We start from the raw sequence: 51944 nt of genomic DNA on the forward strand, positions 1-51944 counted from the left end.
CTCAATGAAAATCAAAGAGCAAACTAGGAAGCTATCCACAACCTCAAAACAGTGTTTTGAGGTTGTGGATAGAACTGACGAAGTCAGTAACCATACCTACGGTAAGGCGACGCTGACGTGGTTTGAAGAGATTTTCGAAGAGTATTAGGAAAAAATAAGTAAATCTTCCCACAATAAAACGCATAATGTCAACTTTTTGCACACCGATATTATGCGTTTTTCTGATTTTAAAAACTTTTTACCCAGTCTCTTCTTGCTAATCTATAGTGGATTGAAAATAAGATATGAACAAAGAGATTAGGAAAGTCAAATTAATTTCTAGAAATGTTTTAGAATCCATAGCATACTATTCTAGGGTCAATGCACTATATTTCTTAAACTCAATAAAGTTCTAATTTTCCTTACTCACTATCACATGATTGAAGAGTAATAACTTCTGTTGGAAAATCAACTAAATCATCATCATGACTAATCAAAATCACTAACTTTTCTTTTGATAACAAGTCGGACAGGATTTGCACTACTTTTTTCTTGTTTTGTGAATCTAAAAAATTACTTGGCTCATCAAAAATATAAACATCTTTCTCCACCGCTACTGCTTCTTGCAACTGCAACAATTTTAGTTGTCCCATAGATGCACCTTGACTCAATTCATTTTTATAAAATCGACTCGCAACAGGTTCTGCAGGGCAGTACGAAAAATTCGAATTCTTTCTATAATTAGGTAAGTAAATCTCACCATGATAATTCATGCTGTAGCCTACTATCGCTAAAATCAATCGCGTCTTACCCACACCATTTTCTCCAACAATACGATAAATATGCCCTTTTTCTAAACGAGTTGTTAATGGCTTATGCAGTTCTTCACCATCTCTCCCCAGGCTAACATACTTTTCTAAGACTATCTCTAAAATTGGAGTAGACTCATACGAAATCTGAACAGGTTCTAAAAAATTGATAAAATTTTCGATAATTTGCTTACTTCCTGAATACTCCTTATAAACATCAAGGAAGTATTCAATAGGTGTCCAAAATTGTGAAATATATAGTTGGATAGCCATTAGATCACCAATCGTAATCCAACCTTTATAAGTTTGATAACCTGATATAATCGTCGTCATCATAATCATAAAATTCAAAAATGCATAGGAAAGAAAATTTTCAAATAAAGAAGTCATTCTCACTTCCTTATTTTTACATGAAATATATTTTTTCACCAAGGGAGAGAAATCAATCAAGCTAGAATGAGCTGAAAATCGCATACTAGGCATGAGTTTATAGCTATCCACTAGATAATCGCGTATATCCTTCATACAATTCACTGTATCAGATCCAAGCCTAGATAGTCGTACACTATATTTCTGTGAAATAAATATAAATACAGGTATCAAAATACCTATCATCACAGCAATAGTAGGAGAAATACTCCATAAAATCCCTATAATAACAAGCGCTCGTATCAAGTACAGGAGAAGAGCAACAGGATATTCGTTAAAAAATCGTTTTAACAGCTCATAAGTCTGCCCTAATTCTTGTGTAATGGTAGCTTCAGACAATTCTGTCTCTACCATATCATAGAGCTGGATATTTTCAGCAGTTTTTTGGCAAATATTCTGCCAAACATGCGATTCTGATTCTCCTTGAATCACATCACAAAAATAATATAAAACTTGAATAAACAGAGAAATTCCTACATAAAGCACCCCATAAACAATCATAGCATGAACTTTATGAGATAGAATATGGTCAACAAATAACTTACTAATATAAGGAATAGCTACAGTTAGTATAGTAACAAGGGCATTCAAAATAAAGCTTTTTAGAAATAGCACTTTATTGTTATAGGATAACAATCTTTTCATCTGCATGCCTCCATAGTAACATTTTTATCCACATATATTTTATGAACAGATATATGTTGAATAGCCCCTTCAACATCCTCCTTTGTCAATAATCCTAATTCATCTAAAAATACAATCTTGTGAAACCACTCTAAATAGTCAAACTGACAATCACGTTCCATCTTCCCATTATTTACAAATGTATTAAATGGGCAACCTCCATAACAAAATTCATAATAAGCACAATCTTTATATGGGCACATGCTTCCCAGACCTGTTAATTCGTTAGTAGCCTGACCAATACTTCCCAACTGATAGTTTTCATTCCCTACTAATGAATAGCATTTATATAAGGTACCGTTGGCATGAATTGTAAGAGAATCTTGATTTTTGAACATACAGTACCCTCCTATTTTTAAATCATGATAATACGGTATATTTTCCTTTGATAAAAACAGCAATAAATCTAGACAAATCTTCTTTTTAGTTTCACTATCAATATATAGAATTGAATCGTTAGGTACAGCTACAAAATCAAAATAAAGATTAAAATTTTCAAATTCTGTATACTTTTTTAAATCTAAAAGTAATTTCGGGATAGATATATAATTTCTTTTAGATATGTTAACTCTAGCCTGAATGGATAAATTTTTATACTTTTCCAACATAACTGACAAGTTATTTATGATTCTATGATAAGTTCCTTTCCCTAATCGATTGCATCTTTCTAGGTTATGATAGTGCTCATCACCATCAAAAGAAACTTGAATAGCGAAATTATGACAGTCAAGAAAAGACATTATTTTATTTGTGAATATCGTTCCATTTGTAATCAAAGTATACGAAATAGGAATAGGGAGTTTCTCATCTAAAGTTTCACATAAATTTCTTATAAACTGAAAGTTATATAATGGTTCACCACCAGTAAAACAGATATCCAGAGATTTATACTTCTTAAAATTGAGTTCATCTAATATAAAATTCACAATCTTTTTACCGTCATACTCACTACTTAAGGACGGTTTCCTATCCTTATCATTCTCAAAACAATAAGAGCAAGTCAAGTTACACGACATAGTTGTAACTATATATAGTGATAATTCATCTCCCTCTACTATTCGTTTAGAGTGAATAAAGGGCACTTGTTTATCAATCTCACTTATCAAATAAGGAAATTCTTTTAAAGATAACTTCTTGAATAGTTCCTCATCAATTTCACAAATAGATCCTGTATATAAATTTTTTAAATAAACTACATCATTTGTAGAAAAAGAATAAATTGTTTCCATAACTTATCTCCCACTTTAAAAAGGCTGAGGGTTACCCCTCAGCCTCATCATTATAATAGTAAAGTGATAAAATATCGCTTTTACATAAGCAACTCAAGGCAATCTAACGATAACGCCCTGGGCATTTATCTGGATGCTGCCGCACTGAGGCTAGGTGACCTTTTTTTACAACTTTGATAACATCAGTCAAATTAAGCATCGCTTTCCCCTCCTTTTTTAATTTTAAAAAATTTATTATACGTATAATTCTTTTATAGAAAAGAAGAATCTCATATACTGTTAAGCAAAAATTATTTTGTATCCGTTTTCTTTGGTTTCATTGTATATCTTCTCATGTAGATTGTCAAGTATTTTTTTGAAAAATTTTTAAAATTTCGAAATTTTGCCGTTAATTTTTTTAACTCAAGATCAAATTAGCTACAATAGGACTGACAAATACATAGAGAACACCTGTAACACCGATAGCTAATCCTCCCATAGCACCTGCAACTGGTCCATAGCGAAAGGCCGTTCCAGTTCCAACAGCGTGACCTGTTCCACCCAGGGACAAACCAACCGCTACTGGATCGTCTATTTTTAGCCATTTTAGAAGTGTTGGTCCGATTACACTGGTCAAAATCCCCGTCGCTACTACAACTACTAGAGTCACAGTAGTCAAGCCCTGCAACTTTTCTGTAATCCCTACTGCCATAGCTGTTGTCACTGACTTAGGAAAGAGGGAAATAGCTAGAAAAAAGTCCATACCAAAGATTTTGGCCACAAGGGCTGTGAAAGAGGTATTGACCACTACCGCCAGCAGACTACCAAAGAAAATACTGCGAGCATGATGCTTCATCAAGTGGAAACTCTTATAGAGGGGAATTCCTAGAGCCACTGTTGAAGGAACAATCAAATTGTTAAGATAAACCCCACCTTGGTAGTAATCTTGGTAGGAAATGCCAGTCACCTTTAGAAAGATAATTATAAAAATAGCTGACAGCAACAAGGGAGTCGTTAAGGGATGAGGATAGCGTCTGAAAATCATCATTCCCCCAAGATAGGCTAAGATGGACAAGGCAATCCCAAATAGGGGATTGGATACAAATTCGCTCATTTAGCACCTCTTTCTTCGTAGTCACCTTCATAGCGTTTTTTGATAAATTGAACCACAAGCGCAATCAAGATGATATTGATTACTGCTGCAAAAAAGACAATCAAAACAATGGGCAGAAGATAGGGAGCAATCACATCAAACATTTCCATAATTCCAACCGCAGGAGGTAGAAAGAGGATGGTCATGTTGGCCAGCAAAAAGTTCCCCACCATGTTGACATGGCGGATTCGCAGCCACTTGAACTGCAAGGCTAGAAACAGAATAATCAAGCCGATGATACTTCCAGGAATGGGCAAATGAAAAAAACTGGAGATTCCTTCACCGATTAAAGAAATCACAAAGAGAATCATTAACTGAACATATAACTTCATTGTAAACTCCACAAATAGACTTTCTGCATACCAGTTTACTCTTTTTTCAGAAAATTTCAAGGAAATATATAAGAAACATCCTTCTTGCTATCCAAGCCAAAAAGGTGTATACTAATTGCGTGCGCAAGCATCATAGATGCACTAGTATGATTACACTATTATAGAGGGAAAGGAGATGGACATGACTTACTTAGAAAAATGGTTTGACTTCAACCGTAGGCAAGTAGAGCTAGAAGCTATTTTAGAAGAGACCATCGCTGAGCAGAGTGAACAAACCTTGACACTCAAGGAATTTTACCTCTTGCACTTTCTAAATCAGGCTGAAGGCAAATCCCTACGACAAATCGACTTGCCAGACAAACTCCACCTGAGCCCTAGTGCTGTTTCACGGATGGTGGCTCGCTTAGAAGCAAAAAACTGCGGTTTACTTAGTCGGAGATGCTGCGACCAGGATAAGCGAGCTAGTTTTATCTGCCTGACAAGCGAAGGACAGACTACCTTGGCTTATTTACAAACAGCTGTTGAAGAAAGTTTAGCAACAAAATCAAACTGGTTAGCCTAACATTTTTTTAAAAAACTTGCGTGCGCAATCATTTTTCTTGACATTCCTTTTTTCAAGGAGTAAAATGAAAACATGATTTAGCAAAGGAGAATCCTATGATTGAAATCACTTATCTTGACGCCAGCAAGCAAGAGAGAACCATGACCTTCGAGTCATACGAAGAATTTGAACGTTCTCAACAGGCCTGCCTAATTGGTGTCGCAGACTACTACCCCGTCCAAAAAGTAACCTACAAGGGGCATGATTTGGACTACCATGGGACTTATGGAGATGTTTTCTTCTATCTCATGAAACAAGATTTAAGCCAATATAACTAAAAAGGAGAAATACTATGGCAAAAGCAATTACAGACGCAACATTTGAACAAGAAACTAAAGACGGATTGGTCTTGGTAGACTTCTGGGCAACTTGGTGTGGTCCATGTCGTATGCAAGGTCCAATCTTGGACAAATTATCTGAAGAACTTTCAGAAGATGTCTTGAAAATCGTTAAAATGGACGTTGATGAAAATCCAAACACAGCTCGTTCATTTGGTATCATGTCTATCCCTACTCTTCTTTTCAAAAAAGATGGACAAGTGGTGAAACAAGTTGCTGGTGTTCACACTGCAGAACAAATCAAAGCAATCGTTGCTGAATTAAGCTAATAAAAGGAGAGACCAAGTGCATTCATTTGGTCTCTTTTTTCTTGCCCTTTGCCATTTTTCAAAAAATATGCTAAACTGTAACTAGAATATCACGATGTTTGGGACATGCCATCGCTAAAAAAAAACTATACTTGGTATTTTTTAGCTCCCCCATGGGAGCTTTTTGCGTGCTCTGAACATTTCCCATTTTGGAAGGAGTACTATGAAACGTCAATCAGCCTTGGTCGTCTTTAGTGGTGGTCAAGATTCAACAACCTGCCTTTTCTGGGCCAAGCAACACTATGAAAAGGTCGAAGCCGTTACCTTTGCCTATGGCCAACGCCACCATCTCGAAATTCAAGTTGCCAGAGAAATCGCTGAGGAACAAGGAATTCGTCATCATATCCTAGATATGTCTCTGCTAGGACAAATCACTGAAAATGCCTTGACTTCAGATCTAGAAATTGAGCAAAAAGAAGGAGAGGTGCCTAATACCTTCGTTGACGGTCGCAATCACCTCTTTCTGTCCTTTGCTGCAGTCCTTGCCAAGCAGCGTGGAATTACGGATATTGTGACAGGAGTATGTGAAACAGACTTCTCAGGTTATCCTGACTGTCGTGATGTCTTTGTCAAATCGCTCAATGTGACCCTCAACCTTGCTATGGATTACGACTTTGTGATCCAAACGCCTCTCATGTGGCTAGACAAGGCTGAAACTTGGGAATTAGCCGACCAACTCGGTGCCTTTGACTATGTTCGTGAAAAGACCTTGACCTGCTACAATGGGATTACTGGTACTGGTTGTGGAGATTGTCCTGCCTGCCATCTACGCCAACATGGTTTAGAGGTTTATCTCTCTCAGAAAGGAGAGGCCTGATGTTTTTTGCCCCCAAAGAAATCAAACGAGAAACTGGGGAGTCCCTTGTCTACAATCCTCACAGAACCTTAGTCTCAAAAGAATTTACCTTTGATGCTGCCCACCACCTCTTTCACTATGAGGGGAAATGCAAATCCCTGCACGGCCATACCTATCATCTGCAGATCGCTGTCAGTGGATTTTTAGATAAACGTGGCATGACCTACGATTTTGGGGATATCAAACAAATCTACAAGGACTACTTAGAACCCCGCTTGGATCATCGCTATCTCAATGAAACCCTGCCCTACATGAATACGACTGCTGAAAATATGGTTTACTGGATTTTCCAAACCATGAGCCAAGAGTTGCCAGACGAGCGCGGTCTCCGTTTGGAATATGTTCGTCTCTATGAGACTCCGACTGCCTTTGCGGAGTTTAGACGGGAGTGGTTAGATGACTAGGGAACGTGTCTTCAAACTACCAGTTCTGGAAATTTTTGGCCCAACCTTTCAAGGTGAAGGTCGTGCTATTGGCCAGAAAACCATGTTTGTCCGCACTGCTGGTTGCGACTACCACTGCGATTGGTGCGATTCTGCCTTTACTTGGGATGGTTCTGAGAAGCCTACTCGCATGACAGCTGATGAAGTGATCGCTGAGTTAGACAAACTAGGAAGCTACGACTATGTAACCTTGTCTGGGGGAAATCCTGCTATCCTAGCAGCCAACATGGCCGAACTCGTCACCAAGCTCAAGGAACGTGGTGTTACTCTGGCTGTTGAAACCCAAGGCTCCCGCTGGCAACATTGGTTAAAAGACATCGACCAGGTGACTCTGAGTCCCAAGCCTCCTTCATCCAAGATGGAAGTCAACTTTGAGACCTTGGACTTTATCGTTTCTCAACTAGATCCAGACAAGGTCACCTTTAAAATCCCTGTCTTTGATGATGCAGACCTAGCCTTTGCCAAAGGCATTCAAGAACGCTACCAACCAGATGTTCTCTTCTTATCAGCTGGAAATCCTGAGCCCAAGGCTACAGGCAATATTGTCCAAGACCAACTAGACCGCCTCAAAGAACTCTGGGAGCGTGTCGCTGCTGATGATAGCTGGGGCAATGTTCGCGTCCTTCCACAACTCCATACCCTCCTCTACGACAACCAACGTGGTGTTTAAATTAGAAAGAAAAAATTATGTCACAACAAGAAGAAATGAAAAATCTAAGCCTACTAGGCAACAAAGAAACCAACTACATTTTCGAATATCAACCAGAAGTCCTGGAATCCTTTGACAATCGTCATGTGGAAAATGACTATTTCATCAAATTTAACTGTCCTGAATTTACCTCACTTTGCCCAATCACTGCTCAGCCAGACTTTGCAACTATCTATATTTCCTACATTCCTGACAAGCTCTGTGTCGAGTCAAAATCCCTCAAACTCTACCTCTTTAGCTACCGAAACCATGGGGATTTTCATGAAAACTGTATCAACACTATCGGGAAAGACTTGGTCAACTTGCTAGACCCTCGCTATTTAGAAGTCTGGGGAAAATTTACACCTCGCGGTGGCATTTCAATCGACCCTTACTACAACTACGGTAGACCTGGAACCAAGTATGAAGGCTTGGCAGAACAACGCCTCTTCCAACACGACCTTTATCCAGAGAAAATTGACAACCGATAATACTCTTCGAAAATCTCTTCAAACTTCGTCAACGTCGCCTTGCCGTAGGTATGGTTACTGACTTCGTCAGTTCTATCCACAACCTCAAAGTAATATATTGAGCAACCTGCGGATAGTTTATTAGTTTGCTCTTTGATTTTCATTGAGTATAAACAGATAAGAAAAAGCCCTGTTCCTCAAAACGAGGAGCAAGGCTTTTTGAGTTTCAATTATTCTTCTGTTTCAAGGAAATTTTTTGCAACCAGTGCTGCAAGAATACCACCAACGATTGGTGCAAAGATAAAAATCCATACTTGTTGAAGAGCTGCGCCACCTACAAAGACAGCTGGTGCCAAGCTACGAGCTGGGTTTACTGAAAGGCCAGTAATGTTCAAGCCAACAAGGATCATGACCATCAAGGACAAACCAATTACCAAACCAGCAATCGCTCCATTTCCCTTACTTTCTGAAGTCACGGTCATGATAACCAAGACAAACAAGAAAGTTGCGATAACTTCAAACAAGAAACCACCAAAGACAGTGACACCGTTTGCCAAGGCGTTTTCACCAAGGCTAGCAGTTGACATTCCTGAGTTAGACAAAAGGAAGAATACAGCAGCTGACGCAAGGAAAGCTCCAACTACTTGTCCAAGGATGTAGTTTACAAGTTCTGAAGATGACAAACGTTTGTTTACAAACATAGCAATCGAAACCGCTGGGTTCAAGTGAGCACCTGAAACAGTTCCGATTGAGTAAGCAGCCACCACGATGGCCAAACCGAAGGCAAAGGCGATTCCAAGGTGACCAAGGCCATCAAGACCATTTCCAAAAACAACAGCTCCTGTTCCGATGAACACAAGCATAAAAGTACCGATTAATTCAGCAACAAATTTTTTCATGTTAAATCTCCTTTTTTCAAACTATGTATTAGTCTATCAGAAGAAGGAAAGGGTTTTAAGAAATGTGCTTGGAAATATTGTGTAAGTTTTCACATTTAATAATCAAAATCTAATATTGGAAAGATTGAATAGCTTCTTTCAAGTCATCTTGTAAACTATTTCTCTGGTCAAGTTGAACATAGACTTCTAAGAGACAGGATCTGAAATTGGAAAATTTATAAAAATCTTCCCTCTCTTCTATCGGGAAATCAAGTGACTTTATCCAAGAAGCCAGTGTCGCTTGCTCCACCTTTCCTTGCAAAATAGGTTCGTAAAGCACTCTGGCTAAGTGCCATTCCTCATCATCTATAAATCGAATCGAAATTCTTTTAAATAGTTGGCCAAGTATGTCAAATACTTCATGAACTCTGTTTTTAGGAAAGTCTGGATGACAAACAACTTCAGTCAAAAGATCAGCTCCATGAGCAAAAGCATGCACCCAACCATATTGACTTGAAAAACCTGTCGTATCCTCTTCTTTTTCAAGGTAGTGCAAACCTTGATCGAGCATCGTATTTCTGATATCAGTTTTAAGCACTTGATAAAAAAGAGACTGTTCATTGCCATCGGCAGATAAGAGATTGGCATAAATAAGGGCCCTAAAAGAACGTTCAAGCGTTGAAGCTCCTGCCTTATCAATCTCTTTATCTAGGCCACCATCAGAAACAATCATAGCAGCAATCAACTGAAATTGCTCCTTGGTAAATAACTCTTCTTGAATCCCCCTAGCCAGACTAGTAAAAACCAATTCATCGCGAATCTCTGGACTAGTATCCCCTAAGTGCTCAAGCAACCACAGGATTTCTTCTTGACGATAGCTCGGTTTTTCTTCTGCTATTTTTCTAAGTAACTTTTGATACATGGTCAATACCTCTACATTTCTAGCAACTTGATATAATCTAGACCCCATTTCTCGACAGCATCTAAAACAACTTTGAATTCCTGCCCCATTTCGGTTAAGCTGTACTCAACTCGTGGGGGAACTTCCGCATAGACCTTTCGTTGAACAATCTTATCCTTTTCTAATTGACGGAGATGACGTGTCAAAATAGTTTGAGTAATCCCAGGCAATAATCTCTGCAATTCTTTAAATCGTTTAGTACCCGTACTCAACTGATAAATGATTACCAGTGCCCATTTCCCTGTTAAAACCCTCTGCGTTGTCGCAAATGGACAAATACCATACTCACTCACTTTATTTGTCATAAAATATCTTCTTTCTATTTTTTTAAAAAATTTATCTTTTAGTATCAATAAAAGTACTACTTTTCATACTAGCTATCAAAAAAGTGTCTACTTGTTTTTTTGTTTGTAACTGTTACAATTATATCATAAAAAAGAAATGGAGAATATATATGTCAACAAACTTAGAAATTTTCAATACTTATAACCAAGCTTTAATTGCTGGGGACTTTCCTGGTGTCTTTGAAACGATGGCAGACGATATTGTCTGGAATCAACCTGGTACTCATAGTATATCTGGTACAGTTGTTGGTAAGGACCAACTAGGACCTCACCTAGCTACATTTGCTGAGAAAACTAATGGAACCTTTAAGGTGATAACAAATTGGGTTTCTGATAATAAGGATTTTGTCGCAGCTAATGTTACTTTTCTTGGAACACGGGCTGATGGTACTGAACTCAATATGAACGGAATTGACCTCTTCCGTATTGAAGACGGAAAAATCAAAGAAGTTTGGCTCTTCTCTTCAGATCAAGCTAAAGAAGATAGCTTTTGGGGATAATTAAAGAGGTCGGGACAAAAAATTTTGATTTTAGGAATTCTTTATTATAGTTGGTTGAATCTAGAATAGTACACTACGGATTCTAAAAGAACTTCTAGAAATTAAGTTGACTTTCCTAATCTCTTTGTTCACATCTTAATTCAATCTACTATAAAATCATGATAAATAGCGTATAATGGCAAAAGAAAGAAAAGAAATGGATTTCAAAATGAATAAACGTGTCCTATCGACAGCCCTATTAGCTCCAGCCTTTTTAGCTGGACAAGTCTATGCTGAAGAAAATACTAGTTCTTCAGAAGTTACAGAAGTTGTGAGCGCTGCAGAAGCACCAGTAGTAGCGACTCCTGAGGTTATTACAAGTCCAGCAACGCCAGCTGAAGAAGCTACACCTCAAAAAGAAGAACAAGATACTGTTATCTTGCACACCAATGACGTGCATGGTCGTATCGTAGAAGAAAAAGTAGTAATCGGAGATGCCAAACTTGCGACAGTTATTGAGAAGGAGCGAGAAAAGGGCAACCAAACGACTCTAGTAGTGGATGCAGGTGATGCCTTCCAAGGTCTGCCTATTTCAAACTCTACAAAGGGTGAAGCTCGTGCCAAAATCCTAAATGAGATGGGCTACGATGCTATGGCTGTAGGAAATCATGAGTTTGACTTTGGACTTGACGAAGCTAAAAAATACAAAGAAATCTTGAACTTCCCACTGCTTAGCTCAAATACTTATGTAAATAGAGCTCGTCTATTTGAAGCAGCAACAATTGTTGATAAGAACAAGAATGTTGAAGGTGATGAGTTTGTCGTCATCGGTGTGACAACACCTGAAACAGCTACTAAGACCCACCCTAAAAATGTTAAAGGCGTAACCTTTACAGAACCTATTGCAGAGGTTAACAAGGTTATCGAAGAAATTCAAGCTAAAGCCTTGGCAGAAGGCAAAGACTACAAACACTATGTTGTTCTCGCTCACTTGGGAGTCGATACAACAACACCTGTAGAATGGCGTGGTTCAACACTTGCAGAAGCACTTTCAAAAAATCCTCTTTTGAAAGGTAAGCGTGTTACAGTGATTGACGGTCACTCTCATACAGTAGAATCGACTACCTATGGGAACAATGTGACCTACAACCAGACAGGAAGCTATCTCCATAATGTCGGAAAAATCACTTACAAATCTCGACAATTATTGGGAAATCCAAGCCAGGTACCTGCTGCAGATGCTAAGAAATTAGAAGCCAATCCAAAGATTGCAGCCATGGTCAAAGAAATCAAAGAAAAATATGATGCTGAAAATGCTGTAGAAGTTGTTTCAAATAGCCCAGTTGAATTGAACGGTGTCCGTGAAAATGTTCGTGTCCGTGAAACTAACCTTGGAAATGTCGTCGCAGATTCTCTCTACCAGTATGGTCAAACAGGATTTAGTCATCCAACAGATATTGCTGTGACAAATGGTGGAGGCTTGCGTGAAACAATTGCCAAGGATAAACCAATTACAAAAGGAAATGTCATTGCAGTCTTGCCATTTGGAAACACAATCTCACAAATTCAAGTAACTGGTCAGCAAGTTCTGGATATGTTTGAAAAATCACTCGGCTCTATCTTGCAGGTTGATAAGGCAGGAAAAACTGTCTTGGATGAAAATGGTCAACCATTGCTAGAACCAAGTGGTGGATTCTTACAGATTTCAGGAGCCAAGGTCTACTACGATACAAACCTAGTCGCAGGTAAACGCGTCTTGGCTATTCAAGTGAAGAATCGTGCAACTGGTCTTTATGAAAAACTAGATTTGGCGAAAATCTACTACCTAGCAACCAATGACTTCCTTGCAGCAGGTGGTGACGGTTACACCATGCTTGGTGGTGCCAGAGAAGAAGGCCCTTCAATGGATGCTGCCTTTGAAGATTACCTTAAAACAGCTGATTTGACTCAGTATGAAAAGGTAAATCCAAATTCACGCACGATTTCTGTGGATTCAAAAACATTTAAACTGCCTGAAGATCAAGGTAAAGAGCAAGATCCAGCTAAACCAGAAAAAGATCAAGCAATAATTCCTACTCAACCAGGAAAAAATCAGAGAACAACTCCGGCTAATTCAGGAAATGATGCAACTAAGCCAGGAAAAACTCAAGAGACAACTCCAGCTAAAACTGAGAAGGACTCAGCAACAAAAACAACTCCATCAGGAAAAAATCAGGGAACAACTCCTGCTCAAACATCAACTGTAAAAGTTGATTATAAGGTTGCAGATAAATTTGCCAACAAGACAGTCGTATCAGAAAAATTACTTCCGAATACAGGTAGTGAACAATCTATTTTCATGATGCTATTGGGTATGATTCTTGGAGCGACAGCCCTCTGGACTAGCCGCAAACAAGAAAAATAATTCTAAAAGATGAAAACATCTCAGGTGTTTTCATCTTTTTTCTTGACTCCTTACTTGGATGTGATATACTTAACTAGTAAAGGAATGGTGTGATACTCAATAAAAATCAAAGAGCAAACTAGGAAGCGAGACGCGGGCTGTACTTGAGTACGCCAAGACGAAGCTGACGTGGTTTGAATTTGATTTTTGAAGAGTATGAAAACCTTGTATTTATAGAAATTCCGTTCTAAGAAAGGAGCAAATCATGAGACAGTTGGCAAAAGATATCGATCAATTTTTAAACGAGATTATTTTAAAGGCGGAAAATCAGCATGAAATTCTCATTGGTCATTGTACCAGTGATGTAGCCTTGACCAATACCCAGGAGCATATTCTCATGCTTTTATCAGAGGAGTCGCTAACCAACTCTGAGTTAGCGCGTCGTCTCAATGTCAGTCAAGCTGCCGTTACCAAGGCTATCAAATCCTTGGTCAAGGAGGGGATGTTGGAGACATCTAAGGATCCCAAGGATGCTCGCGTTATCTTCTATCAATTGACAGACTTGGCACGACCAATTGCTGAGGAACACCACCATCATCATGAGCATACCCTCTCGACTTATGAGCAGGTTGCCACTCAGTTCACACCAAACGAACAAAAAATTATCCAGCGGTTTTTAACTGCTTTAGTAGGAGAAATCAAGTAATGAGATACATCACAGTAGAGGATTTGTCCTTCTATTATGACAAGGAACCTGTTCTTGAGCATATCAATTACAGTGTTGATAGTGGGGAATTTGTCACACTGACAGGAGAAAATGGAGCAGCTAAGACGACTCTTATCAAAGCTAGTCTAGGTATTTTACAACCGAGAATTGGGAAAGTAACCATCTCAAAGACAAATATTCATGGGAAAAAATTAAGAATTGCCTATCTTCCTCAGCAAATTGCTAGTTTCAATGCAGGCTTTCCAAGTACCGTTTATGAATTTGTCAAATCAGGTCGCTACCCAAGAAAAGGTTGGTTCCGTCGTTTGAATGCCCATGATGAAGAACACATCAAGGCTAGTTTAAACTCAGTTGGCATGTGGGAACATCGGGATAAACGCATTGGTTCTCTCTCTGGTGGGCAAAAGCAAAGAGCGGTCATTGCACGTATGTTTGCTTCAGATCCAGATATCTTTATCTTGGATGAACCAACGACAGGGATGGATGCTGGCACCAAAAATGAATTTTATGAGCTCATGCACCATAGTGCCCACCATCATGGCAAGGCTGTTTTGATGATTACTCACGATCCTGAAGAAGTCAAGGATTACGCAGATCGTAATATCCACCTTGTTCGTGACCAAGATTCGCCATGGCGTTGCTTCAACGTCCATGAAAGTGATCAGGAGGTGGACCATGCTTAATCTACTGTCTTATGATTTTATGCAGCGAGCCTTTTTGGCAGTTATTGCCATGAGTCTCTTTTCACCAGTTCTTGGAACTTTTCTAATCTTGCGCCGTCAAAGTCTCATGAGCGACACTCTCAGTCACGTCTCGCTTTCGGGTGTTGCCTTTGGCTTGGTTTTGGGGATTTCTCCGACCATCTCAACTATTGCTATTGTCTTGATTGCGGCGGTCTTTCTTGAATACTTGCGTACGGTTTATAAGAGCTTTATGGAGATTGGGACAGCCATTCTCATGTCTACAGGACTTGCAGTTTCACTTATTGTGATGAGTAAGGGCAAGAGTTCTAGTTCGATGAGTCTGGATCAGTATCTTTTTGGTTCTATCGTGACCATTAGTCAAGAGCAGGTCATTGGGCTCTTTGTCATTGCGGCGGTTGTTTTAATCCTGACCTTCCTCTTTTTAAGACCCATGTATATTCTAACTTTTGATGAGGATACAGCTTTTGTAGATGGTCTTCCAGTGCGTACCATGTCTATTCTCTTTAACATGGTAACGGGTGTGGCTATTGCCCTCATGATCCCAGCAGCGGGAGCACTTTTGGTATCGACTATCATGGTCTTGCCAGCTAGTATCGCTTTGCGTTTAGGGAAGAACTTTAGTTCGGTGATGATTCTTGCCAGCGTTATTGGTTTTCTAGGCATGGTGGCAGGACTTTATATTTCCTATTATGCAGAGACACCACCGAGTGCAAGTATCACCCTTATCTTTGTAGTTGTCTTCTTGTTAGTCAGCTTACTCAAACGTTTTATCAAATAGGAGAAAAAATGAAAAAACTAGGCCTACTTTTGGCAAGTCTCGTGACGGTATTCTTAGTGGCTTGTTCCAATCAAAAACAGGCAAATGGGAAATTAAATATCGTCACAACATTCTACCCTGTCTACGAATTTACCGAGCAAGTAGCAGGCGATACAGCCAATGTCGAGCTCTTGATTGGGGCAGGGACAGAACCACATGATTATGAACCATCTCCTAAGGCAGTCGCTAAAATCCAAGACGCCGACGCCTTTGTGTATGAGAACGAAAACATGGAAACTTGGGTTCCCAAATTGTTAGATTCCCTAGATGCGAAAAAAGTAAAAACAATCAAGGCGACTGGGGATATGTTGCTTCTTCCAGGAAGTGAAGAAGAGGAGGACCATGACCATGGTGAAGAAGGTCATCATCACGAGTATGATCCTCACGTCTGGTTGTCTCCTGCGCGTGCCATTAAGCTTGTAGAGCACATTCGTGACAGTTTATCAGCTGACTATCCTGATAAAAAAACAACCTTTGAGCAAAATGCAGCTGCCTATATCGAGAAATTGCAAGCTCTGGACAAGGCCTATATTGAAGGACTTTCTAGCGCTAAACAAAAGAGTTTTGTGACTCAGCACGCTGCCTTTCGTTATCTTGCCTTGGACTACGGACTCACTCAAGTCTCTATCTCTGGGCTTTCGCCAGATGCGGAACCCTCAGCAAGCCGCTTGGCAGAATTGACCGAATATATCAAGAAGAACAAGATCTCTTATATCTACTTTGAAGAAAATGCCTCACAAGCTCTAGCTAATACTCTTTCAAAAGAAACAGGAGTTAAGTTAGACGTTCTGAATCCTCTGGAAAGCTTGACCGAAGAGGATATGAAGGACGGCGAGAACTATATCTCTATCATGGAGAAAAATCTCAAGGCCCTCAAGCAAACAACTGACCAGGCAGGGGCAGAAATTGAGCCAGAAAAAGCTGAGGAAACTAAAACAGTTCAAAATGGTTACTTTGAGGATGCAGATGTTAAGGATCGCACCTTGAGTGACTATACTGGTAACTGGCAGTCTGTTTATCCTTTCCTTGAAAATGGTACTCTTGATCAAGTCTTTGACTATAAGGCTAAATTGACTGGCAAGATGACCAAGGATGAGTATAAAGCTTACTATCAAAAAGGTTATCAAACAGATGTGACCAAGATTAACATTACGGATAACACCATGGAATTTATCCAAGGCGACCAAAGTAAGAAATATACTTACAAGTATGTTGGCAAGAAAATCTTGACTTATAAGAAAGGCAATCGAGGTGTTCGCTACCTCTTTGAAACGACAGATGAAAACGCTGGACAATTTAAGTATGTTCAGTTTAGCGACCATAATATCGCACCAGTTAAGACTGGACATTTCCATATCTTCTTTGGAGGCACGAGCCAAGAAGCCCTCTTTGAAGAGATGGATAATTGGCCAACCTATTATCCAGATGGCTTATCTGGTCAAGAAATTGCCCAAGAAATGTTGGCTCATTAAGATACGAATCACATGATAAAAGCGGACAGGAAAGTTTTCTGGTTATCAGAATCCTCTCTTGTCCGCTTTTTTTGAGTTTTGTAAGTTAAAGAGCCATTGTCCCTATTTATGTGCTTATAAATTTATTCAGTTTCAAGCTTACTTTATTTGTCAAAGCCTTGTAAAGTTTTTTCGCGTTCTTCTACTTGTCCCTTGGCATCTAGTTTGTTACCACCGTAAACTGCTGTTTCCCATGATCCATACATTGGATTTGGGAAGATGATGAATTTTTCGCCAAATTCTTTTTGCAATTCTTCAAGTTGTTTGTCACGATCAGCTTCAGAAGTTTTAGAAAAATCTGCAAAGTCTACAAGGTTATCACCAAATAGTAACACAAGATTTGTTTTTTCTTGAACAGCTTGGCGACGACCTTCTTTAGATTTTACACCACTCTCTAGGAACATGAGATGGTCACGTCCCTGTACAGGGATACCTTCATTTTCTAGATTTTTAATGGTAGCATCTACTTGGTCAACTGAGCGGTCAGAAATATAGTAGATTTGGACACCATTTTGATCGGCAAACTGAAGAAAATCTTTAGCACCTGGGACGGCTTTAGCTGCAGCTTTTTGGACCCAAACATCCCAATTTTCAGGTGTGAATGCTGTTCCATCTTTGACATTTTGAACTTGGTAAGGACTGTTGTCTAAGACTGTTTCATCCAAGTCCAAAACAATCGAATAAGGCTTGTCTGATTCTGTTTTCAGTAATTCCTTTAGACGATCTGTAGCAACATTATAGCCTTGTAGATACAAAGCTTTTGTTTCAGCTGCTTTTTGATACCAGAGAGTTGACATGGTATTTTCTCTAGACCGTAACTGGTCGTAAGTCATTGTAATCTGATTGTCAGATGAGTTATTAGCGGATGTTTGTGTTTCTGTGGATTTTGTAGCGCAACTGGTCAATAAGATGACAGATGCAAGTGCAGAAACGACTGTAACAGTGGTTTTAGCTGTTTTCATAAAATGTCTCCTGTCTATTAATTTCAATAACAGTATAGCATGAGGAAATAGTTAAGGCAAGCGTTTTCCTAAATATGGACTTAGTTTTTCAAAGAAAGATGCTGATAATTAACGGATTTAAGGAAGAGAAAAATCTTTAAAAGACCTTGAAAAATCTAGCTAAATAGGGTATAATATGAATAATCATTTGTCGTAGGTTTTGTCTGAAATATTGTCCGGACAAGGCTCACAGCAGTTAAATCTTCTGAAAAAGTCAGATTTAGCTGCTCTTTTTGTGCTTTTTTTCAGGATTTCGAACATTTGTAACAAAGACTTAAAGATTCTGAAAATTCATCAAGAGGACACGGTGATAGGGGTTTTACAACCATATGACGATTAGAAAGGCCTAGACGACTAGGCTTGAAACTTTATTTTAAAGGAGAATCATCTTGGCAGGACATGACGTTCAATACGGGAAACATCGTACCCGTCGTAGTTTTTCAAGAATCAAAGAAGTTCTTGACTTACCAAATTTGATTGAAATTCAAACTGATTCATTCAAAGATTTCCTAGACCATGGTCTGAAGGAAGTATTTGAAGATGTATTGCCGATTTCAAACTTCACAGACACAATGGAGTTGGAATTTGTTGGATATGAAATCAAGGAACCAAAATACACGCTAGAAGAAGCTCGTATCCACGATGCTAGCTACTCAGCACCTATCTTTGTAACCTTCCGCTTGATTAACAAAGAAACTGGCGAAATCAAGACACAGGAAGTCTTCTTTGGTGACTTCCCAATCATGACTGAGATGGGTACCTTCATCATCAATGGTGGTGAGCGTATCATCGTATCACAGTTGGTTCGTTCTCCAGGTGTTTACTTTAATGATAAGGTAGACAAAAATGGTAAAGTGGGCTACGGTTCAACTGTAATCCCTAACCGTGGAGCTTGGTTAGAGCTTGAAAGCGACTCAAAAGACATCGCCTATACTCGTATCGACCGTACTCGTAAGATTCCATTTACGACCTTGGTTCGTGCGCTTGGTTTCTCAGGTGATGACGAAATCTTTGATATCTTTGGTGACAGCGACCTTGTTCGCAACACTGTTGAAAAAGATATCCACAAGAACCCAATGGACTCTCGTACAGACGAAGCCTTGAAAGAAATTTACGAACGTCTTCGTCCAGGTGAGCCTAAGACTGCTGAAAGCTCACGTAGCTTGCTAGTGGCTCGTTTCTTTGACCCACGTCGTTATGACTTGGCAGCAGTTGGTCGTTACAAAATCAATAAAAAACTCAATGTTAAAACACGTTTGCTCAACCAAACTATTGCAGAGCCATTGGTAGATCCTGAAACTGGTGAAATCTTGGTAGAAGCTGGGACAGTTATGACTCGCAGCGTTATTGAAAGTATCGAAAGTCATTTGGATGGCGACTTGAACAAGATTGTCTACATTCCAAATGATGCTGCTGTAGTAACAGAGCCAGTTGTTCTTCAAAAATTCAAGGTTGTTGCACCAACTGACCCAGACCGTGTTGTAACAATCATCGGTAATGCAAATCCAGATGATAAAGTTCGTATTGTAACACCTGCAGATATCTTGGCTGAGATGAGTTACTTCCTAAACTTAGCAGAAGGTATTGGTCGTGTGGACGATATCGACCATCTTGGGAACCGTCGTATCCGTGCGGTTGGTGAATTGCTTGCTAACCAAGTACGTCTAGGACTTTCTCGTATGGAACGTAACGTTCGTGAACGTATGTCTGTTCAAGATAACGAAGTACTAACACCACAACAAATTATCAATATCCGTCCAGTAACTGCAGCAATCAAAGAATTCTTTGGTTCTTCTCAATTGTCACAGTTCATGGACCAACACAACCCGCTTTCTGAGTTGTCACACAAACGTCGTTTGTCTGCCTTAGGACCTGGTGGTTTGACACGTGACCGCGCTGGATATGAAGTGCGTGACGTGCACTACACTCACTATGGTCGTATGTGTCCGATTGAAACACCTGAGGGACCAAACATCGGTTTGATCAACAACTTGTCTTCATACGGACACCTCAACAAGTATGGTTTCATTCAAACACCATACCGTAAGGTTGACCGTGAAACAGGCAAAGTAACCAACGAAATCGTCTGGTTGACAGCCGATGAAGAAGATGAGTTCACAGTAGCGCAGGCTAACTCTAAATTGAACGCAGATGGCACTTTTACTGAAAAAGTTGTCATGGGACGTCACCAAGGGGTTAACCAAGAATATCCAGCATCAAGCGTTGATTACATGGACGTTTCTCCTAAGCAGGTAGTTGCCGTTGCGACAGCATGTATTCCTTTCTTGGAAAACGACGACTCCAACCGTGCCCTTATGGGAGCCAACATGCAACGTCAGGCTGTACCATTGATTGATCCCAAAGCACCTTACGTTGGTACTGGTATGGAATACCAAGCAGCCCACGATTCAGGAGCTGCAGTTATTGCACAACATGGTGGTAAGGTTACCTATGCAGATGCTGACAAGGTAGAAGTTCGTCGTGAAGATGGTTCATTGGATGTTTACCACATCCAAAAATTCCGTCGTTCAAACTCAGGTACTGCCTACAACCAACGTACTCTCGTAAAAGTTGGCGATATCGTTGAAAAAGGTGATTTCATCGCTGACGGACCTTCTATGGAAAATGGAGAAATGGCGCTTGGACAAAACCCAATCGTTGCCTACATGACTTGGGAAGGTTACAACTTCGAGGATGCCGTTATCATGAGCGAACGCTTGGTTAAAGATGATGTGTATACATCTGTCCACCTTGAAGAATACGAATCAGAAACACGCGATACAAAGCTTGGGCCTGAAGAAATCACTCGTGAAATTCCAAACGTTGGTGAAGATGCCCTTAAAGATCTTGACGAAATGGGTATTATCCGTATCGGTGCTGAAGTTAAAGAAGGGGATATCCTTGTAGGTAAAGTAACGCCTAAGGGTGAGAAAGACCTTTCAGCTGAAGAACGACTCTTGCACGCTATCTTCGGAGACAAATCTCGTGAAGTACGTGACACTTCTCTTCGTGTACCACACGGAGCTGATGGTGTCGTTCGTGATGTTAAGATCTTTACACGTGCAAATGGTGATGAATTACAATCAGGTGTGAATATGCTGGTTCGCGTTTACATCGCTCAAAAACGTAAGATCAAGGTCGGAGATAAGATGGCCGGACGTCATGGAAACAAAGGGGTTGTCTCTCGTATCGTTCCTGTAGAAGACATGCCTTACCTTCCAGACGGAACTCCAGTCGACATCATGTTGAACCCACTTGGGGTGCCATCACGTATGAATATCGGTCAGGTTATGGAGCTCCACCTTGGTATGGCAGCTCGTACCCTTGGTATTCACATCGCAACACCAGTCTTTGACGGAGCAAGTTCTGAAGATCTTTGGTCAACTGTTAAAGAAGCTGGTATGGATAGTGATGCCAAAACGATCCTTTACGATGGCCGTACTGGGGAACCGTTCGATAACCGTGTTTCTGTCGGAGTCATGTACATGATCAAACTCCACCACATGGTTGACGATAAATTGCACGCGCGTTCAGTCGGACCTTACTCAACTGTTACCCAACAACCACTCGGAGGTAAAGCTCAGTTTGGTGGACAACGTTTCGGTGAGATGGAGGTTTGGGCTCTTGAAGCCTACGGTGCATCAAATGTCCTTCAAGAAATCTTGACTTACAAGTCTGACGATATTAACGGACGTTTGAAAGCTTATGAGGCTATTACAAAAGGAAAACCAATTCCAAAACCAGGTGTTCCAGAATCCTTCCGAGTTCTTGTGAAAGAATTGCAATCTCTTGGTCTTGACATGCGTGTCCTTGACGAAGATGACCAAGAAGTGGAACTTCGTGACTTGGATGAAGGAATGGACGAAGATGTCATCCACGTAGATGATCTTGAAAAAGCCCGCGAAAAAGCAGCCCAAGAGGCTAAAGCAGCCTTTGAAGCTGAAGAAGCTGAGAAAGAAGCAAAAGCGGAAGAAACAGAAGAAGCTGCTGAACAAGAATAAGCAGTTCACTTAGAATAGAAAGGGAAGAAATAGTGGTTGATGTAAATCGTTTTAAAAGTATGCAAATCACCCTAGCTTCTCCAAGTAAAGTCCGTTCATGGTCTTATGGAGAAGTCAAAAAACCTGAAACAATCAATTACCGTACGTTGAAACCAGAACGTGAAGGACTATTTGACGAAGTCATCTTTGGTCCTACAAAAGACTGGGAATGTGCTTGTGGAAAATACAAACGCATTCGTTACAGAGGGATTGTTTGTGACCGTTGTGGTGTTGAAGTAACGCGTACAAAAGTTCGTCGTGAACGTATGGGACACATCGAGTTGAAAGCTCCTGTATCTCATATCTGGTATTTCAAGGGGATTCCAAGCCGTATGGGCTTGACCCTTGATATGAGTCCTCGTGCACTTGAGGAAGTTATCTACTTTGCCGCTTATGTGGTGATTGATCCCAAGGATACACCACTTGAGCACAAATCAATCATGACAGAGCGTGAATACCGTGAGCGCTTGCGTGAATATGGCTACGGATCATTCGTTGCTAAAATGGGTGCCGAAGCTATCCAAGACCTCTTGAAACAAGTAGATCTTGAAAAAGAAATTGCTGAACTCAAAGAAGAGTTGAAAACAGCTACTGGACAAAAACGTGTCAAAGCTATCCGTCGTTTGGATGTTTTGGATGCCTTTTACAAGTCTGGAAACAAACCTGAATGGATGATTCTCAACATCCTTCCAGTTATTCCACCAGATCTTCGTCCAATGTTGCAATTGGATGGTGGCCGTTTTGCCTCATCTGACTTGAACGACCTTTACCGTCGTGTTATCAACCGTAACAACCGTTTGGCTCGTTTGCTTGAGTTGAATGCACCTGGTATCATCGTTCAAAATGAGAAGCGTATGCTTCAAGAAGCGGTTGACGCTTTGATTGACAATGGTCGTCGTGGTCGTCCAATCACAGGACCAGGTAGCCGTCCTCTTAAATCATTGAGCCACATGCTCAAAGGTAAACAAGGACGCTTCCGTCAAAACTTGCTCGGTAAACGTGTTGACTTCTCAGGGCGTTCCGTTATCGCCGTTGGTCCAACGCTTAAGATGTACCAATGTGGTGTGCCACGTGAAATGGCTATTGAGCTCTTTAAACCATTTGTCATGCGTGAAATCGTAGCGCGTGATATCGTGCAAAACGTTAAAGCCGCTAAACGCTTGGTGGAACGTGGAGATGAGCGTATCTGGGATATCCTCGAAGAAGTTATCAAGGAACACCCAGTGCTTTTGAACCGCGCACCGACCCTTCACCGTTTGGGTATCCAAGCCTTTGAACCTGTCTTGATTGACGGTAAAGCCCTTCGCTTGCACCCACTTGTCTGTGAAGCCTACAATGCCGACTTTGACGGGGACCAAATGGCCATCCACGTACCGCTTTCAGAAGAAGCTCAAGCAGAAGCTCGTATCTTGATGTTGGCTGCTGAGCATATCTTGAACCCGAAAGATGGTAAACCAGTTGTTACTCCATCTCAGGACATGGTTTTGGGTAACTATTACTTGACCATGGAAGAAGCTGGTCGTGAAGGTGAAGGAATGGTCTTCAAAGACCGTGACGAAGCTGTTATGGCTTACCGTAATGGTTATGTTCACCTCCACTCACGTGTTGGTATTGCAACAGACAGCCTCAACAAACCATGGACTGAAGAGCAAAAACACAAGGTCTTGCTGACAACAGTTGGTAAAATCCTCTTCAACGACATCATGCCAGAGGGTCTGCCTTACTTGCAAGAACCTACAAATGCTAACTTAACAGAAGGCGTTCCAGCTAAGTACTTCTTGCCACTAGGTGGAGATATCAAGGAAGCTATTCGCAACCTTGAACTCAACCCACCATTCAAGAAGAAAAACCTTGGAAATATCATCGCTGAAATCTTCAAACGTTTCCGTACGACAGAAACATCTGCCCTGCTTGACCGTATGAAGAACCTTGGTTACCACCACTCAACTCTTGCAGGATTGACAGTGGGGATCGCTGACATTCCAGTGGTTGAAGATAAGGCTGAAATTATCGAAGAATCACACAAACGTGTAGAACAAATCACCAAACAATTCCGTCGTGGTATGATCACAGACGACGAGCGCTACAACGCTGTTACAGCTGAATGGCGTGCAGCCCGTGAAAAATTGGAGAAACGTTTGGTTGCCAACCAAGATCCTAAGAACCCAATCGTTATGATGATGGACTCAGGAGCTCGTGGTAACATCTCAAACTTCTCACAGCTTGCCGGTATGCGTGGTTTGATGGCTGCTCCGAACGGACGTATCATGGAATTGCCAATCCTTTCAAACTTCCGCGAAGGTTTGTCAGTACTCGAAATGTTCTTCTCAACTCACGGTGCCCGTAAAGGTATGACCGATACGGCCCTTAAGACAGCCGACTCAGGTTACTTGACTCGTCGTTTGGTTGACGTTGCCCAAGACGTTATCATCCGTGAGGACGACTGTGGAACAGACCGTGGTCTCTTGATCCGTTCTATCGCAGAAGGAAAAGAGATGATCGAGTCTCTCGAAGAGCGTCTCAATGGTCGTTACACTAAGAAAACTGTTAAACATCCAGAAACTGGTGCAGTGATCATTGGTCCAAATGAGTTGATTACAGAAGACAAGGCGCGTGAAATTGTCAATGCTGGTGTGGAAGAAGTGACTATCCGTTCTGTATTTACATGTAACACTCGTCATGGTGTCTGCCGTCACTGTTACGGTATCAACTTGGCGACTGGTGATGCGGTTGAAGTTGGTGAAGCAGTTGGTACAATCGCTGCCCAATCTATCGGGGAACCTGGTACACAGCTTACAATGCGTACCTTCCACACGGGTGGGGTTGCCTCAAATACCGATATCACTCAGGGTCTTCCTCGTGTCCAAGAAATCTTTGAAGCCCGCAATCCTAAAGGGGAAGCGGTTATCACAGAAGTCAAAGGACAAGTTACTGCTATCGAAGAAGATGCTTCAACTCGTACCAAGAAAGTCTTCGTTAAAGGTGAAACTGGAGAAGGCGAATACGTGGTACCATTTACAGCCCGTATGCGTGTCGAAGTTGGAGACCAAGTTTCTCGTGGTGCAGCCTTGACAGAAGGTTCTATCCAACCAAAACGTCTCCTTGCTGTACGTGATGTCTTGTCAGTTGAAACCTACCTTCTCGGTGAAGTACAAAAAGTTTACCGTAGCCAAGGGGTAGAAATCGGAGACAAACACATTGAGGTAATGGTTCGTCAAATGATCCGTAAAGTTCGTGTCATGGATCCAGGGGATACAGATCTTCTCATGGGTACTCTCATGGATATCAACGATTTTACAGATGCAAACAAAGATGTTCTTATCGCAGGTGGAGTTCCAGCAACAGGTCGTCCAGTCCTTATGGGAATCACCAAAGCCTCACTTGAAACAAATAGTTTCTTGTCAGCGGCTTCCTTCCAGGAAACAACTCGTGTCCTTACAGATGCAGCTATCCGTGGTAAGAAAGACCATCTCCTTGGTCTTAAGGAAAATGTTATCATTGGTAAGATTATCCCAGCTGGTACAGGTATGGCACGTTACCGTAACCTTGAACCACAAGCTATCAATGAAGAGTCTTACCTAGCATCTTCTCAAGAAGAAACTTCAGTAGATACGACTGTAGAAGAAGTCGTTGAAACTGTTGAAGTAAGCGAATAAGTAGGTGTTACTTAAGATCTGAGATGAAAAGATTAATCATTCACTATAGATTCTTAAGAAGGATCCACTAGATAAAAAAGCGAACAAGGCAGAATTCTGATTGTCAGAAAACTAGCTTTGCTCGCTTTTTGTATTTAATGTTAGGTTTGCGTTCTACTCACATTTTCAATTCATAAAGAGTGACTTATTTTAACTTGCTCGAGATACAATACTATGCTACAATCATCTAAAATAAGCGAGGATGTCAAAATATGAAAACTGAATATCAAAAAATGATTGCGGGGGAACCCTATCACCCGTTTGATCCAGAACTCCGTGCCTTAGCGCAAACAGCGCGACAAAAGCAAGCAGCTTTTAATGAAGAAGTCGATCCAGTAAAAGGTATGGAAATCATCAAAGGATGGTTTGGTTCTACTGGTGAAAATCTCTACATCAACACTCGCTTGATGGTAGATTACGGGGTCAATATTCATCTGGGAGAAAATTTCTATTCCAATTGGAATTTAACTATGCTAGATGTTTGTCCTATAACCATCGGTGACAATGCCATGATTGGTCCCAACTGTCAATTTTTAACACCCCTTCACCCACTGGACCCCGACGAACGAAACTCGGGACTAGAATTTGGCAAACCCATCACGATTGGTAAGAACTTTTGGGCAGGTGGTGGTGTCATTGTCCTACCGGGTGTTACTTTAGGGGATAATGTCGTTGCAGGAGCAGGAGCGGTTATTACCAAATCCTTTGGTGACAACGTAGTTCTAGCAGGAAATCCAGCACGAGTTATCAAAGAGATTCCAGTTAAAGGAAATTAAAGGTTGTAGAAAGAGAAAGTGAAGTCTTTTTCAAAAGAGCTCTTTGAAATCGAAAAGCCTAACCAGTCTCAGTATCAAAAACTTATTGCTAGCAAAAAACGAGGTCGGAATTTTTATCCCAGCCTCGTTTTTCGTCTTTAGAGATTTTTTCTCTTTTTAGCTTTTTTAGTCAATGCCACATCGCATTGATCAATATTTTGTGTAAGATAGCTAGTCACTTGGAAATCATCGACCTCTGTTTTTAGCTCGACTTCATAGACAATGCTAAGGTTGTCCCCTGCATTTGTGCTATTGATCGTAATCATGTCAATTTCTGAGCAGAATTGGTCAAGAGCAGATTGGATAGCATCTTGAATCTTCTCTTGATTAGTTACCGTGATTGTTAAAAGTCTACGGCGTTGATTGTCAGTTTTTACCTGTTGATTTTCCAAAAGGAACCAAACACCCAAGATAAAGAGGGTGAAGAGAATAGCCAGGAAGAGATAGCCTGTTCCACAAGCCAAACCGATAATCATGGCAAGGAAAATCGCAATCAGTTCTCTTGAACCACTCGTTGCAGAACGGAAACGAATCAAACTAAAGGTTCCGGCTACGGCAATTGAAGTTCCCAAGCTCCCATTGACCAGAAAAATAACCAAGGTCATAAGGCAGGGAAGCAGAGTCAAGCTGATAGCAAATTCTCTGGTGTAGAGGGTCCGATATTTGTAGGTCCAAGTAAGTGCCAAACCGAGGACTAGACTGACTAGAAGTGCCAGCAGTAGTTGGAAGGGGTCTGCACTTGCAGTGGCGTTGTTGAAAATGGAATTAAATAGATTAAGCATAAGCGGTACCTGCGCTTTCTATACTGGGACGTGGTGCATAAGGAAGGCCATGAGATTTGTGGTAAGCACAACTGTATTTTGAAAATTTGTGCTCCATCAAACCATACTTGTCTAGAATGTCTTATAACCACTGAGGTTTGTTTCCAGGAGCTTTAATCTCCATAATCACAGTATTGTCATCTAATAGAGGAGCCCCTTGATTTCCTGCGAAGAGACTGACATTTTCATCTCTATAGATTAGATTTTGGTCAATGGTGATACGAATTTTATGATAGTCGTAGCCCTCGATGTATTTTTTTTCTTTTAATGAATAACGATCGTAGTAGATGTACATACGAGGCTTGATAGCCTGCTTGTAATCTTGGTGAAGCTTTTTCACTTTTTCAATGACGACTGTATCAGTAATACTAGCATCCAAGTGCCCTTTGGTCATAAAATTAAGGATAGAAATAGGAGTTGAGAGTAGTCTAAATTTGCGACCAACTCCTTCTTGGTCCTTAGTTTTGATTTCTAAAAATACTTGACTATCTGCTTTGGGTTGGCTGAGATAGGTCCGCATCCGAACCTTTTCTTTTCGTTTAGCTCCAAAATCATCATCTAGTAGGACATCAAAGTCTTCCGTATCAAAGTAGATATTTGAAATAGTTGAAATTGGATAGTCGTCTTCTACCGAATATTCCTTTAAATCTTGGATGAGTTTATCTAAAATTTCTTTGGAGACAATATATTTGGTTTCAATCCGTTTGAACCTTGTTTCGATTGGTTTCATAATTCCTTCTCCTCTAATCTTAGGTTATACTATTTTTAAACAAGGATGAACTTGTTTGGATAGGATTTTAAAGAGTTTATCTAAAACTTTTGTTAAATTTAACTTAATTGAAACTAAACTTAAGAAAACTTTCAGAAAAAGTTTAGGCTTCTTTTAGGAAAGATCCGTAGACTAAGAGCATGTAAAATGAAAGACGAGGAAACGGGCATGAAAGCAAAAAAATGGACATTCCTATTAACAAGTATAACAACTCTAGCACTGGTAACAGCATGTACCCAGTCAACTACAAGCACAAGCAATAGTGCAGCGACGACAACAGTAACTACCAATAAGAAAACATCTAGTTACTTTACAGATAAGGACTATGATACTTCTTATGATGAAAAAACAGCTGCAACTGTAACTTTGTCAGGATCAACGGCGACGGTATCAGGTGACGGAGTGGCCGTATCAGGATCTACCGTTACAATCTCTAAGTCAGGTACCTATGTGATTTCTGGTCAATCCGATGGCGTTCAAATCAAGATCGAAGCTGGAAGTTCTGATGATGTACATATTGTTCTAAAGGGTGTGACCATGACCAATACCAATGCTGCTATATCTGCAACATCAGCCGGTCATGTTTACCTAACTCTAGCAGATGGCACAACTAATAGCCTATCAGATTCAGCAACTAATAGTGACGAAAAAGCGGATGCAGCGCTCTTCTCTAAAGTGGACTTGACCATCAACGGTAAAGGAACTCTCAATGTAGATGGTAAGAAAAACAATGGTATCAAGGCAAATGATACACTTCACATCACAGGTGGAAGCTACAACATCACAGCAGTCGGGGATGCCTTTAATGTTAATGATGAACTCAACATTACCGGCACAACTATGACTATCGATGCCAAGGAAGACGGAGTTAAGGTCGACAATGATGAGGACACATCTGTAGGAACCATGTATCTCTCTGACAATACCATCACTGTTACTGCTGGAGATGATGGTATCCACGCATCAGGTGATTTGGTTATTGATAGTGGTACCTATACCGTTAAGAATTCTACAGAAGGGCTTGAAGGTAAGTCAATTACTATCAACGGTGGAGATATCGCCATCTATTCAACGGATGATGGTGTCAATGCAGCCAACAAAAATGCTCAACAAAGTGAAATTTTCTTCACTATGAATGGTGGGAACTTGACGGTTGAAGTTGGTCAAGGGGACACGGATCCAATTGACTCAAATGGTAATATTACAGTTAATGGAGGAACCATCAAAATGACTGGTCAAACTGGTTTTGACTTTGATGGAACAGCGACCTACACAGGCGGAGATATCTATCTCAATGGTGAAAAACAAACTGAGATTGTCAGTTCTATGCCTGGAGGCGGAGGGGCACCTGGCGGTGGCCCTCAAGGAAATGGAGGCCCTGGTGGACGACCATAAAATAAAAATCTCCTTTCTCGAAAGAGAAGGGAGATTTTTTTCAACTATCAACTTTCAACTTGACAAGTGAGTGGATACTCACTATAATAGTTTTATATTTCAAAAGTGAGTAAATACTCACCTAGGAGGATTCAAATGAAAAAATTGTTACATTTAAAAGATTTAGAAAAATCTTTTGGTCGTCAAATGGTCTTAGATCACGTTGGTTTTGATTTACAGCCTGGAGAAATCATTGGTCTAATCGGTCCATCAGGTGCTGGTAAATCAACTATGATTAAAACCATGCTAGGAATGGAAAAGGCGGATAGCGGTATCGCTTTAGTCTTGGACCATACTATGCCAAATCGTCATATTTTAGGTGATATTGGCTATATGGCTCAGTCTGATGCTCTTTATGAGGCCTTGTCAGGTCAAGAAAATCTAGAATTTTTTGGTCAGCTAAAAGGGCTATCCAAAAGAGATCTGACAGCTGAAATTGCCCATGTGGCTCAAGTTGTGGATCTGACAGAGCATTTGAATAAAACGGTATCCGGTTATTCTGGAGGAATGAAGCGACGCTTGTCTTTAGCCGTCGCGCTTCTGGGGAATCCTCAGCTCTTGATTTTGGACGAACCGACAGTTGGAATCGACCCTTCTCTTCGAAAGAAAATCTGGAAAGAATTATTCGCGCTTAGAGACAATGGGGTAGGGATATTAGTTACTACCCATGTTATGGATGAAGCAGAGTTAACGGATAAGGTCGGCTTATTATTAGGTGGAAAAATCATTGCTTTTGATACACCGCAACACTTAAAAGATAGTTATCAAGTTTCAAGTATTGAAGAAGTCTTTTTGAAAGCAGAAGGAGAGTAAGATGAGAACCATTGCTATTGCTAAAAAAGTTATCAAAGAATTGCTTCGTGACAAACGAACCTTGGCTATGATGTTTGTAGCGCCGGTATTTATTATGTGGCTGATGAACCTCATGTTTTCAGCTAGTACAACCGTGAATGTCAAGTTAGCGACACAAGATCTACCAACTGGTTTGGTAACAAAAATGGATGAGCTCGATCATGTGGACGTCGAGACTTATCAAGACTTAGATCAGGCTAAAAAAGCTCTAGCTGACGAGAAAGTAGATGCAGTCATATCGTATAAAGATGGTGAGTATCAGGTCGACTACGCAAATACGGATGCTTCTAAAACAACTATGACACGACAAGTGTTACGAACAAGTATCGTCAATGAAGGCACCGATCAGTTATTATCTCGTGTCAAACAAGCTCTTCCACAATTGAAATTAGATGAAAAGGCGCCTGAAATCAAAGAATCTTACCAATATGGAGATAAAAATACTGGATTCTTTGCACGTATGATTCCAATTTTAATTGGCTTTGTGGTCTTCTTCTTTGTCTTTTTGATTTCTGGTATGGCACTGTTGAAAGAGCGAACAAGTGGAACCTTGGATCGCTTGTTAGCAACCCCAGTGAAACGTTCTGAAATCGTCTATGGCTATATGTTGTCTTACGGTATTATTGCGATTTTTCAAACGGCAGTTGTCGTTTTAGCAGCAATTTGGCTACTAGATGTAGAAGTTGTAGGAAATATTTTAAATGTTATAATAGTTAATGTGGTACTGGCTCTTGTAGCACTAGCTTTTGGAATTCTCTTGTCTACTCTAGCAAAATCAGAATTCCAAATGATGCAATTTATTCCTCTCGTGATTATGCCCCAACTTTTTTTCTCAGGAATTATTCCATTGTCATCCATGGGAGAATGGGCTCCAACTGTGGGGAAATTTTTGCCATTAACCTATTCTGGTGATGCAATAAGCCAGATTATTCTTTACGGACACAATCTTGGTGATATTTTGTCAAATCTTGGTGTTTTAATGATTTTCTTGATCATTTTAACAATTCTCAATATTGTTGGATTGCGTCGTTATCGTAAAGTTTAGAAATCAACATAAATAATGCTAAAAAGGTGTGAAGATTGGATGGATAAGACTGTTTTTGAATCGTTTGAAGATTACTTAGAAGAAGCGAATTACCCTCAAGGAAAGAAAAAAATCATGCAGGCAGCAGTGGATCTCATATCAACCAGGAGTTACCATGGGACCTCAACTCTTCACATAGCTGAGCGTGCTGGACTAAGCCAGGCAACTTTGTTTAAGTATTTTAAGACGAAGGATGATTTACTGACGGCTATTTTACATCCTGTAGTCCCAGGCATTCTCGGTAGTTTTTTTGAGGAACTCTTAGCTTTTGAAACGACAGAAGAGAGGGTTCGTTATCTCGTCCATAATCGTATGAGCTATCTCAAAAAAAATCGTGCCTTGATGAAAATCATTCTACAAGAGAGTTTTTCAAATAAAAAACTAAAAAATGAACAGATTTTTATCTGGAATGCTATTCAAGATAAACTTCGAGTGCTTCATAAGGAATTGCTAGCAGATCCACGTGTAAATCCAGAGATAACGATTCCTCAAATGGTTCGCATCTGTATAGGTCCATTGTTAGCTTACTTCTCTCAACTATATGTCGTTGGCGTCAATGGCGAAATGAGAGAAGAGGACTTAGGCTTATTGGAAAAACAAATCTTAGGTGGTTTGTGGAAATAGGAGGAGTATAGGAATTAGTTCTTTTTGCTTTAGGTTGAGCAACACATCATAAGAAGTATTTTCTAATATTAAAAAACATAATAATTTAAAGAAAAAACTCTTATCCCTAGCATATTAACAGCTTGGAATAAGAGTTTCTTATGTTATTAGGACGAGAAAGAATTATTCTCCGTCTTTTTTAAAGATGTTTTTTACGCCAGATACTGCACCTTCGACAGCTTCTTTTGCATCTTCAGCAACTTCTTTAGCTTTTGAAGCTACCTTTTCTGCAGCTCCTTCTGTTTGAGTTTTTGTATCGCCAGTTAGTTTACCAAAGCCTTCTTTAACAGAACCTTTAGCTTGGTTGAATTTTTCTTCGATTGACATGGGGGATACCTCCGTTAATTTTTTGTATTATCTAAATTACATCAGATATTGGTTTAAGTATATACCCTTTTATGCTAAAAAGCAAAAAACTGATACGAAAAGCATCAGTTTATTTTTTAATAGGTTACAACATTCAATTGACCTTTATCATATTCAGCGATAAAGATATTTGAGACTTCTTCGAAACCTTCTTCTTTCAATTTCTCAGTTAGCCACTCCTCGGATTTGCCAATGGTTTCTAGGATTTCAACTTGGACAACACCGTCTGTGATGACTGGGTACTTAGGATTTTCGTCACCCATTCTTACGACAATTAGTTGTCCGTTTTGCTCAATCACAGCTCTCTTGACATCCTTTAATTGAAAGATTCCTTGAGCGCGCAATTTAAGAGCAACATCAGCAGCAGCTAGACCTTTTGAGCGACAGGCTTCTGGATCTAATGTTCCATTTTTAATGATAATCGTAGGTTTTCCGTCAATCAGATGTTTAATGAAGGAAACATTGGTATTCAACCATTTGAGGAGTAAAATGAGAATAGTCCAAATAATGAGGATAACAATGTATTGGATGATGGTGATAGAACTATTGTAGATAACCCCACCGATAATACCCCCGAGAACAAAGTTCTGGATTTGATCTACTGCAGAACTTGGTGCTAAATTTCCTTTACCTGTTACGTTAATAACAAAAACAAGAGAAAGTAGCCCCAAGGCTAATTTAATTGCAATCGTAGCAAAAAAGCTTATCATTTTTCAACCTCCACGAGTTCAACATCTGATTTATAGAGTTCCATTTTTTCTAATAAATAGCTATCTTGGTCAGTCCCGCTAATGGCACGATAAAAATTGTTGCCAACCTTAATAATCGCCCCATCAGTCACTGCTGATGTGTTGACATAGACCTCTTTTTTATCTACACCTAATTCTTTTGAAACGACTTCGATAAAGTTTAGGGAAGAGCGGAATTGATTATCGTTGGATTGACTGTTTTGAAGATTCGTAATGCTTATCAAAACGAATGCGATTAAGGTCAAAATAGAAATGAGCGATAATTCACGGAACTTGCTCCCTTTTTTATCTTTGAAAGCTTTAAATGCAAAAAATCCAGTCACGATAAGCAGTAAAGCTGATACGATAATCATGGCCCAATTCTGTTGACTGATCTGACTGAGCACATAGTCATAGGAATAGAATTTCATAAGATTTCTCCCTTTTTCAAATTAAATCTATTATAAGATAATTCCTAAGCTATAGCAAGTTTATTATGACGAAAAAAGCATTTAATTGTTGTTTCCTACTTAAGGTAGGTTTATTTATTGAACTTAGACCAGAACTTGACTTTCCCTTTGTATTTGATACAATAGTAAAAATTTAGAGGAGGTACTTTATGATTCAAAAACACGCTATTCCTATTTTAGAGTTTGATGACAATCCTCAGGCAGTTATTATGCCCAACCATGAAGGCTTGGATTTACAGTTACCAAAGAAGTGTGTTTATGCATTTTTGGAGGAGGAGATTGACCGCTTTGCTCAGGAAGTAGGGGCGGAGTGTGTTGGGGAGTTTGTGTCTGCCACTAAGACCTACCCCGTTTATGTCATGAGTTACAAGGGTGAGGAAGTGTGTCTGGCCCAAGCTCCTGTTGGTTCTGCCCCTGCGGCCCAGTTTATGGACTGGTTGATTGGTTACGGTGTGGAGAAAATCATTTCCACGGGAACCTGCGGGGTGCTGAGTAATATAGAAGAAAATGCCTTTCTAGTTCCAGTTCGAGCCCTACGCGATGAAGGAGCCAGCTACCATTATGCACCACCTTCTCGTTATATGGATGTGCATGTAGAAGTTGTTTCTGCTATCGAGCAAGTTTTGGAACAACTAGGTGTCCCTTACGAAGAAGTCATGACTTGGTCGACAGACGGATTTTACCGGGAAACAGCTGAAAAAGTTGCCTATCGCAAGGAAGAAGGCTGTGCTGTTGTAGAGATGGAGTGTGCAGCTCTTGCGGCAGTAGCTCAGCTTCGCGGAGCAGTTTGGGGTGAGTTGTTGTTTACGGCAGATTCTTTGGCAGATCTTGATAACTATGACCAACGCGATTGGGGTGCAGAAGCTTTTGATAAGGCGCTAGGTCTCTGCCTTGAGATTGTTAGTCATATGTGAGTATTCTCAGATTTTTGTGGTACAATGTAGCTATGTTATTAAAATCAATTGTTGAAAAAATAAATACCATTCTAGGACGTTTATCACCCGCTCGGAGAATCTTTTTAAGTTTTGCTTTGGTTATTCTCTTGGGGTCTCTCCTTTTGAGTCTGCCATTTGCACAATCTCCAACATCTCATGCCGGTTACTTTGATCATTTATTTACAGCCGTATCTATGGTCTGTGTGACAGGACTTTTTACCTTACCTGTCGCTTCGACCTACAATGTCTGGGGGCAGCTGATCTGTATGTTCTTGATTCAGATTGGTGGTTTGGGTCTCATGACCTTTATCGGAATTTTCTATATCCAGGGCAAGCAAAAACTCAGTCTTCGAGGTCGAGAAACGATTCTGGAGAGCTTTAGCTTCGAAGAAACCCAGTCTCTGAGGGATTTTCTACGTTCCATCTTCGTGACGACTTTTCTAGTAGAAGGATTCGGAGCCTTTCTGCTAAGTTTTCGTTTTGTCCCCGAGTTTGGTTGGGGACGGGGGATTTTTACTTCCATTTTCGTAGCTATTTCAGCTTTCTGTAATGCTGGATTTGATAATTTTGGTAGCACGAGTTTGCTAGCCTTTCAGACAGACCCATTGATTAATTTAGTGATTGCAGGATTGATTATTACGGGTGGTCTAGGTTTCATGGTTTGGTTCGACTTGGCTACCCAATTAGGAAAGAAGAAAAAGCGTCGTCTTCGTTTCCATACTAAGCTAGTCCTCTTCTTAACAGCGGGGATTTTATTTGCTGGAACAGTTTCAACCCTCTTGATAGAGTGGAACAATTCGGGAACGATTGGCAATCTCAGCTTCCCTGATAAATTGCTGGTTAGTTTCTTCCAAACTGTCAGCATGAGAACAGCCGGTTTTGCTTCTATTGATTTTACTCAGGCTAGACCTGTTACCTTGATGATCTATATTTTGCAGATGTTTCTGGGTGGGGCACCTGGAGGAACAGCCGGGGGGCTTAAAATCACAACCTTCTTTGTATTATTAGTATTTGCACGCAGTGAACTTTTAGGATTACCCCATGCCAATGTAGCTCGGAGAACGATTGAACCTCGGACAGTCCAAAAATCATTCAGTGTCTTCATTATTTTTTTATTGACTTTTCTGGTTGGCTTGATTTTACTAGGAATAACAGCAGAAGGGAATCCGAAATTTATCTACCTGATGTTTGAAACTATTTCAGCGCTTGCCACGGTTGGAGTAACTGCTAATTTGACACCAGAGTTAGGTAAGCTAGCGCTTAGTGTCATCATGCTACTGATGTTTATTGGGCGAATCGGACCTCTGACGCTATTAGTTAGTTTGGCTGAGTATCGACCAGATAAGAAAGATATGATCCACTATATGAAAGCAGATATTACCATAGGATAAGAAAGGATAAACTATGTCAGATCGGACAATCGGAATTTTAGGCTTGGGTATTTTTGGGAGTAGTGTTCTGGCTGCTCTCGCCAAGCATGATGTAAATATTATCGCTATTGACAACCATGAGGAACGAATCAATCAATTTGAACCAGTCTTGGTGCGTGGTGTTGTTGGAGATATAACAGATGAGGACCTCTTGCTATCGGCTGGAATTGATACCTGCGATACCGTAGTCGTCGCAACTGGTGAAAATCTAGAGTCTAGTGTTCTTGCAGTCATGCATTGCAAGAGTCTAGGGGTACCGACTATTATTGCTAAGGTTAAAAGTCATACAGCAAAAAAAGTCCTTGAAAAAATCGGTGCAGATTCAGTCATTTCACCAGAGTTTGAGATGGGTCGTTCGTTGGCACAGACGATTCTCTTTAATAACAGTGTAGATGTCTTTCAGTTGGACAAGAATGTCTCAATTGTCGAGATGAAAATTCCACAGTCCTGGACAGGGCAGAGTCTTAGTCAACTAGACCTTCGAGGACGATACAATCTCAATATCCTCGGTTTTCGTGACTACGAAAATGCTCCCTTAGATGTACAGTTTGGACCAAATGATTTATTAAAACCGGATACCTATATCATGGCGGTGATTAATAACCAATATTTGGATACCCTAGCAAGCCTTAGTGAGTAGAAGAGGAATGACTATTCTTTTTTCAACGACTATTGAGTCAATATAAGTAATTTATAAGAGGGATTTAAGAAAAATTTTAACTTTTTCTTAATCCTTTTTAATTTTAGGAGATTATACTAGAGTCATCAAATAAAGAAAAACTCTAAGGAGAATCCTATGAAATTCAATCCAAATCAGAGATATACTCGTTGGTCTATCCGCCGTCTTAGTGTCGGTGTTGCCTCAGTTGTTGTGGCTAGTGGCTTCTTTGTCCTAGTTGGTCAACCAAGTTCTGTACGTGCCGATGTGGTCAATCCAACCCCGGCTCAAGTTGGGCCAGATGCTACTTCGGTGAGTGAAAAGAGTGACTTACCAGTAGAACTTCTCAAAGAAGCAGTCGATACTGCTCTTCCTTCAGAACAGGCAGACTCAGCACCTAAAGCAAGCTTGGATACTACAAGCTCTCCAGAAAAAGTGAATGTAGCTGATAAAGACCAAGTGGTAGCGCCAAAAGAAGAAGTGCAAGCAAAACCAGAATCTAAGAAAGAAACAGAGGATGCGGTTAAACCTGCGACAAATCCTGCGCCTACAGTTTCTGGACAAGACCGTGAAGCAAATGAAGCTCAACCAGCAACCACTCCAGCTGAAGTGCAAAAGGGCGTGGCCGACAACACTAAAGACACAGTAGATGTCCCAGCAACTTACTTGGACAAAGCCAACTTCCCAGGTCCATTCACAGCTGGCGTCAACCAAGTCATTCCATATGAATTCTTCGCCGGTGACGGTATGTTGACTCGTCTTATCTTGAAAGCCTCAGACAAAGCTCCGTGGTCAGACAACGGTTCAGCTAAAAATCCTGCCCTTCCACCAGTAGAAAACTTGGGCAAAGGCCTTTACTTCTATGAAGTGGATTTGGCAGGTACCCAAGGTAAATCAGATAAAGAGCTTCTAGACCTCTTAAAACAAAATGGTACGCAAAGCTATAAAGCAACTATCAAAGTGTACGGTTCGAAAGACGGCAAGGCTGATTTGAGTAATCTAGTAGCGACTAAGGATTTGGATGTCAACTTGAATGGTTTGACTACTCCAGCTGAAGTTCGAAAAGGTGTGGCAGACAATACCAAAGACACAGTAGATGTCCCAGCAACTTACTTGGACAAAGCCAACTTCCCAGGTCCATTCACAGCCGGTGTCAATCAAGTTATTCCATACGAATTCTTCGCAGGTGATGGTATGTTGACCCGCCTTATCTTGAAAGCTACTGACAAGGCCCCATGGTCAGACAACGGTTCAGCTAAAAACCCCGCTCTTCCACCAGTAGAGAAATTGGGCAAAGACCTCTACTTCTATGAAGTGGATTTGGCCGGCACTCAAGGAAAATCTGATAAAGAGCTTCTTGATTTCTTGAAACAAAACGGCACTCAAAGTTATAAAGCTACTATTAAAGTGTACGGTGCAAAAGATGGCAAGGCCGATTTGAGCAACCTTGTAGCGACTAAGGATTTGACAGTAAACTTGAATGGCTTGACTTCTCCAGCTGAAGTGCAAAAAGGCGTAGCCGACAATACCAAAGACATAGTAGATGTCCCAGCCACTTACTTGGATAAAGCGAATTTCCCTGGCCCATTCACAGCCGGTGTCAACCAAGTCATCCCATATGAATTCTTCGCCGGTGATGGTATGTTGACTCGCCTTATCTTGAAGGCCTCAGACAAAGCTCCATGGTCAGACAACGGTTCAGCTAAAAATCCGGCCCTTCCACCAGTAGAAAAATTGGGCAAAGGCCTTTACTTCTATGAAGTAGATTTGGCAGGTACTCAAGGAAAATCAGACAAAGAGCTTCTTGACTTCTTGAAACAAAATAGTACACAAAGCTATAAAGCTACTATCAAGGTGTACGGTGCTAAAGACGGCAAGGCTGATTTGAGCAACCTCGTAGCGACTAAAGATTTGGATGTCAACTTGAATGGCTTGACTACTCCAGCTGAAGTACAAAAAGGTGTGGCCGACAACACTAAAGACACAGTAGATGTTCCAGCCACTTACTTGGATAAAGCCAACTTCCCTGGCCCATTCACAGCTGGTGTCAACCAAGTCATTCCATATGAATTCTTTGCTGGTGACGGTATGTTAACTCGCCTTATCTTGAAAGCCTCCGACAAAGCTCCATGGTCAGACAATGGTTCGGCTAAAAATCCTGCTCTCCCACCAGTAGAGAAATTGGGCAAAGGCCTCTACTTCTACGAAGTGGACTTGGCAGGTACTCAAGGTAAATCAGATAAAGAGCTTCTTGACTTGTTGAAACAAAATGGTACACAAAGCTACAAGGCAACCATCAAAGTGTACGGTGCCAAAGACGGCAAGGCCGATTTGAGCAACCTTGTAGCGACTAAGGATTTGACAGTAAACTTGAATGGACATCAGTCTCTTACTCAGATGCAGTCAGGTTTCGTCCCATCTTCTAATGGTTCAGCTATGCCGGCTCCAATGATGAATAGTCATCAAGATGCGTCTAAGATGAACGCTCAAATGCCTAGTGTCAATCAAGATGATATGAAATCTAAAATGCCAGCTGCTAGTCAGGATAAGATGATGCCTAACAAAGAGCAGGACAAAACCATGAATGCTAGTCAGCCTATGGCAACACCAAGCATGAAACAAGATCAAGATCCAGCAGCCTCAAGTAAAATGTCTGATGAAGGCAAGATGGCATCTAATAACAAGGTATCAAGTCCAATGATGGCTGATCAAATGAAAGACCAAAAAGACATGCTTCCATATACTGGTGAAGCCCAAACATCAATGGCTCCTATTGGCTTCCTTGGACTCGCCTTGGCCGGACTGTTAGGTGGCCTCAGTTTGAAAGCTAAAAAAGAGGAGAATGACTAGTCCAGTTACAGACTTTCTATCCAGGATTTGAAAAATCCAGATATGGTTTAGAATGTTCGTAAAGTGATTAAAATAGTGTTATACTATTGTAGTATAGCACTGTTTTTTTCAAAGGAGAGACAGATGGGAAAGACCATTTTACTCGTTGACGACGAGGTAGAAATCACAGATATTCATCAACGCTATCTGGTTCAGGCAGGGTATCAGGTTTTGGTGGCTCATGATGGAGTAGAGGCCTTGGAAATCTTCAATCGAAAATCGATTGATTTGATTATTACAGATATCATGATGCCTCGGATGGATGGTTATGATTTGATTAGTGAGGTTCAGTATCAATCTCCAGATCAGCCTTTTCTATTTATTACGGCTAAGACAAGCGAGCAGGACAAGATTTACGGCCTAAGCCTGGGGGCAGATGACTTTATTGCCAAGCCATTTAGTCCTCGTGAGCTTGTTTTACGTGTCCACAATATCTTGCGTCGCCTTCATCGTGGGGGTGAGATAGAGGTTGTCAGTCTCGGGGATTTACGAATGAATCACGGTAGTCATGAGGCTCAAGTAGGAGATGTAGCACTTGATTTGACAGTCAAATCCTTCGAGCTTTTATGGATTTTAGCCAGCAATCCAAAGCGAGTTTTCTCTAAGACAGATCTCTATGAAAAGGTCTGGCAAGAAGACTATGTGGATGATACCAATACCTTAAATGTTCATATTCATGCTCTTCGACAGGAGTTGGCTAAACATGCCAGTGCAGAAACGCCCAACATCAAAACCGTCTGGGGCTTGGGCTACAAAATTGAGAAAGCACGAGGGAGTCAATGAAATTAAAAAGTTACATTTTAGTGGGGTATGTCATTTCAACACTCCTAACGATTATCGTGGTCTTTTGGGCCATCCAGCGAATGTTAATTGAAGAAAGAGAAATTTATTTCCTAGTGGGGATGACTCTCATGGCTAGTTTTGTCGGTGCTGGGATTAGTCTCTTTCTCCTATCGCCTGTCTTTACTTCGTTGAGCAAACTTAAGGAACATGCTAAGCGGGTAGCAGACAAGGACTTTCCTTCCAATCTGGAGGTTCAAGGCCCTGTAGAATTTCAACAATTAGGCCAAGCTTTTAATGAAATGTCCCATGATTTGCAGGCGACCTTTGATTCCTTGGAAGAAAGCGAACGAGAAAAGGGCTTGATGATTGCACAGTTGTCGCATGATATTAAGACCCCCATTACTTCGATTCAAGCGACGGTAGAAGGGATTTTGGATGGGGTTATCAAGGAAGGAGAACAGGACCATTATCTAGCAACCATTGGGCGTCAGACGGAAAGACTCAATAAACTGGTTGAAGAGTTGAATTTTTTGACTTTAAACACAGCTAGCAATCAGGCGGAGACGACTAGTAAAGACAGCATTTTTCTGGATCAGCTCTTGATTGAGTGTATGAGTGAATTTCAGTTCTTGATTGAGCAGGAGGAGCGAGATGTTCACTTGCAGGTAGTCCCAGAGTCTGCCCGGATTGAAGGAGATTATGCTAAACTTTCTCGTATCTTGGTAAATCTGGTCAATAACGCTTTTAAATACTCGGCTACAGGAACCAAGCTGGAAGTGGTGGCTAAGCTGGAGAAGAACCAGCTTTCAATCAGTGTGACGGATGAGGGGCAGGGGATTGCCCCAGAGGATTTGGAGAATATTTTCAAACGCCTTTATCGTGTCGAAACTTCGCGCAATATGAAAACAGGTGGTCATGGATTAGGACTTGCGATTGCGCGTGAATTGGCCCATCAATTGGGTGGGGAAATTACAGTCAGTAGCCAGTACGGACTAGGAAGCACCTTTACCCTCCTTCTCAATCTAAAATAAAGCTTAGTAAGTGTCTAGTGTTTTGAGATAAATAGAAAATATTGAACTAACGGAAAATCCGTTAGTTCTTTTTTGTATTTTGGGAGGAAAAATTATGAGACGAAAAAGTAAGGAGAGAATTTCAAGAGAGATGATAATCCAGTTTTTGATGAAGGAAACAGGTTCAACACGAAAAGAAATAATAGCAAGTATAGGAGAACTTGAGGCCTTTGGGTTGATGGGATTTACCATGAATGGTGACTTTAGACTGAAAGAGGTGTAATTTATGAAACAAATTCAGTTTATTAGTGCTAGCCATTACCAGACATCAGATCGCTTTTATGCCTTACCAAAGGTTTTGTTTGAAAATCCTATTTATGAGGATATGAGGTTAGATGCAAAAGTCGCTTATGCCATGCTTAAAGATAGACTAGATCTTTCTTTCAAGAATAATTGGATTGATGAGAATGGAAATATTTATCTGGTTTATTCCAACTCTAATTTGATGAAGATACTAAGTTGCTCGAAATCTACCCTATTAAGAATTAAAAAGCAACTCACAGAGTATGGATTAATTCATGAGGTTCAACAATCTACAAGTAAATCAGGAAATCTAGCTAACCGAATTTACCTTGGTCTCTTGCAAGATGACACCGTTGCTAGAATGGTTGATAAATCAGGTGACTCCAAATCTGATACTAGGGGGGTGTCAGATTTAGACCAGGGGGGTGTCAAAAAAACACCAGGGGGGTGTCAGATTTATACGGGCCTGGTGTCAAATTTAGACCCTAACGATACTGAATATAGTGAGACTAATAATAAAGACACTGAATTAGTTATTTATGAGGAGGACGAGGAGAGGTTCCCTAGAAATTCCCAAAATAATAAACAAGACAGACTTTCCAGAAAAGTTGATAAAGCTAGCAAGTATGATAAGGATTATATTTATGATTTAGTTTATTCTCAACTTTTAGAAGAAAATTACTCAGATACGATGGCAGCCTATATCATGATGCCATTTGAAGAACGCTATCGATATGCTTTAGAAAATATGCGATTTGCCCGTTCATCAGAAGTAATTGCTGAATATGTTTTTAATGGGTTACTTGCGATTTACAATAGTAACGCTCGAAAGTGTATTGAAAATCATTAAAAAAATTATTCAGAAAGTAATTTTTATATGTGATATCTGACCTGAGCAAGTCCTAAAACTACTCTTGTTCTTTGAAAATTGAATATCCCCACTGTCCCGATTAGCGCAGTCTAGGCATAAAAAGAAGAATAGGGGCGGTGTGTATCTAGAAAGTATATCTAGTGCTGACTGCATTATGTAAAGTCACGGTTGACTTGTCCCGTAAGACGAAAGAGTTTGCGATTTCTAAACTATAAATCGTGCGTAAAAAACACAGTAGAGATGCTACGGCATCAACTCGGCATGGCTGTAAATCAGCCTTTGATTCAAAAAGGAGGACAATATGAATCAAATAAAATCAACTAGTGAGGTTACACTCACTGACTTAAGACGACTAGGTTTGCAAGGTGATGTAACCGCACGGCTTGCAAGTGGTGAAGAAATGAAATTAACTAGTAAGTATGGTCTTATTCCAAAAAAAGGATATGTGGCAGGAAAACTTCAAACCGTTGAAATGATTGCAGAATACTCTAAAATCTATAGAGATATACGCACCATTAAACGTGGAGATATTTTAGTTGCCAGACGAATTAAGCAAGGTAATAAAACTATCTTACAACTAACCGGTAAAGGTTATCACCGACCTAGCGGTAAAATTTAACAGATAGAGTCCTCATCTATCTGTTTTGGGGAGCAAGGAACTGTTTCTTTGTTTCTGAAAGCAGATAGGTGATGTTATGAAAAGGTGAAGAAATGAGTATTATACAGATCATAGTTACAGCTATTCTTTTATCATCAGGGATTCTTGTATCTATGACTTTTATACCAAATAAATTGTCTGATAAAATCTTACGAAAACTAAAAGACTATTCAAATAAGCATTGTTTTAAATAGTATCAAAAAGGAGAAATCAAATGGAAATGATGAATGAAGTTAAGAAAGTTTTATTGGCTGGCGCAATCGTAACAGCAGCAGTTGGAGCAACGACTCAAGCTTCCGCTGAAGAATTAAAGCCTACAGAGCCAATTTCAGGGAGCCAACAGAAGAAAGCAACTAAAAAAACAGTTACAGAAACTGATGTTGCTATCTCCCAAGCAAATGTGGATCAGGCAAACACAGTTGTAAAAAAACATGAGGATATTGTAAACACAGCTCAAAATGAGGTGAACGATGCTGAGAAAGTAGTTGAAGAAGCTACAGAAGCTGTTACTCAAGCGGAGAAACTTGTCCAGGAAGCTACTCCTAAAAATATCCAGGATGCAAAAGAAGATGTTTCTGAAAAAGAGGTTGCTGAGAAGAAGGCTCAAAAAGAACTGTCCTCTGCTGAAGAGCAACAAAAGCTAGCTGAAAAGAATGTTACTGATCAGGAAGCAAATGTCAAAGAAGCTACTAGAAAACTTGTTGACAAAACAAAAGAAGTTACAGATGCAAAACAAATTGTAGTTGAAAAACAAGCTGTTTTAGACGGCACTGGAGTTTCAGGCATTGTTGCCAATGCTGAAGCAGCTAAGCGAAACTTAGAAATGAGCGAAGAAGCTGAATCACAAGCTCGAAAAGATTTGGTGACTGCTAAAAAAGCGGATGACCAACGTGCTTCTAAACTGAAACAGGCAGAAGCAGAGGTAATGAGTACTGAAGGAACTAGGTTGTTGAAAGCGAAGGAGCTAGATCAAGCAACCACTCAAGCTACTAACGCTGAAAATCAGTATCGAGTAGCTAAATATAATCTATCTAAGGCTCAAAGCATCCTGAATAGTTTGACAACAACCTCTATCACTTATCCTGCTGGCTATGTAGAAGCTTTAAAGGCTTACTTCAATAACCCCACTGAAGAAAATTCAAATAAGTTACAAGAAATTGCCAAGAAAGGAATGACTGCTGCTGGATTTAGCTCTCCAGATGGTGGTGAGACTTATTACGGCAATCCAACTTCTCCATTTAAGCAGAGTGAAGCAGATAAAAAGACTGTGATTGCTGATGTCAATCATTTGTCTGCTGAAGTTCAAGATGAACTTGCCATTTTCAATGCACATTTGATTAATGATTTCCGTCGATTGATGGGAACAGATGATATTCCAGTCTTAGTGAATCGAGATATGCAGAAAGTGGCACAGAAAGCAACTCAACTATCTACTAATCAGTACGGCCATGACCTAGATGCTTTGAATACTGTTGCGAAAGAAGTTGGTTTGAATCAAGGCAATCAAGGTCTGCTTGCTGAAAATATAGGCTTCCAAAATGCAAATGATGTAGTCACATTAGCTGATCTGAAACAACAGGCATACAACAACGTGGTTATGATGCTGTTTTATGATAAGCACGCTGATTGGGGCCATGCTTTAAACTTTGCAGGACTAGATCGTAAGTCAGTCACGCTACAATATATCGGTGTAGCAACTCGAAAGACAGATCTTGGTTTGATTGCGATGCACTATGTTGGAACAGATTCTAAAACAATTGATTTGCTGAAAAATGGTTTCCATCAAAATGTTAAAGTTGATACTAAGAACAATCTAGCTAGTCTTCAGGAAAGAATTCAAGAAGCTAGAAATTCTGTGGCACAGGTTCAGGATACTTATGATACTGCAAAAACGAATCATAAGGATGCTCAAGCTAGAAAAGAACAAGCACAGACAGAATATACTCAAGCAGAAGTTACTGCGCAAAATGCAGTGACTAATCGTAATGATATTCAGAATATTGCTTTAAAAACTCCTGAAGCAGAAGCTAAGTTAAAGAAGGCGGAGGCAAACCTTGAAAAAGCTGGTTTAGAAAACAAACAAGCGCAAGAGGCTCTGGAACAGTTGAATGCAGACGTACAAAACAAACGTGAAGTACTTGCGTTAGTTAAAGATAAACTAGCTGAAAAACAAACTGAATGGAAATCACTGAATGAAGCTTTGACTGCTGAGAAAGAGGCATTGATTACTAAACAAGGTGAACTTACTCGAATTAAAGAACTAATCCTCAATCGCCAAGCCTTACTTTCAGCATCAACGGAAGCCCTGAAAGCATCAAAAGAGCGAGTGGAAGTTTTGAAGAATGCCCCTCAGCTATTAGAAAAGGCAAAAGTTAATCTTGAAGCTGCTCAAGAAGTTTTGAAAGAAAAGAAATCAATTCTAGAGTTAGCACTAGCAAAACTAGAAACTGCAAAAGCAGAACAAAGAAAGGTATTAGAGGCTCATAAAGAGTTGTTGTCGGCTTATCGTGATTATCTGGAAGCACAACAAGAAATTGAGCATCAAAAAGAGTTGACTATTCAAAAAGCAAGCATTGAACAAGATGGAACTCATTCTACTCCAACAGTTCAAAATGGTAAGACTGCGAAGTATGTGCACGATCAAGTTGCAAAAGTCAAAGATCCAGTCTATCAAGCACCTGCTGCAAGATATGAATTACCTAAGACGGGGGAAAAATCTTCTAGTCATTGGCTCTTGGGGATGGTAACTATTTCACTTTTAAGTTTGTTGAAAATCAAACGAGAATCTAAGGAAAATTAAATTTATTAAAGTCATCAAGGTTTCTTGGTGACTTTTTGATTGGAGGAAAAATGATAATTGTATATTTTAGAGCAAGGGATCCATCAACTATATCCGAAAGAAAATATTCCAATGAACAATTAGAAAGGTGATACTATGAAAAAAACATTTAGCTATAGAAAATATGGGAAACGTTTATGTTCTGTAGCATTAGGACTCGTTGCAGTTGGGATTGTCGGTTCGGCAATGGCTCAAGCAGATGAATCTAAAAATGATTCTTCAGCTAAATCAGCTGTGACTGAAAAAACAGAGCAGAAGGATCCAGAATCTTCTGGGGTGGACGAAAAACAGGTTAACAATAATAAATCCGACAAATTCAAGGATTTGGAAAAGACCAAAATCGAAATTGAAAAGGTCAAGAAAGATGCGCCTAAGGTTAAAAATCCTAATCCAGAACCAGTTGATCCTAAACAACCTGATTTTTCTCCAGAACTAAAAACTATTGAAAATACAGTAGTAACTGGTGAAGATAAAGCAGGATCTAATGAGCTTCAGTTTAAGACAAAAGCTCCTACAAATACTAGTACAACAAATGAAATTGCTCCTCTTACGACTGTCCATGTATATGACTACTCTAGTTCTTATGCCGGTAAAGTAAAAGATTCACTTCGTTTGAGTAAGAAGATTATCGAGGCCAATAAGAACCCTCAAAGTCGTCATATCATTCAGCTTTACCCAGATAATTACGGTCAAACTTCATATCATGCAAGTACTAAAAAGGTTATGAACGACACTAAAGGAATTTCTTCAACTCTTCTAACAAAACAAGAAGCACTTGAAATTATTGATAACTTGTTGAAAATTAACGCACCATCAGAAAAAGATCCTACTTACCAAAACTATGGTCAATACTTCCAAGGTTTGGCAAATGCTCTAGGTTCACACCGTTACCTAGATGAGTCTGTAGATGTTGTTGTTCCATTTGAAGAGATTGTTGAAAAAATTACAAAACCTTCTGATACTGTATCTGTTATCCAATACACTGACGGTTGGATGGATAAAGGTAAACCAGAAGAAATGGACAAATCTTTCGCTGAGTGGGCTAAGAAACGTGCTAAAACATTTATGTCAGTTGTCAACCGTAACCAAGTTACGGATAACGACACTAACTCCATGCGTTCAATTGAGCAAATGAAAGAATTGGGTCATCCTAATATCTACGATATGACTGGTAAAGACAAGTCAATTTTAGATGCTGAAGTGGTTAAACAGTTTATGGAAACTGCTACTGTCAAAGTACAAACCTCTAAGGGCGCAGATCAAACAGCTCAAGTTGCCATCGGTGGAGATGGAATAAAAATCACTAAGGCTTTGTTAAAAGGTGGTAAAGTCAATAAAGAATTACCGGTCAAAGATGGGAAGGTTGATTTTTCAGAAAAACTACCTGATGGTGATTACTCAATTGTTTATAGCTTTACTGGAGAAGGTACTGCAACAGGTACAGTGTCATTAGATGGAAAAGAAGTAGCTAAGAAATCTGACTCTATCAAAAACGAAGGTGGAGCTGTTACTGCTGATTTCCGAACAGCGGACGGAAAAGAAATTCCTGGGCAAAGCGATATCACAATTATCGAAGCTGGTAAGGAGATTGGTAGTGAATGGAAGGCAACTGAAGTTAAGAAGGAACTGACTGTTGATGGTGAAACCTATGTATTGACTGGAGAACCTAAAGAATCTTCTGGAAAAGTTACTAAGGATACTGTTAAACTACATTATCTGTATGAAAAGAAACCAGCAGATAAAAAGGTTTATTCTTTAACAGTCAAGGTTCTGAATGCTTTAACGAATGAGCAGATTGATCAGGATATTCTTGTAGCTAAGGGATTCTCTGGGGATGATTATGATATCAAAGCTCCGACTGTTGATGGATTTGAAGTTACCCTTAAAGAAGGAGAAGAGAAAGGGAAGTTTGCTGAAAATGACCTTTTGCTGACTTACTTGGCACATGAAAAGGGCGAGGAAGTTAAAGCTATCTTTGTAAACGAAAAGGGTGAGGAACTCAAGAATTCTGAAGTTATTTCTAAAACTGGAGAGCTTGTAGGTAAAGACTGGAAATTTGATCGTGATGTTGAAACAGAAATTACAGTTAAAGATACAACTTATGTTTTGGAGGCAGTTCCGGAAGAATTGGAAGGGAAGGTTTCTTCGGATAAACAGACACTTAAGTTTGTTTATAAAGAAAAAGAGAAACCGGTTGAACCAAAGAAAACGGAAGAAAAAGCTGTTGAACCAAAGAAGGAAGAGCCTAAAAAACTTCCTAAAACTAGTGCTGTAAAGGATGTATTGAATGGGTAATAAAAAAGGAGAATGAATGAAATTTAATAATGAGACACGAGCTTTCGGTTCAATCCGAAAAACAAGACGATGGGGAACGTGTGGAGTAATTCTTGGTCTAGCTGCCTTAGGTTTGATGACTAGTCCAGTTAGAGCAGATGAACGAACTGAAAATCCAGCCACAAATGCTCCATATGCACAGACGAATCCAACGGTGGATTCTACAAACGACCAAGGTAGTGCAGAAAAATCAACAGGTTCTGTTGAAGTCACTGTTAACCGAGAAAAAGTAGAGTCAGCGGTATCTGCTGCTAAAGAAGCGGGTTTGACGGTTAAGGCAACTGAGGTTGATGGTGGTTTAGTTACTAACTCTGATGAGTTAGCTAAGAAAACTGCTGAGATTGAATCTAGTTACAACAAGCAAGCGACTACTATTGTAGAAGAGTCTAAGAAGTACAAAGAGGAAGTAGAAACTCGTACAGAAGAAATTAAAACGATTACTACTGAGAACAAGGAAAAGAAAGATTCTTATGACAAAGCTAAAGCTCAATATGATAAAGACTTGGCAGATGCTACTGCTAAAAACGCACAGATTGATAAAGACAATCAAGAAAAGAATGAGCGTTTGAAAGCGGAGAAAGATCGTGTAGCAAAAGAAAATGAGCGTATCAAACAAGAAAATGCTTTAGCTAAAACTAATTATGAGAAAGCTTTAGCAGATAAAGCTAAGCAAGATGATGATATTGATAAGGGAAATGCAGAAGCTAAGAAAGCTTACGAAGAAGCTCTAAAAACTTGGACCAATAACCAAAATCAGTCTGAGGCAGGTTTAACGAAATACAAAGAACAATTAGCTAAGTATGAAAAGGACTCAGCAGAATATAAACGAAAATTGGCAGAGTTACAAACACAACAAGTCCAAGGACGTACAAATGGGGTTACAATCTACGGTGAGTTTGACGAGTCTAAGCGTGGTTCATTAGATTACTATTCTAAGCTCACTGCAGTATTTGATGAAGACCCTACTCTTGAGGTAGTTGATGGTGCGCTTGGAGCTAACAAAAACACTACTATTACCTTAGATAAGAACCTTAGACTAGACCCAAATAGTTCAACCCCTCTCCATAATTGGATAAATGACTCAAGATATGGAGGTGCGCTTATTACAGGTATCGAACAGGGATCTGAGTTTACGCTACATAATGTTGGTCGTACTAAGTCAGGAAAAACGATTTCTGCTAAATTGACTTCTCGCTCTACCCCAGTCCCTGAACATAGGATAGAAGGTAGTGCAGAGACTTATACACGATTGGCTGTATGGTGGTACAAAGATGGTTCTACTGGACCTGTATCTCCAGTGGGTTTCAATCCATTTAATTACTTAAACGTTGAGTGGGATATCGCTTATTTCGATGAAGCCACTAATGAACCAATTAACTTGGGTACAATTGCTATTTATTCTGATCTTGATTATGGTCAAGCGGTTAGACATACTTATGGGGACAACAATGTTGGTATTGTAGTAAATCCTTGGGGATCTAAGGTAGAGGCTAATGTAGTCAGAGGAGAGACATACTGGCAAGGTGTCAAAACAGATGGTATTCATGATAGTGATGATCCTAGCGGTCTTAACCAGTGGAGAGCAGGTGAACCTTGGCTTGTTGGTGTAGACGATTTCCGAGGTACTCCTGAAGGAACTATCCTAAGTGTAGGTAAAGGTACTACTCACCACTTAACTTACTTAGCAAATGGTAAACGGTCTTTAGCTCCTTACACGGAGGCACAGTCACGTGCATATAGAGCTTATGTTCAAGATAATGACAGAACAGCGGGTAGAAAAATCTCCTCTGATTTGGAGATTTATGCAGCAGAATACGCCTTTCAACTTTGGGGTGGTCGCTCTGTCATTAATCAACTAGAGGAGCCGAAACCGCCGCTTAAACCAAGTGAATCTACAAAACCAAGACCTTTAGAACCTGAATATAAGGAGAAGAATAAGACTCCATTGACACCTCCTACGGAGAAACCTTTATTAGCCTCACCAAAAGATGAACCAGATACACCTCACGTTCCTACTCCGAGTGAACCTCCTAAACCAGATTTGAAACCTGTGCCAAATGAGGTCGCACCAAGAGAAGTTGAAGTTACTTACACTCGCTTGAGAACTACGCCTACTGTAGAAAAATTAGTTAAGAACTCTGCAGGTACAAATGTAAATAATTCATCAGTACCTAAGCTATCCGAAGTTGTTTGGGAACTGGAAACTAAGCCTCTTGCAGCAGACAGAAAAGAAACCACAATCTATGAGTTAACGGACAACTTACCTCAAGGCTATCTACTTGATTTAGCAAAAACTGTAGATCAAAACCAAGACTTTACTGTAACCTACGATAAAGATAAGCATCAGTTGAAAGGTTTACTTAAAGCTGAAGGTTTAGCGAAAGTAAATACTGATTTAAGTAAAGCCTATAAAGCCCCAGTTCTTAAGGTTTATGGTACAGTAACAAATGATGGTGCAACCTATAAGAATAATTTCCATTTGAACTTAAACAATGAGTTTGAGTCTTATTCAAATATTGTTAAGGTAACAACCCCAGGTAAACCGAACGATCCAGACAATCCGAATAACAATTTGATCAAACCTCTCAAACACAATCATAACAAGGATGGTGTTATTATTGATGGTAAAACAGTTCTAGCTGGTTCAACGAATTACTATCATATAACCTTGGATTATGATCAGTATAAAGGGATAAAGGCAGATCCATCTGCTATTCTAAAAGGCTTTGGTGCGATTGATGATTATCCAGAAGAGGCAGTGACTATTAATCAATCAGATATTCGTTATATTGATAGCGAAGGAAAAGAAGTTTCTGGTATTTCAGTGTATCAGTACAATTCTATTGAATCTGTTGATAATGATAAGGTTAAAGCCTTTCTAGATAGTTCTGAAATTAAGCCTAAGGGAGCTTTCCAAGTATTTTTAGTGGATGTTCCAGAAGCCTATTTTAACCAATATATCAAAGCAGGAAAATCTGTTACAATTATTGATCCAATGGTAACTAAGGAAGAATTGCGAAATACAGGAAAATCATTTGAGAATACGGCTTACCAAGTTGATTTCGGTAACGGATATCAAACTGATACAGTTGTAAATAATGTTCCTACTGTTAAACCAAGCAAAAAGAATCTGAACAAGGCAGGTGTAGACATCGATGGGAAACAAGTCTTGGCAGGATCTGTAAACTACTACAAGGTGACGGCAGATTATAGCCAATACAAGGGCATCGAAGCAGATAAAGACCGTATTGGTAAAGGGTTCTATATCGTTGATGATTACCCAGAAGAAGCTGTTACTATCAATCAAGATGGTGTTCAAGTGACGGATTCTAAAGGTCAAGTTGTGAAAGGTTTGAAAAAGGCTCTTTATGAGAGTCTAGATAAGGCACCATCA

General features: G+C 40.0%; 44 protein-coding genes and 1 pseudogene. 32 read left to right on the forward strand and 13 right to left on the reverse strand.

What is annotated here, in order from left to right; translation table 11 throughout:
* Positions 1-401: 401 nt before the first annotated feature.
* The 4 genes from HMPREF2837_RS03915 to HMPREF2837_RS03930 form a co-directional block, all read right to left on the reverse strand.
* Positions 402-1862, reverse strand: a complete 1461-nt coding sequence (locus tag HMPREF2837_RS03915; protein ID WP_049548509.1) for an ABC transporter ATP-binding protein — start codon at positions 1860-1862, stop codon at positions 402-404.
* Entirely contained in the window at positions 1859-3130 is a 1272-nt protein-coding gene (locus HMPREF2837_RS03920) for a radical SAM/SPASM domain-containing protein (protein ID WP_239665526.1), read from the reverse strand. Before HMPREF2837_RS03920 ends, HMPREF2837_RS03915 begins: the two co-directional genes overlap by 4 nt.
* A 397-nt stretch (positions 3131-3527) precedes the next feature.
* The gene (locus HMPREF2837_RS03925) at positions 3528-4223 is read right to left on the reverse strand and encodes an LrgB family protein (RefSeq protein WP_075230666.1); all 696 of its coding nucleotides are present in this window, start codon (positions 4221-4223) and stop codon (positions 3528-3530) included.
* Positions 4220-4594, reverse strand: coding sequence for a CidA/LrgA family protein (locus HMPREF2837_RS03930; protein WP_075230667.1), 375 nt, complete (start codon positions 4592-4594; stop codon positions 4220-4222). Before HMPREF2837_RS03930 ends, HMPREF2837_RS03925 begins: the two co-directional genes overlap by 4 nt.
* Positions 4595-4775: 181 nt before the next feature.
* On the opposite strand from HMPREF2837_RS03930, the gene HMPREF2837_RS03935 reads away from it, so the two are divergent.
* The 7 genes from HMPREF2837_RS03935 to queF all read left to right on the forward strand — a co-directional run bounded on the left by HMPREF2837_RS03935 (position 4776) and on the right by queF (position 8319).
* The gene (locus HMPREF2837_RS03935) at positions 4776-5156 is read left to right on the forward strand and encodes a MarR family winged helix-turn-helix transcriptional regulator (protein ID WP_045762814.1); all 381 of its coding nucleotides are present in this window, start codon (positions 4776-4778) and stop codon (positions 5154-5156) included.
* Positions 5157-5251: 95 nt separating this feature from the next.
* A complete protein-coding gene (locus HMPREF2837_RS03940; RefSeq protein ID WP_000570260.1) occupies positions 5252-5473 on the forward strand; it encodes a DUF4649 family protein in 222 nt (73 codons plus the stop codon).
* A gap of 14 nt (positions 5474-5487) precedes the next feature.
* Positions 5488-5802, forward strand: a complete 315-nt coding sequence (gene trxA, locus HMPREF2837_RS03945; protein ID WP_001029584.1) for a thioredoxin — start codon at positions 5488-5490, stop codon at positions 5800-5802.
* Positions 5803-6004: 202 nt separating this feature from the next.
* On the forward strand, positions 6005-6658 hold the full coding sequence (gene queC / locus HMPREF2837_RS03950) for a 7-cyano-7-deazaguanine synthase QueC (protein WP_075230668.1): 654 nt from the start codon (positions 6005-6007) through the stop codon (positions 6656-6658).
* On the forward strand, positions 6658-7101 hold the full coding sequence (gene queD, locus HMPREF2837_RS03955) for a 6-carboxytetrahydropterin synthase QueD (protein WP_049548513.1): 444 nt from the start codon (positions 6658-6660) through the stop codon (positions 7099-7101). The genes queC and queD overlap by 1 nt, the downstream gene beginning before the upstream one ends.
* Positions 7094-7810 (forward strand): 7-carboxy-7-deazaguanine synthase QueE, encoded by a 717-nt coding sequence (gene queE, locus HMPREF2837_RS03960; RefSeq protein WP_049548514.1) that lies wholly within the window; start codon positions 7094-7096, stop codon positions 7808-7810. The genes queD and queE overlap by 8 nt, the downstream gene beginning before the upstream one ends.
* A gap of 17 nt (positions 7811-7827) precedes the next feature.
* Positions 7828-8319, forward strand: coding sequence for a preQ(1) synthase (queF, locus tag HMPREF2837_RS03965; RefSeq protein ID WP_000082589.1), 492 nt, complete (start codon positions 7828-7830; stop codon positions 8317-8319).
* A 209-nt stretch (positions 8320-8528) separates the two neighbouring features.
* On the opposite strand, the gene HMPREF2837_RS03970 is transcribed toward queF, so the two are convergent.
* The 3 genes from HMPREF2837_RS03970 to HMPREF2837_RS03980 form a co-directional block, all read right to left on the reverse strand.
* Complete coding sequence (locus HMPREF2837_RS03970) at positions 8529-9197, reverse strand: MIP/aquaporin family protein (RefSeq protein ID WP_049548515.1); 669 nt, start codon at positions 9195-9197, stop codon at positions 8529-8531.
* 109 nt (positions 9198-9306) lie between these two features.
* The gene (locus HMPREF2837_RS03975) at positions 9307-10098 is read right to left on the reverse strand and encodes a DUF2785 domain-containing protein (protein WP_049548516.1); all 792 of its coding nucleotides are present in this window, start codon (positions 10096-10098) and stop codon (positions 9307-9309) included.
* An 11-nt stretch (positions 10099-10109) separates the two neighbouring features.
* The gene (locus HMPREF2837_RS03980) at positions 10110-10442 is read right to left on the reverse strand and encodes a winged helix-turn-helix transcriptional regulator (protein ID WP_049548517.1); all 333 of its coding nucleotides are present in this window, start codon (positions 10440-10442) and stop codon (positions 10110-10112) included.
* Between the two features lie 149 nt (positions 10443-10591).
* Between HMPREF2837_RS03980 and HMPREF2837_RS03985 the strand changes: the two genes are divergently transcribed.
* The 6 genes from HMPREF2837_RS03985 to HMPREF2837_RS04010 all read left to right on the forward strand — a co-directional run bounded on the left by HMPREF2837_RS03985 (position 10592) and on the right by HMPREF2837_RS04010 (position 17063).
* A complete protein-coding gene (locus HMPREF2837_RS03985; RefSeq protein ID WP_049548518.1) occupies positions 10592-10981 on the forward strand; it encodes a nuclear transport factor 2 family protein in 390 nt (129 codons plus the stop codon).
* A 208-nt stretch (positions 10982-11189) separates the two neighbouring features.
* A complete protein-coding gene (nt5e, locus tag HMPREF2837_RS03990; RefSeq protein WP_049548551.1) occupies positions 11190-13364 on the forward strand; it encodes a cell surface ecto-5'-nucleotidase Nt5e in 2175 nt (724 codons plus the stop codon).
* A gap of 244 nt (positions 13365-13608) precedes the next feature.
* Positions 13609-14049, forward strand: a complete 441-nt coding sequence (gene adcR, locus HMPREF2837_RS03995) for a zinc-dependent transcriptional regulator AdcR (protein ID WP_049548547.1) — start codon at positions 13609-13611, stop codon at positions 14047-14049.
* The gene (locus HMPREF2837_RS04000) at positions 14049-14753 is read left to right on the forward strand and encodes a metal ABC transporter ATP-binding protein (protein WP_049548546.1); all 705 of its coding nucleotides are present in this window, start codon (positions 14049-14051) and stop codon (positions 14751-14753) included. The genes adcR and HMPREF2837_RS04000 overlap by 1 nt, the downstream gene beginning before the upstream one ends.
* Positions 14746-15552 carry a metal ABC transporter permease gene (locus HMPREF2837_RS04005; protein ID WP_049548545.1) on the forward strand — a complete coding sequence of 269 codons (807 nt, stop codon included), beginning with the start codon at positions 14746-14748 and terminating at the stop codon, positions 15550-15552. The genes HMPREF2837_RS04000 and HMPREF2837_RS04005 overlap by 8 nt, the downstream gene beginning before the upstream one ends.
* A gap of 8 nt (positions 15553-15560) precedes the next feature.
* Complete coding sequence (locus HMPREF2837_RS04010) at positions 15561-17063, forward strand: zinc ABC transporter substrate-binding protein AdcA (protein ID WP_049548544.1); 1503 nt, start codon at positions 15561-15563, stop codon at positions 17061-17063.
* A 143-nt stretch (positions 17064-17206) separates the two neighbouring features.
* Here HMPREF2837_RS04010 and HMPREF2837_RS04015 read toward each other — a convergent pair whose 3' ends face one another.
* The gene (locus HMPREF2837_RS04015; RefSeq protein ID WP_049548543.1) at positions 17207-18064 is read right to left on the reverse strand and encodes a 5'-nucleotidase, lipoprotein e(P4) family; all 858 of its coding nucleotides are present in this window, start codon (positions 18062-18064) and stop codon (positions 17207-17209) included.
* A gap of 428 nt (positions 18065-18492) precedes the next feature.
* Here HMPREF2837_RS04015 and HMPREF2837_RS04020 point away from each other — a divergent pair, with 428 nt between their 5' ends.
* The 3 genes from HMPREF2837_RS04020 to HMPREF2837_RS04030 all read left to right on the forward strand — a co-directional run bounded on the left by HMPREF2837_RS04020 (position 18493) and on the right by HMPREF2837_RS04030 (position 26614).
* The gene (locus HMPREF2837_RS04020; RefSeq protein ID WP_049548542.1) at positions 18493-22104 is read left to right on the forward strand and encodes a DNA-directed RNA polymerase subunit beta; all 3612 of its coding nucleotides are present in this window, start codon (positions 18493-18495) and stop codon (positions 22102-22104) included.
* Positions 22105-22136: 32 nt separating this feature from the next.
* Positions 22137-25799, forward strand: coding sequence for a DNA-directed RNA polymerase subunit beta' (gene rpoC / locus HMPREF2837_RS04025; protein ID WP_075230669.1), 3663 nt, complete (start codon positions 22137-22139; stop codon positions 25797-25799).
* 251 nt (positions 25800-26050) lie between these two features.
* Positions 26051-26614 (forward strand): sugar O-acetyltransferase, encoded by a 564-nt coding sequence (locus tag HMPREF2837_RS04030; protein ID WP_007554540.1) that lies wholly within the window; start codon positions 26051-26053, stop codon positions 26612-26614.
* Between the two features lie 137 nt (positions 26615-26751).
* Here HMPREF2837_RS04030 and HMPREF2837_RS04035 read toward each other — a convergent pair whose 3' ends face one another.
* Together HMPREF2837_RS04035 and HMPREF2837_RS04040 are read right to left on the reverse strand one after the other, a co-directional pair.
* The gene (locus HMPREF2837_RS04035) at positions 26752-27435 is read right to left on the reverse strand and encodes a DUF4956 domain-containing protein (protein ID WP_049548540.1); all 684 of its coding nucleotides are present in this window, start codon (positions 27433-27435) and stop codon (positions 26752-26754) included.
* Positions 27428-28204, reverse strand: a pseudogene (locus HMPREF2837_RS04040) (polyphosphate polymerase domain-containing protein). Before HMPREF2837_RS04040 ends, HMPREF2837_RS04035 begins: the two are co-directional and overlap by 8 nt.
* Positions 28205-28411: 207 nt before the next feature.
* Between HMPREF2837_RS04040 and HMPREF2837_RS04045 the strand changes: the two are divergent.
* From HMPREF2837_RS04045 to HMPREF2837_RS04060, 4 genes are all read left to right on the forward strand, one after another.
* Positions 28412-29638, forward strand: a complete 1227-nt coding sequence (locus HMPREF2837_RS04045) for a carbohydrate-binding domain-containing protein (RefSeq protein WP_049548550.1) — start codon at positions 28412-28414, stop codon at positions 29636-29638.
* A 135-nt stretch (positions 29639-29773) separates the two neighbouring features.
* On the forward strand, positions 29774-30490 hold the full coding sequence (locus tag HMPREF2837_RS04050; protein ID WP_021144116.1) for an ABC transporter ATP-binding protein: 717 nt from the start codon (positions 29774-29776) through the stop codon (positions 30488-30490).
* A gap of 1 nt (position 30491) precedes the next feature.
* Positions 30492-31574 carry an ABC transporter permease gene (locus tag HMPREF2837_RS04055; protein ID WP_006154045.1) on the forward strand — a complete coding sequence of 361 codons (1083 nt, stop codon included), beginning with the start codon at positions 30492-30494 and terminating at the stop codon, positions 31572-31574.
* Positions 31575-31613: 39 nt separating this feature from the next.
* Positions 31614-32237 (forward strand): TetR/AcrR family transcriptional regulator, encoded by a 624-nt coding sequence (locus tag HMPREF2837_RS04060; RefSeq protein WP_049508119.1) that lies wholly within the window; start codon positions 31614-31616, stop codon positions 32235-32237.
* A 162-nt stretch (positions 32238-32399) separates the two neighbouring features.
* Here the strand turns inward: HMPREF2837_RS04060 and HMPREF2837_RS04065 are convergent, their stop codons facing one another.
* The 3 genes from HMPREF2837_RS04065 to HMPREF2837_RS04075 form a co-directional block, all read right to left on the reverse strand.
* The gene (locus HMPREF2837_RS04065) at positions 32400-32603 is read right to left on the reverse strand and encodes a CsbD family protein (protein ID WP_006153995.1); all 204 of its coding nucleotides are present in this window, start codon (positions 32601-32603) and stop codon (positions 32400-32402) included.
* A gap of 116 nt (positions 32604-32719) precedes the next feature.
* On the reverse strand, positions 32720-33352 hold the full coding sequence (locus tag HMPREF2837_RS04070) for a DUF421 domain-containing protein (RefSeq protein ID WP_006154046.1): 633 nt from the start codon (positions 33350-33352) through the stop codon (positions 32720-32722).
* Positions 33349-33801 (reverse strand): DUF3290 family protein, encoded by a 453-nt coding sequence (locus HMPREF2837_RS04075; RefSeq protein ID WP_049548539.1) that lies wholly within the window; start codon positions 33799-33801, stop codon positions 33349-33351. Before HMPREF2837_RS04075 ends, HMPREF2837_RS04070 begins: the two co-directional genes overlap by 4 nt.
* Before the next feature lie 188 nt (positions 33802-33989).
* On the opposite strand from HMPREF2837_RS04075, the gene HMPREF2837_RS04080 reads away from it, so the two are divergent.
* From HMPREF2837_RS04080 to HMPREF2837_RS04130, 12 genes are all read left to right on the forward strand, one after another.
* On the forward strand, positions 33990-34754 hold the full coding sequence (locus tag HMPREF2837_RS04080) for a nucleoside phosphorylase (RefSeq protein ID WP_049548538.1): 765 nt from the start codon (positions 33990-33992) through the stop codon (positions 34752-34754).
* 32 nt (positions 34755-34786) lie between these two features.
* Positions 34787-36166, forward strand: coding sequence for a TrkH family potassium uptake protein (locus tag HMPREF2837_RS04085; protein ID WP_049548537.1), 1380 nt, complete (start codon positions 34787-34789; stop codon positions 36164-36166).
* 13 nt (positions 36167-36179) lie between these two features.
* A complete protein-coding gene (locus tag HMPREF2837_RS04090; protein ID WP_049548536.1) occupies positions 36180-36845 on the forward strand; it encodes a potassium channel family protein in 666 nt (221 codons plus the stop codon).
* Between the two features lie 156 nt (positions 36846-37001).
* Entirely contained in the window at positions 37002-39713 is a 2712-nt protein-coding gene (locus HMPREF2837_RS04095) for an SSURE domain-containing protein (protein WP_049548535.1), read from the forward strand.
* Positions 39714-39836: 123 nt separating this feature from the next.
* A complete protein-coding gene (locus HMPREF2837_RS04100; protein ID WP_049548534.1) occupies positions 39837-40535 on the forward strand; it encodes a response regulator transcription factor in 699 nt (232 codons plus the stop codon).
* Complete coding sequence (locus HMPREF2837_RS04105) at positions 40532-41566, forward strand: sensor histidine kinase (protein ID WP_049548533.1); 1035 nt, start codon at positions 40532-40534, stop codon at positions 41564-41566. The genes HMPREF2837_RS04100 and HMPREF2837_RS04105 overlap by 4 nt, the downstream gene beginning before the upstream one ends.
* Positions 41567-41660: 94 nt before the next feature.
* Positions 41661-41828, forward strand: coding sequence for a hypothetical protein (locus tag HMPREF2837_RS11420; protein ID WP_186823200.1), 168 nt, complete (start codon positions 41661-41663; stop codon positions 41826-41828).
* A gap of 3 nt (positions 41829-41831) precedes the next feature.
* Positions 41832-42698: a replication initiator protein A gene (locus HMPREF2837_RS04110; RefSeq protein ID WP_061087870.1), complete on the forward strand. Its 867-nt coding sequence runs from the start codon at positions 41832-41834 to the stop codon at positions 42696-42698.
* 322 nt (positions 42699-43020) lie between these two features.
* Positions 43021-43338, forward strand: coding sequence for a hypothetical protein (locus HMPREF2837_RS04115; protein ID WP_061087871.1), 318 nt, complete (start codon positions 43021-43023; stop codon positions 43336-43338).
* Positions 43339-43591: 253 nt separating this feature from the next.
* Positions 43592-46177: an SEC10/PgrA surface exclusion domain-containing protein gene (locus tag HMPREF2837_RS04120; RefSeq protein ID WP_061087872.1), complete on the forward strand. Its 2586-nt coding sequence runs from the start codon at positions 43592-43594 to the stop codon at positions 46175-46177.
* Positions 46178-46312: 135 nt separating this feature from the next.
* A complete protein-coding gene (locus HMPREF2837_RS04125; RefSeq protein ID WP_075230670.1) occupies positions 46313-48511 on the forward strand; it encodes a MucBP domain-containing protein in 2199 nt (732 codons plus the stop codon).
* Between the two features lie 16 nt (positions 48512-48527).
* On the forward strand, positions 48528-51944 hold a 3417-nt coding region (locus HMPREF2837_RS04130; protein ID WP_075230671.1), incomplete at its 3' end, for an SspB-related isopeptide-forming adhesin.

The organism is Streptococcus sp. HMSC071D03 (assembly GCF_001812125.1).
Taxonomy (GTDB): Bacteria; Bacillota; Bacilli; order Lactobacillales; family Streptococcaceae; genus Streptococcus; species Streptococcus pseudopneumoniae_N.

What these genes read in the sequence shown, in the direction of transcription:
- HMPREF2837_RS03980 (WP_049548517.1), bottom strand. Translation starts at nt 10,442, where the DNA reads ATGACAAATAAAGTGAGTGAGTATGGTATTTGTCCATTTGCGACAACG.
- HMPREF2837_RS03920 (WP_239665526.1), bottom strand. Translation starts at nt 3,130, where the DNA reads ATGGAAACAATTTATTCTTTTTCTACAAATGATGTAGTTTATTTAAAA.
- HMPREF2837_RS04120 (WP_061087872.1), top strand. Translation starts at nt 43,592, where the DNA reads ATGGAAATGATGAATGAAGTTAAGAAAGTTTTATTGGCTGGCGCAATC.
- HMPREF2837_RS03935 (WP_045762814.1), top strand. Translation starts at nt 4,776, where the DNA reads ATGACTTACTTAGAAAAATGGTTTGACTTCAACCGTAGGCAAGTAGAG.
- HMPREF2837_RS04035 (WP_049548540.1), bottom strand. Translation starts at nt 27,435, where the DNA reads ATGCTTAATCTATTTAATTCCATTTTCAACAACGCCACTGCAAGTGCA.
- HMPREF2837_RS04045 (WP_049548550.1), top strand. Translation starts at nt 28,412, where the DNA reads ATGAAAGCAAAAAAATGGACATTCCTATTAACAAGTATAACAACTCTA.
- HMPREF2837_RS04005 (WP_049548545.1), top strand. Translation starts at nt 14,746, where the DNA reads ATGCTTAATCTACTGTCTTATGATTTTATGCAGCGAGCCTTTTTGGCA.
- HMPREF2837_RS04095 (WP_049548535.1), top strand. Translation starts at nt 37,002, where the DNA reads ATGAAATTCAATCCAAATCAGAGATATACTCGTTGGTCTATCCGCCGT.
- HMPREF2837_RS04015 (WP_049548543.1), bottom strand. Translation starts at nt 18,064, where the DNA reads ATGAAAACAGCTAAAACCACTGTTACAGTCGTTTCTGCACTTGCATCT.
- HMPREF2837_RS04000 (WP_049548546.1), top strand. Translation starts at nt 14,049, where the DNA reads ATGAGATACATCACAGTAGAGGATTTGTCCTTCTATTATGACAAGGAA.
- HMPREF2837_RS04065 (WP_006153995.1), bottom strand. Translation starts at nt 32,603, where the DNA reads ATGTCAATCGAAGAAAAATTCAACCAAGCTAAAGGTTCTGTTAAAGAA.
- HMPREF2837_RS04010 (WP_049548544.1), top strand. Translation starts at nt 15,561, where the DNA reads ATGAAAAAACTAGGCCTACTTTTGGCAAGTCTCGTGACGGTATTCTTA.
- queD (WP_049548513.1), top strand. Translation starts at nt 6,658, where the DNA reads ATGTTTTTTGCCCCCAAAGAAATCAAACGAGAAACTGGGGAGTCCCTT.
- HMPREF2837_RS04060 (WP_049508119.1), top strand. Translation starts at nt 31,614, where the DNA reads ATGGATAAGACTGTTTTTGAATCGTTTGAAGATTACTTAGAAGAAGCG.
- HMPREF2837_RS03975 (WP_049548516.1), bottom strand. Translation starts at nt 10,098, where the DNA reads ATGTATCAAAAGTTACTTAGAAAAATAGCAGAAGAAAAACCGAGCTAT.
- HMPREF2837_RS04115 (WP_061087871.1), top strand. Translation starts at nt 43,021, where the DNA reads ATGAATCAAATAAAATCAACTAGTGAGGTTACACTCACTGACTTAAGA.
- queE (WP_049548514.1), top strand. Translation starts at nt 7,094, where the DNA reads ATGACTAGGGAACGTGTCTTCAAACTACCAGTTCTGGAAATTTTTGGC.
- HMPREF2837_RS04100 (WP_049548534.1), top strand. Translation starts at nt 39,837, where the DNA reads ATGGGAAAGACCATTTTACTCGTTGACGACGAGGTAGAAATCACAGAT.
- HMPREF2837_RS04085 (WP_049548537.1), top strand. Translation starts at nt 34,787, where the DNA reads ATGTTATTAAAATCAATTGTTGAAAAAATAAATACCATTCTAGGACGT.
- HMPREF2837_RS11420 (WP_186823200.1), top strand. Translation starts at nt 41,661, where the DNA reads ATGAGACGAAAAAGTAAGGAGAGAATTTCAAGAGAGATGATAATCCAG.
- HMPREF2837_RS03985 (WP_049548518.1), top strand. Translation starts at nt 10,592, where the DNA reads ATGTCAACAAACTTAGAAATTTTCAATACTTATAACCAAGCTTTAATT.
- HMPREF2837_RS03930 (WP_075230667.1), bottom strand. Translation starts at nt 4,594, where the DNA reads ATGAAGTTATATGTTCAGTTAATGATTCTCTTTGTGATTTCTTTAATC.
- HMPREF2837_RS03915 (WP_049548509.1), bottom strand. Translation starts at nt 1,862, where the DNA reads ATGAAAAGATTGTTATCCTATAACAATAAAGTGCTATTTCTAAAAAGC.
- HMPREF2837_RS04070 (WP_006154046.1), bottom strand. Translation starts at nt 33,352, where the DNA reads ATGATAAGCTTTTTTGCTACGATTGCAATTAAATTAGCCTTGGGGCTA.
- HMPREF2837_RS04105 (WP_049548533.1), top strand. Translation starts at nt 40,532, where the DNA reads ATGAAATTAAAAAGTTACATTTTAGTGGGGTATGTCATTTCAACACTC.
- HMPREF2837_RS04110 (WP_061087870.1), top strand. Translation starts at nt 41,832, where the DNA reads ATGAAACAAATTCAGTTTATTAGTGCTAGCCATTACCAGACATCAGAT.
- HMPREF2837_RS04090 (WP_049548536.1), top strand. Translation starts at nt 36,180, where the DNA reads ATGTCAGATCGGACAATCGGAATTTTAGGCTTGGGTATTTTTGGGAGT.
- trxA (WP_001029584.1), top strand. Translation starts at nt 5,488, where the DNA reads ATGGCAAAAGCAATTACAGACGCAACATTTGAACAAGAAACTAAAGAC.
- HMPREF2837_RS04050 (WP_021144116.1), top strand. Translation starts at nt 29,774, where the DNA reads ATGAAAAAATTGTTACATTTAAAAGATTTAGAAAAATCTTTTGGTCGT.
- queF (WP_000082589.1), top strand. Translation starts at nt 7,828, where the DNA reads ATGTCACAACAAGAAGAAATGAAAAATCTAAGCCTACTAGGCAACAAA.
- HMPREF2837_RS03925 (WP_075230666.1), bottom strand. Translation starts at nt 4,223, where the DNA reads ATGAGCGAATTTGTATCCAATCCCCTATTTGGGATTGCCTTGTCCATC.
- HMPREF2837_RS03970 (WP_049548515.1), bottom strand. Translation starts at nt 9,197, where the DNA reads ATGAAAAAATTTGTTGCTGAATTAATCGGTACTTTTATGCTTGTGTTC.
- queC (WP_075230668.1), top strand. Translation starts at nt 6,005, where the DNA reads ATGAAACGTCAATCAGCCTTGGTCGTCTTTAGTGGTGGTCAAGATTCA.
- HMPREF2837_RS04030 (WP_007554540.1), top strand. Translation starts at nt 26,051, where the DNA reads ATGAAAACTGAATATCAAAAAATGATTGCGGGGGAACCCTATCACCCG.
- HMPREF2837_RS03940 (WP_000570260.1), top strand. Translation starts at nt 5,252, where the DNA reads ATGATTGAAATCACTTATCTTGACGCCAGCAAGCAAGAGAGAACCATG.
- HMPREF2837_RS04055 (WP_006154045.1), top strand. Translation starts at nt 30,492, where the DNA reads ATGAGAACCATTGCTATTGCTAAAAAAGTTATCAAAGAATTGCTTCGT.
- HMPREF2837_RS04125 (WP_075230670.1), top strand. Translation starts at nt 46,313, where the DNA reads ATGAAAAAAACATTTAGCTATAGAAAATATGGGAAACGTTTATGTTCT.
- adcR (WP_049548547.1), top strand. Translation starts at nt 13,609, where the DNA reads ATGAGACAGTTGGCAAAAGATATCGATCAATTTTTAAACGAGATTATT.
- HMPREF2837_RS04075 (WP_049548539.1), bottom strand. Translation starts at nt 33,801, where the DNA reads ATGAAATTCTATTCCTATGACTATGTGCTCAGTCAGATCAGTCAACAG.
- nt5e (WP_049548551.1), top strand. Translation starts at nt 11,190, where the DNA reads ATGAATAAACGTGTCCTATCGACAGCCCTATTAGCTCCAGCCTTTTTA.
- HMPREF2837_RS04080 (WP_049548538.1), top strand. Translation starts at nt 33,990, where the DNA reads ATGATTCAAAAACACGCTATTCCTATTTTAGAGTTTGATGACAATCCT.